This window comes from Streptomyces sp. NPDC127117, assembly GCF_042677325.1.
Classification (GTDB): Bacteria; Actinomycetota; Actinomycetes; order Streptomycetales; family Streptomycetaceae; genus Streptomyces.
In genome coordinates, this window is record NZ_JBHXTM010000039.1 from 1 (window position 1) to 52,232 (window position 52,232).

The 52,232-nt window shown below is 70.1% G+C and carries 54 protein-coding genes, 1 tRNA gene and 1 riboswitch; of the genes, 33 read left to right on the plus strand and 22 right to left on the minus strand.

Going from position 1 to position 52,232, the window contains the following annotated elements; genetic code table 11:
* Positions 1-225 precede the first annotated feature (225 nt).
* The 4 genes from ACFVH0_RS28445 to ACFVH0_RS28460 all read left to right on the plus strand — a co-directional run bounded on the left by ACFVH0_RS28445 (position 226) and on the right by ACFVH0_RS28460 (position 4,408).
* The gene (locus ACFVH0_RS28445) at positions 226-2,181 is read left to right on the plus strand and encodes a hypothetical protein (protein ID WP_385824741.1); all 1,956 of its coding nucleotides are present in this window, start codon (positions 226-228) and stop codon (positions 2,179-2,181) included.
* 335 nt (positions 2,182-2,516) lie between these two features.
* Positions 2,517-3,158 carry an IclR family transcriptional regulator gene (locus ACFVH0_RS28450; RefSeq protein ID WP_124723277.1) on the plus strand — a complete coding sequence of 214 codons (642 nt, stop codon included), beginning with the start codon at positions 2,517-2,519 and terminating at the stop codon, positions 3,156-3,158.
* Positions 3,159-3,334: 176 nt separating this feature from the next.
* Entirely contained in the window at positions 3,335-3,490 is a 156-nt protein-coding gene (locus tag ACFVH0_RS28455) for a superinfection immunity protein (RefSeq protein ID WP_266690615.1), read from the plus strand.
* 129 nt (positions 3,491-3,619) lie between these two features.
* Positions 3,620-4,408, plus strand: coding sequence for a S16 family serine protease (locus ACFVH0_RS28460; protein WP_385824743.1), 789 nt, complete (start codon positions 3,620-3,622; stop codon positions 4,406-4,408).
* On the opposite strand, the gene ACFVH0_RS28465 is transcribed toward ACFVH0_RS28460, so the two are convergent.
* The 8 genes from ACFVH0_RS28465 to ACFVH0_RS28500 all read right to left on the minus strand — a co-directional run bounded on the left by ACFVH0_RS28465 (position 4,338) and on the right by ACFVH0_RS28500 (position 10,916).
* Positions 4,338-5,693, minus strand: a complete 1,356-nt coding sequence (locus ACFVH0_RS28465) for an MFS transporter (protein WP_385824745.1) — start codon at positions 5,691-5,693, stop codon at positions 4,338-4,340. The two genes, ACFVH0_RS28460 and ACFVH0_RS28465, sit on opposite strands and share 71 nt — an antisense overlap.
* Positions 5,690-5,887, minus strand: coding sequence for a hypothetical protein (locus ACFVH0_RS28470; protein ID WP_385824747.1), 198 nt, complete (start codon positions 5,885-5,887; stop codon positions 5,690-5,692). Before ACFVH0_RS28470 ends, ACFVH0_RS28465 begins: the two co-directional genes overlap by 4 nt.
* A 30-nt stretch (positions 5,888-5,917) precedes the next feature.
* Positions 5,918-6,526 (minus strand): winged helix-turn-helix domain-containing protein, encoded by a 609-nt coding sequence (locus ACFVH0_RS28475; RefSeq protein ID WP_385824749.1) that lies wholly within the window; start codon positions 6,524-6,526, stop codon positions 5,918-5,920.
* A 113-nt stretch (positions 6,527-6,639) separates the two neighbouring features.
* Entirely contained in the window at positions 6,640-7,623 is a 984-nt protein-coding gene (locus ACFVH0_RS28480; protein WP_385824751.1) for a glycine betaine ABC transporter substrate-binding protein, read from the minus strand.
* Positions 7,620-8,519 (minus strand): ABC transporter permease, encoded by a 900-nt coding sequence (locus ACFVH0_RS28485; protein WP_385824753.1) that lies wholly within the window; start codon positions 8,517-8,519, stop codon positions 7,620-7,622. Before ACFVH0_RS28485 ends, ACFVH0_RS28480 begins: the two co-directional genes overlap by 4 nt.
* Positions 8,516-9,787 (minus strand): ABC transporter ATP-binding protein, encoded by a 1,272-nt coding sequence (locus tag ACFVH0_RS28490; protein WP_385824755.1) that lies wholly within the window; start codon positions 9,785-9,787, stop codon positions 8,516-8,518. The genes ACFVH0_RS28485 and ACFVH0_RS28490 overlap by 4 nt, the downstream gene beginning before the upstream one ends.
* The gene (locus ACFVH0_RS28495; RefSeq protein WP_385824757.1) at positions 9,780-10,427 is read right to left on the minus strand and encodes an ABC transporter permease; all 648 of its coding nucleotides are present in this window, start codon (positions 10,425-10,427) and stop codon (positions 9,780-9,782) included. Before ACFVH0_RS28495 ends, ACFVH0_RS28490 begins: the two co-directional genes overlap by 8 nt.
* Before the next feature lie 15 nt (positions 10,428-10,442).
* A complete protein-coding gene (locus tag ACFVH0_RS28500) occupies positions 10,443-10,916 on the minus strand; it encodes an Lrp/AsnC family transcriptional regulator (RefSeq protein ID WP_385824759.1) in 474 nt (157 codons plus the stop codon).
* A 134-nt stretch (positions 10,917-11,050) separates the two neighbouring features.
* Between ACFVH0_RS28500 and hppD the strand changes: the two genes are divergently transcribed.
* The gene (gene hppD / locus ACFVH0_RS28505) at positions 11,051-12,196 is read left to right on the plus strand and encodes a 4-hydroxyphenylpyruvate dioxygenase (RefSeq protein ID WP_385824761.1); all 1,146 of its coding nucleotides are present in this window, start codon (positions 11,051-11,053) and stop codon (positions 12,194-12,196) included.
* 52 nt (positions 12,197-12,248) lie between these two features.
* On the opposite strand, the gene ACFVH0_RS28510 is transcribed toward hppD, so the two are convergent.
* A complete protein-coding gene (locus ACFVH0_RS28510) occupies positions 12,249-13,778 on the minus strand; it encodes a tetratricopeptide repeat protein (RefSeq protein ID WP_385824763.1) in 1,530 nt (509 codons plus the stop codon).
* Between the two features lie 97 nt (positions 13,779-13,875).
* Here ACFVH0_RS28510 and ACFVH0_RS28515 point away from each other — a divergent pair, with 97 nt between their 5' ends.
* A complete protein-coding gene (locus tag ACFVH0_RS28515) occupies positions 13,876-15,243 on the plus strand; it encodes an FAD-binding oxidoreductase (RefSeq protein WP_385824765.1) in 1,368 nt (455 codons plus the stop codon).
* Positions 15,244-15,266: 23 nt separating this feature from the next.
* Here the strand turns inward: ACFVH0_RS28515 and ACFVH0_RS28520 are convergent, their stop codons facing one another.
* Complete coding sequence (locus ACFVH0_RS28520) at positions 15,267-15,743, minus strand: SsgA family sporulation/cell division regulator (RefSeq protein WP_385824767.1); 477 nt, start codon at positions 15,741-15,743, stop codon at positions 15,267-15,269.
* A gap of 212 nt (positions 15,744-15,955) precedes the next feature.
* On the opposite strand from ACFVH0_RS28520, the gene ACFVH0_RS28525 reads away from it, so the two are divergent.
* Both ACFVH0_RS28525 and ACFVH0_RS28530 read left to right on the plus strand, forming a co-directional pair.
* On the plus strand, positions 15,956-17,653 hold the full coding sequence (locus ACFVH0_RS28525) for an RDD family protein (RefSeq protein WP_385824769.1): 1,698 nt from the start codon (positions 15,956-15,958) through the stop codon (positions 17,651-17,653).
* Positions 17,654-17,764: 111 nt separating this feature from the next.
* Positions 17,765-18,430 carry an RDD family protein gene (locus ACFVH0_RS28530; RefSeq protein ID WP_385824771.1) on the plus strand — a complete coding sequence of 222 codons (666 nt, stop codon included), beginning with the start codon at positions 17,765-17,767 and terminating at the stop codon, positions 18,428-18,430.
* Positions 18,431-18,471: 41 nt separating this feature from the next.
* Here ACFVH0_RS28530 and ACFVH0_RS28535 read toward each other — a convergent pair whose 3' ends face one another.
* Positions 18,472-18,837 carry a hypothetical protein gene (locus ACFVH0_RS28535; RefSeq protein ID WP_385824773.1) on the minus strand — a complete coding sequence of 122 codons (366 nt, stop codon included), beginning with the start codon at positions 18,835-18,837 and terminating at the stop codon, positions 18,472-18,474.
* Positions 18,838-19,208: 371 nt separating this feature from the next.
* Between ACFVH0_RS28535 and ACFVH0_RS28540 the strand changes: the two genes are divergently transcribed.
* Both ACFVH0_RS28540 and ACFVH0_RS28545 read left to right on the plus strand, forming a co-directional pair.
* Positions 19,209-21,608, plus strand: a complete 2,400-nt coding sequence (locus ACFVH0_RS28540) for an immune inhibitor A domain-containing protein (RefSeq protein ID WP_385824775.1) — start codon at positions 19,209-19,211, stop codon at positions 21,606-21,608.
* 124 nt (positions 21,609-21,732) lie between these two features.
* Complete coding sequence (locus ACFVH0_RS28545; RefSeq protein ID WP_385824777.1) at positions 21,733-22,068, plus strand: hypothetical protein; 336 nt, start codon at positions 21,733-21,735, stop codon at positions 22,066-22,068.
* Positions 22,069-22,109: 41 nt separating this feature from the next.
* Here ACFVH0_RS28545 and ACFVH0_RS28550 read toward each other — a convergent pair whose 3' ends face one another.
* A complete protein-coding gene (locus tag ACFVH0_RS28550) occupies positions 22,110-22,694 on the minus strand; it encodes an isochorismatase family protein (RefSeq protein WP_385824779.1) in 585 nt (194 codons plus the stop codon).
* 152 nt (positions 22,695-22,846) lie between these two features.
* The gene (locus ACFVH0_RS28555) at positions 22,847-24,175 is read right to left on the minus strand and encodes a nicotinate phosphoribosyltransferase (protein ID WP_385824781.1); all 1,329 of its coding nucleotides are present in this window, start codon (positions 24,173-24,175) and stop codon (positions 22,847-22,849) included.
* Positions 24,176-24,253: 78 nt separating this feature from the next.
* On the opposite strand from ACFVH0_RS28555, the gene clpS reads away from it, so the two are divergent.
* The 7 genes from clpS to ACFVH0_RS28590 all read left to right on the plus strand — a co-directional run bounded on the left by clpS (position 24,254) and on the right by ACFVH0_RS28590 (position 29,114).
* Positions 24,254-24,568, plus strand: a complete 315-nt coding sequence (gene clpS, locus ACFVH0_RS28560) for an ATP-dependent Clp protease adapter ClpS (protein ID WP_124723297.1) — start codon at positions 24,254-24,256, stop codon at positions 24,566-24,568.
* A 56-nt stretch (positions 24,569-24,624) separates the two neighbouring features.
* The gene (locus ACFVH0_RS28565) at positions 24,625-25,209 is read left to right on the plus strand and encodes a DUF2017 domain-containing protein (RefSeq protein WP_385824783.1); all 585 of its coding nucleotides are present in this window, start codon (positions 24,625-24,627) and stop codon (positions 25,207-25,209) included.
* A gap of 339 nt (positions 25,210-25,548) precedes the next feature.
* A complete protein-coding gene (locus tag ACFVH0_RS28570; protein ID WP_385824785.1) occupies positions 25,549-26,988 on the plus strand; it encodes an amino acid permease in 1,440 nt (479 codons plus the stop codon).
* A 104-nt stretch (positions 26,989-27,092) separates the two neighbouring features.
* Positions 27,093-27,524 carry a M67 family metallopeptidase gene (locus ACFVH0_RS28575; RefSeq protein WP_259935047.1) on the plus strand — a complete coding sequence of 144 codons (432 nt, stop codon included), beginning with the start codon at positions 27,093-27,095 and terminating at the stop codon, positions 27,522-27,524.
* 133 nt (positions 27,525-27,657) lie between these two features.
* Positions 27,658-27,783: a putative leader peptide gene (locus ACFVH0_RS28580; RefSeq protein ID WP_385824787.1), complete on the plus strand. Its 126-nt coding sequence runs from the start codon at positions 27,658-27,660 to the stop codon at positions 27,781-27,783.
* A gap of 102 nt (positions 27,784-27,885) precedes the next feature.
* A complete protein-coding gene (locus ACFVH0_RS28585) occupies positions 27,886-28,164 on the plus strand; it encodes a MoaD/ThiS family protein (protein WP_385824789.1) in 279 nt (92 codons plus the stop codon).
* Positions 28,164-29,114 (plus strand): PLP-dependent cysteine synthase family protein, encoded by a 951-nt coding sequence (locus ACFVH0_RS28590; protein ID WP_385824791.1) that lies wholly within the window; start codon positions 28,164-28,166, stop codon positions 29,112-29,114. Before ACFVH0_RS28585 ends, ACFVH0_RS28590 begins: the two co-directional genes overlap by 1 nt.
* A 46-nt stretch (positions 29,115-29,160) precedes the next feature.
* Here the strand turns inward: ACFVH0_RS28590 and ACFVH0_RS28595 are convergent, their stop codons facing one another.
* Positions 29,161-29,676: a type II toxin-antitoxin system PemK/MazF family toxin gene (locus ACFVH0_RS28595; RefSeq protein WP_385824793.1), complete on the minus strand. Its 516-nt coding sequence runs from the start codon at positions 29,674-29,676 to the stop codon at positions 29,161-29,163.
* A 177-nt stretch (positions 29,677-29,853) separates the two neighbouring features.
* On the opposite strand from ACFVH0_RS28595, the gene ACFVH0_RS28600 reads away from it, so the two are divergent.
* Complete coding sequence (locus ACFVH0_RS28600) at positions 29,854-30,606, plus strand: MBL fold metallo-hydrolase (RefSeq protein WP_385824795.1); 753 nt, start codon at positions 29,854-29,856, stop codon at positions 30,604-30,606.
* A gap of 74 nt (positions 30,607-30,680) precedes the next feature.
* Here ACFVH0_RS28600 and ACFVH0_RS28605 read toward each other — a convergent pair whose 3' ends face one another.
* Complete coding sequence (locus ACFVH0_RS28605; protein WP_385824797.1) at positions 30,681-31,946, minus strand: PTS transporter subunit EIIC; 1,266 nt, start codon at positions 31,944-31,946, stop codon at positions 30,681-30,683.
* Positions 31,947-32,217: 271 nt separating this feature from the next.
* A complete protein-coding gene (locus ACFVH0_RS28610; RefSeq protein ID WP_385824798.1) occupies positions 32,218-33,528 on the minus strand; it encodes a PTS transporter subunit EIIC in 1,311 nt (436 codons plus the stop codon).
* A gap of 222 nt (positions 33,529-33,750) precedes the next feature.
* On the opposite strand from ACFVH0_RS28610, the gene ACFVH0_RS28615 reads away from it, so the two are divergent.
* The 4 genes from ACFVH0_RS28615 to rdgB all read left to right on the plus strand — a co-directional run bounded on the left by ACFVH0_RS28615 (position 33,751) and on the right by rdgB (position 35,966).
* The gene (locus ACFVH0_RS28615; RefSeq protein ID WP_014156020.1) at positions 33,751-33,984 is read left to right on the plus strand and encodes a glucose PTS transporter subunit EIIB; all 234 of its coding nucleotides are present in this window, start codon (positions 33,751-33,753) and stop codon (positions 33,982-33,984) included.
* A 119-nt stretch (positions 33,985-34,103) separates the two neighbouring features.
* Entirely contained in the window at positions 34,104-34,841 is a 738-nt protein-coding gene (rph, locus tag ACFVH0_RS28620; RefSeq protein ID WP_124723307.1) for a ribonuclease PH, read from the plus strand.
* Positions 34,842-34,943: 102 nt separating this feature from the next.
* Positions 34,944-35,336: a hypothetical protein gene (locus ACFVH0_RS28625; protein ID WP_385824800.1), complete on the plus strand. Its 393-nt coding sequence runs from the start codon at positions 34,944-34,946 to the stop codon at positions 35,334-35,336.
* Positions 35,337-35,357: 21 nt separating this feature from the next.
* Positions 35,358-35,966, plus strand: a complete 609-nt coding sequence (rdgB, locus tag ACFVH0_RS28630) for an RdgB/HAM1 family non-canonical purine NTP pyrophosphatase (protein WP_385824802.1) — start codon at positions 35,358-35,360, stop codon at positions 35,964-35,966.
* 54 nt (positions 35,967-36,020) lie between these two features.
* Here the strand turns inward: rdgB and ACFVH0_RS28635 are convergent.
* The 3 genes from ACFVH0_RS28635 to bcp form a co-directional block, all read right to left on the minus strand.
* Positions 36,021-36,104: transfer RNA gene (locus tag ACFVH0_RS28635), tRNA-Leu, on the minus strand.
* A gap of 51 nt (positions 36,105-36,155) precedes the next feature.
* Positions 36,156-37,652 (minus strand): glycine betaine/L-proline transporter ProP, encoded by a 1,497-nt coding sequence (proP, locus tag ACFVH0_RS28640; RefSeq protein WP_385824804.1) that lies wholly within the window; start codon positions 37,650-37,652, stop codon positions 36,156-36,158.
* A gap of 213 nt (positions 37,653-37,865) precedes the next feature.
* Entirely contained in the window at positions 37,866-38,333 is a 468-nt protein-coding gene (bcp, locus tag ACFVH0_RS28645; protein WP_385824806.1) for a thioredoxin-dependent thiol peroxidase, read from the minus strand.
* A gap of 128 nt (positions 38,334-38,461) precedes the next feature.
* On the opposite strand from bcp, the gene ACFVH0_RS28650 reads away from it, so the two are divergent.
* The 3 genes from ACFVH0_RS28650 to ACFVH0_RS28660 all read left to right on the plus strand — a co-directional run bounded on the left by ACFVH0_RS28650 (position 38,462) and on the right by ACFVH0_RS28660 (position 39,667).
* A complete protein-coding gene (locus ACFVH0_RS28650; protein ID WP_385824810.1) occupies positions 38,462-38,782 on the plus strand; it encodes a DUF3618 domain-containing protein in 321 nt (106 codons plus the stop codon).
* A gap of 61 nt (positions 38,783-38,843) precedes the next feature.
* Positions 38,844-39,182: a co-chaperone GroES gene (locus ACFVH0_RS28655; protein WP_030923137.1), complete on the plus strand. Its 339-nt coding sequence runs from the start codon at positions 38,844-38,846 to the stop codon at positions 39,180-39,182.
* A gap of 61 nt (positions 39,183-39,243) precedes the next feature.
* Positions 39,244-39,308: riboswitch (guanidine-III (ykkC-III) riboswitch) on the plus strand.
* 38 nt (positions 39,309-39,346) lie between these two features.
* Positions 39,347-39,667 carry a multidrug efflux SMR transporter gene (locus tag ACFVH0_RS28660; protein ID WP_124723313.1) on the plus strand — a complete coding sequence of 107 codons (321 nt, stop codon included), beginning with the start codon at positions 39,347-39,349 and terminating at the stop codon, positions 39,665-39,667.
* Here the strand turns inward: ACFVH0_RS28660 and ACFVH0_RS28665 are convergent.
* On the minus strand, positions 39,661-42,084 hold the full coding sequence (locus tag ACFVH0_RS28665; RefSeq protein WP_385824812.1) for a transglycosylase domain-containing protein: 2,424 nt from the start codon (positions 42,082-42,084) through the stop codon (positions 39,661-39,663). The two genes, ACFVH0_RS28660 and ACFVH0_RS28665, sit on opposite strands and share 7 nt — an antisense overlap.
* A 179-nt stretch (positions 42,085-42,263) precedes the next feature.
* Here ACFVH0_RS28665 and ACFVH0_RS28670 point away from each other — a divergent pair, with 179 nt between their 5' ends.
* The 4 genes from ACFVH0_RS28670 (at position 42,264) to ACFVH0_RS28685 (ending at position 45,753) form a co-directional block, all read left to right on the plus strand.
* A complete protein-coding gene (locus tag ACFVH0_RS28670; protein WP_385824814.1) occupies positions 42,264-43,064 on the plus strand; it encodes an ABC transporter permease in 801 nt (266 codons plus the stop codon).
* Between the two features lie 13 nt (positions 43,065-43,077).
* Positions 43,078-43,962 (plus strand): ABC transporter permease, encoded by an 885-nt coding sequence (locus tag ACFVH0_RS28675; protein ID WP_385824869.1) that lies wholly within the window; start codon positions 43,078-43,080, stop codon positions 43,960-43,962.
* A gap of 32 nt (positions 43,963-43,994) precedes the next feature.
* Positions 43,995-44,981 (plus strand): ATP-binding cassette domain-containing protein, encoded by a 987-nt coding sequence (locus tag ACFVH0_RS28680; protein WP_385824816.1) that lies wholly within the window; start codon positions 43,995-43,997, stop codon positions 44,979-44,981.
* Between the two features lie 61 nt (positions 44,982-45,042).
* A complete protein-coding gene (locus ACFVH0_RS28685; protein ID WP_385824818.1) occupies positions 45,043-45,753 on the plus strand; it encodes a DUF1707 domain-containing protein in 711 nt (236 codons plus the stop codon).
* A gap of 63 nt (positions 45,754-45,816) precedes the next feature.
* Here ACFVH0_RS28685 and ACFVH0_RS28690 read toward each other — a convergent pair whose 3' ends face one another.
* Positions 45,817-47,067 carry an SGNH/GDSL hydrolase family protein gene (locus tag ACFVH0_RS28690; RefSeq protein ID WP_385824820.1) on the minus strand — a complete coding sequence of 417 codons (1,251 nt, stop codon included), beginning with the start codon at positions 47,065-47,067 and terminating at the stop codon, positions 45,817-45,819.
* Between the two features lie 146 nt (positions 47,068-47,213).
* On the opposite strand from ACFVH0_RS28690, the gene ACFVH0_RS28695 reads away from it, so the two are divergent.
* Positions 47,214-48,581, plus strand: a complete 1,368-nt coding sequence (locus ACFVH0_RS28695) for a DUF445 domain-containing protein (protein ID WP_385824822.1) — start codon at positions 47,214-47,216, stop codon at positions 48,579-48,581.
* Positions 48,582-48,657: 76 nt separating this feature from the next.
* On the opposite strand, the gene ACFVH0_RS28700 is transcribed toward ACFVH0_RS28695, so the two are convergent.
* Entirely contained in the window at positions 48,658-48,960 is a 303-nt protein-coding gene (locus ACFVH0_RS28700) for a hypothetical protein (protein WP_259935065.1), read from the minus strand.
* Between the two features lie 236 nt (positions 48,961-49,196).
* Between ACFVH0_RS28700 and ACFVH0_RS28705 the strand changes: the two genes are divergently transcribed.
* From ACFVH0_RS28705 to ACFVH0_RS28715, 3 genes are all read left to right on the plus strand, one after another.
* A complete protein-coding gene (locus ACFVH0_RS28705; RefSeq protein ID WP_385824824.1) occupies positions 49,197-50,735 on the plus strand; it encodes an MFS transporter in 1,539 nt (512 codons plus the stop codon).
* On the plus strand, positions 50,732-51,355 hold the full coding sequence (locus tag ACFVH0_RS28710) for a TetR family transcriptional regulator (RefSeq protein WP_385824826.1): 624 nt from the start codon (positions 50,732-50,734) through the stop codon (positions 51,353-51,355). The genes ACFVH0_RS28705 and ACFVH0_RS28710 overlap by 4 nt, the downstream gene beginning before the upstream one ends.
* Positions 51,356-51,451: 96 nt before the next feature.
* On the plus strand, positions 51,452-52,027 hold the full coding sequence (locus tag ACFVH0_RS28715) for a hypothetical protein (protein ID WP_385824828.1): 576 nt from the start codon (positions 51,452-51,454) through the stop codon (positions 52,025-52,027).
* Positions 52,028-52,232 lie beyond the last annotated feature (205 nt).

Consider the following 52,232-nt stretch of genomic DNA (forward strand, 5'->3'; position numbering starts at 1 on the left):
CGCCCGCTCCGTATCGCATCGGAGCGGGCGGGCGCCGCCATTCCGAATTCGGGGAATTCCCGCAGCCCGACACCTCAGCCATGGAGGAGATGCATGCCCGTGTACGGCAGACCGAGAAGAACAGACCGGCCGGGGAGAACCGACCGGCCCGGAAGAGCCGACCGGCCCGGAAGAACCGACCTGCCGAGGCGGGTCCGCGGAACCGGTGCGGGGTTACGCCGCGCCGTGGCGCTCACCGCCGGGGCCGTGCTCGTCTGGACCGGTGGCACCGTCGCACTCGCGCCCGCCGCCGAGGCCGGCACCGTCACTCCGACCGTGCACTGCTCCCTGCCCGCGGGCCAGGGCGAGGCGACCGGGCCGCAGGAGATGAGCGTCGATCTCTCGCCGGCGATCGTCGACCCGGGCGGCAAGGTACACGCCAAGGTCACCCTCGGCCCGTCCCCCGCCACCAGCGGACTCAGCCTGAACGATGTGCCCACCACCCCCAGCATCGACTTCGCGATGTCCGGCGGCGCCACCGGCACGGTCACCGTGACCGGCCCCCAGATCAACCTCGACATCCCGTCCGGCAAGCCCATCGAAATCCCGCCGTACGAGGGCGACTTCATCATCCCCGCAAATGCGAGTGGCCCGATCTCCTTCACCCCGATACGCAATCTGACGCGTACGAAGGTGCTCGGCTCCACCTACGAGACCCCGTGCGACGTGGTGAGCGGGGGCGGCTCCATCGGCACGGTGACCGCCGAGGGCACCGCGGGCCATCCGCCCACCCTGACCGCGCCCACCACCGCCGTCCGGCCGTCCACCGGTGTCGCCCTGTCCGGCAGCCTCTGGACCGCGGGCGCCACCCCCGTACCGTCGCTCTGCTCGGCGGACGGCGGCGGCTGCGACACCGGCAAGTTCGCCTCCAGCACCCTTTCCATCAGCGGTTCGGGGGAGCTGAGCGGAAGCGCGGTGCTCGCCGCCGCGGGTGCCGTGCCCGACGGCTCGTACCTGGTGAAGGTCGGCGACGGTACGAAGGAGGCGACCGCGCCCCTGACCGTCAAGGCCTACGTGCCCGGCGGGTCACGGGCCATCGCGCTCTCCCGCTCCGGCGCGCCGGTCGGCAGCGTCATCTCCGTCACCGGCAGCAACTACTTCCAGGACCGGTGGATCAACACCGTCGGCCTGGACGCGAGCGGGGCGACGCTCGACGACACCGCCGTCTATGTGAAGAGCACCCCCGACGGCACGTTCACCGCCGAGTTCACCGTCTCCGACCCCGCCATCGCCGCGATCCAGGTCGACGAGGGAAACGATCCGGCCACAGTGCTCACCACCCCGTTCACCGTGACCGACGCCTCCGCGACGCTCTCCGCAGGCGCGGCGAAGGTCAAGCCGGGCGGAACGATCGCCCTCTCCGGCGGTGACTGGCCGTCCGGCACCACACCCACCGCCGCGCTCTGCACCGCCGACGGAGGCTCCTGCGACAGCTCCCGGATCAGCGGCTCCACCCTCCGGATCGGCGCCGACGGAACGCTCGCCGGCACGGTCACCGTGGCCGGCTCCACCCCGCGTGCCGTGTACGGGCTCCAGGTCACCGCCGGGGGAGCGCAGGTGCTCACCCCGCTGACCGTCGCCCCGTCCTTCGTCGTGCTCACCCCGTCCGCCGGTCCGAAGGGCACCGCCGTCACCGTCATCGGGCAGGGCTTCGCGAAGGTCGCGACCGTGTCCATCGTCGGGCTGCGGGCCGACGGCTCCCAGACGTCCGACCCGGCGAAGACGAAGGTGGTCGGGCTGGACGGGACGTTCTCGCAGACCTTCACGGTCAATGCCACCGACACCGTCGCCATCCGGGTCAGGGAGGTCCTGGTCAACCCCCGTACCGAGACGGCGGCGTTCACCGTCCAGGACGGAACCGTCCCCGCCGGACCGTCCTTCTCGCTCTCGCCGCCCGAGGGGCCGGTCGGCACGACGGTCCAGGTGGCCGGACGGGGATTCGCCCCCGTCGCCACGGTCTCGGTGACCGGCCGCACCGCGGACGGCAAGCAGACCGCCGATACGTACGTCACCCGGGTCATCGGACTCGACGGCACCTTCGCCCTCGACTTCACCGTCCGGGATCCGGCGACGAAGTCGATCCGGGCCTGCGAGGTGCTCGTGAACGGAAAAATTGTGCAGCAGTCGTTCACCGTGAGTTAACGACAGTTCACTTCCGGTGCGTGAAGTGCCGCGAAGGCGTCGGCCGACCTGGACGCGCGTAGACCTCCAGGATCCGGCCGACGCCCCGCTGACCGGCACTTATGCTGCTTCAAGCCAACTCCCCCTCCGGCAACGCCCGGATTCTGGACGAGGTCTTCCGCTGAGCGGACTCGCTCGCTACTGTCCCAAAAAATGAACGCCCCGTGGCAGAGCCGCAACGGGGCGCAGCCGGTGCCTGGCCAGGCCGGCGGCCTCTCCGTGCGTCGCCGCTGGGACCGGCGGCGCACATTCCGTGGGAATCAGCCGCTGCCGCTCATCAAAGAGGAGAGGGCGTCGTGACCGCGGAAACCTCCCAGACGCTCGACCGGGGCCTGAGGGTCCTCAAACTGCTTGCCGACACCGACCACGGCCTGACCGTCACCGAGTTGTCCAACAAACTCGGGGTCAACCGCACCGTGGTCTACCGTCTGCTCGCCACCCTGGAACAACACGCCCTGGTGCGCCGCGATTTGGGCGGCCGGGCCCGAGTGGGCCTGGGCGTGCTGCGTCTGGGCCGTCAGGTGCATCCGCTGGTGCGCGAGGCCGCGCTGCCCGCGCTGCGGTCGCTCGCCGAGGACATAGGGGCCACCGCCCATCTCACACTGGTCGACGGCAGCGACGCGCTGGCCGTCGCGGTGGTCGAGCCGACCTGGACCGATTACCACGTGGCCTACCGGGCAGGTTTCCGCCATCCGCTGGACCGGGGCGCCGCGGGCCGGGCGATCCTCGCCGCCCGCCAGAAGCCGGTCGGCGAGACCGCCTTCACCCTCACCCACGGCGAGCTGGAGGCCGGGGCGAGCGGGGCCGCGGCCGCGCTGGTCGGGGTGACCGGTGTCGAGGGCAGCGTGGGCGTGGTGATGCTCGCGGACTCCGTACCCGAACGCGTCGGCCCCCGCGTGGTGGACGCGGCGCGGGAAGTGGCGGACGCGCTCCGGTAGCGAGTCCCGCGGCGGGGGCCGCTCGCCACCGGCGCGCGGGGCAGAATTCTGGCCGGATCACGTCTCAGCGGGTACCCGGCCGGGCCGTATGTTTTCGGGGCTCACGCCTTGACCGAAGCGCGTGGCCGTTCCGGGGGGTTCCGATGGATGGTTCTATTTTCACGATTCTCGTCATCGTGGGTATCCCGTTGTACTTCCTGCCCTTTTTCGTCGCGGCGGGGCGCGGGGTGAACACCGGCTCGGTGTTCGTGATCAATCTGTTTCTCGGCTGGACGTTCATCGGCTGGGTGGTCGCCCTGGCCATGTCGATGGGAACCCGCCGCACGCAGTAGAACGTCCCCGGGCCGGGTACCACGCAGTAGAACGTCCCCGGGCCGGGTACCACGCCGTAGGAACGTCCCCGGGCCGGGTAGGGGGCGCCGCCCGGCCCGTACGTCCGCCCCGGCGGTTAGATTGGGCGGGTGCTCCCTCGTCTCTCGCGCCCCCGTGCCCTCGCCCTGTGCGCCCTGCCCGTCCTCGCCCTGTTCGGTGTGGCCGCCTTCGCGCCGCTGCCGTTCACCCTGGCGCAGCCCGGCTCGACCGCGAACGTGCTCGGGAACGATCACGGCAAGCCGGTGATCAGCATCAAGGGCGCGCCGACCCGGCCCACCGAGGGCGAGCTGCGGATGACGACGATCCTCGCGACCGGGCCCACCGCCGATGTCGGCATCGGTGATGTGATCGACGGCTGGTTCCGTACGGACCGGGCGGTGCTGCCCCGCGACTCCGTCTACCCGACCGGCGGCTCCGAGAAGGAGATCGAGAAGCACAACCTCGACGACATGCGGAAGTCGCAGGACTCCGCGGTCGACGCCGCCCTGAACTACCTCGGGAAGAAGCCCGGCTCGGTGGACGTGACCCTGAGCCTCGCCGATGTGGGCGGTCCCAGCGCCGGTCTGTTCTTCGCGCTCGGCATCGTCGACAAGCTCGACGGGGACGGCTCCGGGGGCGATCTCACCGGTGGCCGCAACATCGCGGGCACCGGCACGATCGAGGCGAACGGCAAGGTCGGGGCGGTCGGCGGGGTGTCGCTGAAGACTCAGGCCGCGCACCGTGACGGGGCGACCGTCTTCCTCGTGCCGAAGGCGGAGTGCCGGGAGGCGGGCGCCGAACTGCCCGAGGGGCTGCGACTGATCCCGGTCACGACCCTGAAGAGCGCGGTGTCCTCGCTCCGGGCACTGGAGCAGGGGCACAAGGTCCCGAGCTGCTGATCTCCTCGGACGCCTGCGACGGCACGGACGCACGGTCGGCCACCGCCACCACCTCGTCCATCGTGCGCCACACCGGGAACACCAGCGGGCTCAGTGTCGCCAGCAGGTACACCCCGCCCATCGCCAGCAGCGCGCCCGTCACGCCCGTGCTCTCGACCAGCAGGCCGGCCGCGAGACCGCCCACCGGCATGGCCAGTTCGCCGCCCGCCGTGAGGACCCCGGAGACCCGGCTGCGCAGCTCGTCGGGGACCGTTCCGTAGATCACCGTCGTCAGGATCGGGTTCAGCACCCCGCCCGCGAGCCCGCTCAGCACCATGGTCGCGGCGAGCGGCAGCGTCGTCCCGGTCAGCGCCGCGACCACGTACCTGGGCGCGCCGCACAGCAGCACGCACACCGTGAACACCGCCCACCGCGAGAAGCGGTGCCCGACCGCCCCGTACAGCAGCGCCCCGGCCAGGCCGCCCGCGCCGAACAGCGCGGTGAGCAGCCCGATGTCCCCGGCCCCGCCCAGCTCGGCGGAGGCGTGCACCGGCAGCAGGACGGCGTTCCAGCCCTGATCGGTGCCGTTCATGAACATCACCATCAGCACGACCGTCAGCAGCAGCCGGTTGCCCAGCAAGTAGGCGTAGCCCTCACGGAGTTCGGAGCGGTACGCCCGCAGCGAGACCGGCGCCGCGGTCTTCCGGGGCTCGGCCGCGCGCACCCCTCGTACGCCTGCCGCGATGAGCAGCGCGGACGTCAGGAACGTCGCCGCGTCCACCAGCAGTACGGTCTCCGCGCCGACGAGCGCGATCAGTACGCCCGCCACCGCCGCCCCGACCATCCGGGCGCCGCGCGAGACGGCGTCGAAGAGGCTGGCGGCGCGGGCGAGGGTGGTGCCGGCGTGCTCGGCGAGATCCGGCACCAGGACGTAGCGCGCGGTGTCGCCCGGGGTGTGCATGAGCCCGCCGGCCGCCATCAGCGCGCACAGCATCCAGAAGTCCAGGGCGCCCGCGCGGTGCAGCAGCGGAATGGCGGAGACGGAGAGGCCGCACACCAGGTCGGAGGCGACGGAGACCCGGCGCCGCCCGATCCGGTCGATGACGGGTCCGCCGATCAGGGCGGACACGACGATCGGCAGGGTCGCGCAGAAGGCGACCACACCGGCCCGGCCGGCGCTCCCCGTGGTCTCCAGCACGAACCACGGCACGCCGATCAGGGTGAGTGAACTACCAGCCCTGGATATGGAGTTGGCGGACAGTACGGCGGCGAGCGGAATGCGGTCGCGGTCCCCCCGACCGGTCATGCCGGACCGGGTGCGACGGAGACGTGGCCGGCCCGGTGGGGCAGGATGCGCAGCCCCAGCTCGACGAGGGCCCAGCCCAGCCGGGTGCGCAGGTCGGTGTCCGGCGCGGTCGATGCGCGTTCGAACTCCGTTGCGTACCAACGTAGTTCGGCGGCGCGCAGGCTGTGCAGCAGCAGATGTGTGTCGGAGTGCATGACGATGTCCTTCCGGTCGGGAGGGGCTGGTTACTCCGCGGGGCGCGGGAAGAGATGCACATGGCTGCGGACGTTGGCCGATCCCTCGGTGCCCTCCGGGACGAGGCCCCGGTAGCTCTCGATGAGTTCGTGGACCTTCCCGATCAGCTCCTCGGCGAGGTCCGGGGTGAGGCGCACCTGGAAATCGCTGATGTCCCAGCCCTCGCGCCACTCCTCGGGCCACTCGCGCATGGTGCCGATCCAGGTGTTCAGCTCCTGGGCGTGCGTGGTGGCGATCTCGTGGAGTACGACGCCGACCGCACCGCGCACCTCGGGGTCGGGGTGGCTCAGGAATCTGCCGCTGTCGAAGACGGTGCCCCGGTGTGCGGCCCGCCACCAGCGCTCGCGGCCCTTGCCGCGCTCCGGGTCGTCCTCGACGAAGCCGTACGTCGCCAGCTGCCTGAGGTGGTAGCTCGTGGCGCCGCTGGATTCACCGAGCCGGTCGGCGAGACCGGAGGCGGTGGCGGGGCCGTACTCCCGCAGGGCGGCCAGCAGGCGCAGCCGCAGGGGGTGGGCCAGCCCGCGCAGGGTGCGGGCATCGACCTTGTGGATGTTCTCGGTTTCGGCGGGGATCTCGGCGCCGTCCTCTGTTGCGGGCATGGTTGAACCGTAGAGTTGCAAAGACATCTTTGCAACCATCTTTTTGCAACGGGTTCTTTGCAGCAGGTTCTTTGTGACGAATTCTCCGTGGGTGACGTGCTCCCGGCGCCGGCTCACCCCTGCTTGATGAACCCCTCCTGGATCAGCCACTCCTTCGCCACCTCGTGCGGGTCCTGCCCGTCCACGTCCACCTTGGCGTTGAGCACCTGGGCGACCTCCGTGGTCAGCTTCCTGCTGACCGGGTCGAGCAGCCCGGCGATCTGCGGGTACTTCTCGAAGGTCTTGGTGTGGATGACCGGGGCCGCGTTGTAGTTGGGGAAGAAGTGCTTGTTGTCGACGAGCACTTCGAGGTCCATCGCCTTGATCCGGCCGTCCGTGGTGAACACCTCTCCCAGCAGGCAGGAGTTGGACTTGGAGACCTGGGTGTAGATGATCCCGGCGTCCATCTTCTTGATGTTGGCGGCCGGCAGCGACATCCCGTACGCCTTCTCCATGCCCGGCAGCCCGTCGTCGCGCGAGGCGAACTCGTTCTCCACGCAGATCGTCACCGCCGACGGGTCCTTCTTCGCCAGCGCCGCGACGTCGGAGAGCGTCCTCAGGTGGTACTTCGCGTTGTTCTTCCGGCTGATGGCGAGCGCGTAGGTGTTGTTGAGCGTGGACGGCGTCAGCCAGGTCACCCCGGTCCTGCGGTCCTCGTCCCGGACCGCCTCCCACTGCTCGACCGGGTCGGGGATCGGCTTCGCATGGCCGAGGTACGTGATCCAGCCGGTGCCCGTGTACTCGTACATCGCGTCCGCGTCGCCCTTGACGATCGCCTCGCGCGCACTGATCGAACCGGGCAGGTTCGTCCGGTCCAGGACCTCCGCGCCGGCGGCCTTGAAGACCAGGCCGATCATCTGGCCCAGGATGATGTTCTCGCTGAAGTTCTTCGAGGTGACGGTCAGCGAGGCACCGTCCAGCGGCTCCCCCCGGCCGACCGAGCCCGGCACCACGTCGTCCGCCATCGGCGAGCCGCTCTTCAGCCCGCACCCGGAGAGCAGCAGCGCCAGCGCCACCGCCCCCACCAGGCCGGCACGCACCTTCCGCGGGCCCGTCATCGCCCCACCTCCAGTCCGCGCGGCGTCAGCGCCACCTCGACCAGTGAGGCCAGCCAGTCCACCAGCAGCGCCAGCACCACCGTCAGCACCGAACCGAGCACCAGCACCGGCATCCGCTGGGTCTGGATGCCCGAGGTGATCAGGTCACCGAGACCGCCGCCGCCGACGAAGGTGGCCAGGGTCGCCGTGCCGACGTTGAGCACCAGCGCCGTACGCACCCCGGCCAGGATCAGCGGCACGGCGAGCGGCAGTTCGACCTTGGTGAGCGTCCCCGTCGCCGACATGCCGATGCCGCGCGAGGCCTCGACCAGATTCGGCTCGATCGCCTTGAGTCCGGCCACCGTGTTGGAGAAGACCGGCAGCACCGCGTAGATCACCATGCCGATGATCGCCGTCGACGGACCGATGCCCAGCCAGATCACCAGCAGGGCCAGCAGACCGATCGCCGGTGTCGCCTGCCCGATATTGGCGACCGCCGTCACCACCGGGGCGCCCTTGCTCAGCCGCCGCCGGGTCAGCGCGATCCCCAGCGGAATGGCGATGATCAGCACCCAGAACGTCGAGATCGCGGTCAGCCGCACATGCTGCCACCAGCGCAGCTGCACATTGCCGCCGGTGAGCGAGTTCCGCGCGATCGAGTCGAGATGGACATGGGTGATCCACAGATACGTGATGGCCAGCACGATCACCAGCGCGAGCGGCATCAGCACCAGCTTGCGCCAGGTGAACCGGCGCGGCGGACCGGCCGGTGGCGGGGCGGGCTCCTCCTCGTCCCGGAAGGCGTGGCCCTTGACGTCGTGTTCGCCGGGCGGACGGTCCTCGTCGGAGGAGGGCACCGGGGGCCCGGAGCGCACCCGGCGGGAGGACTCGGGGTTCAACGGTGAGTCGGGGGTCATGAGCCCGCACCGCCCTCCAGCTCCGCCTCGGTCTGGTGGCTGCGCAGCTCCTCCAGGTCGTGCTGGTGCTCGATGGCGGCGAGCCGGTCGGCCTCCAGCAGTTCATGGACGGAGTTCATCAGGGTCTGCATGTCGACGACGCCGATGAACTCGCCGCGCCGCCCGGTCACCGCGGCCCGCCCGCCGCTGTCGGTCAGCACCGCCTCCAGCGCGTCGTGCAGCGTCGCGTCACGCGTCACCGTGTCGTGGACCAGCTGCCCGGCCCGCGCCAGCGAACCCCGGGCCCGCATCAGGTCGCCGCGCCGCAGCCACTTGTACGGGCGGTTCCTGCGGTCCAGCATCAACAGCTCGTTGTGCGGGCCGCTGCGCAGCTTGTTGAAGATCGACTGGAGCGGGTCGTCGACCGTCACCGTGGGGAACGCGGCCATCTCCACATCGCGTACGCGGGTGAGGTTGAGCCGCTTCAGCGCCGCACCGGCACCGACGAAACCCGAGACGAAGTCGTCCGTCGGATTGGTGAGGATGGCCTCCGGGGTGTCGAACTGCGCGATGTGCGAACGCTCCCGCAGCACGGCGATCCGGTCGCCCAGCTTGATCGCCTCGTCGAAGTCGTGGGTGACGAAGACGATCGTCTTGTGCAGTTCGTGCTGGAGCCGGATCAGCTCGTCCTGGAGGTGGTCGCGGGTGATCGGGTCGACCGCGCCGAACGGCTCGTCCATCAGCAGCACCGGCGGATCGGCCGCCAGCGCCCGCGCCACGCCCACCCGCTGCTGCTGGCCGCCGGAGAGCGCACGGGGATAGCGCCCGTGGAACTCCCGCGGATCCAGCCCCACCAGATCGAGCATCTCCTCGACCCGGTCCTTCACCTTCGACCTGGACCAGCCGACCATCTTCGGTACGAGGGCGATGTTCTCGGCGACCGTCATGTGCGGGAAGAGCCCGGACGACTGGATGGCGTAGCCGATCTTGCGGCGCAGCTTCACCGGGTCGATGTCGGTGACGTCCTCGTCGTTGATCCTGATCCGCCCGGACGACGGCTCGATCAGCCGGTTGATCATCTTCAGGGTGGTGGACTTCCCGCAGCCGGACGGGCCGACGAAGATCACCGTCTCGCCGGCCTTGATCTCCATCGAGACGCTGTCCACGGCCGGGTTGGGATTGCCCGGATAGCGCTTGGTCAGCTCCTCCAGCTGGATGGTGGCCCCGGATGTGGTCCCCTCCGGCCCGGCGCTGTCCTCGGCGGTGCTCCCGGTGGCGGTCTCAGACACGGATCCCCCTCGGGATGGTGAGCCGCCCGAGCAGTACGTACGCGGCGTCGAAGAGCAGGGCGAGGATGACGATGCCGAGCGTGCCCGCGAGCACCTGATTGAGCGCGTTGGCGCTGCCCAGCGAGGCGATGCCGCGGAAGATCTCGTTGCCGAGGCCGGGGCCCGAGGCGTACGCGGCGATGGCGGCGATGCCCATCAGCATCTGTGTGGAGACCCGGATGCCGGTGAGGATCGGCGGCCAGGCGAGCGGCAGTTCCACCCGGCAGAGGCGGGCCAGCCGCGACATCCCGATGCCCTTCGCCGCGTCGACCAGCGACGGATCGACGCCGCGCAGCCCCACGATGGAGTTGCGGACGATGGGCAGCAGCCCGTACAGCGTCAGGGTGATCACGGTGGGTGCGACCCCGAGGCCGACGAGCGGGATGAGCAGACCGATCGCGGCGAGGGAGGGGATGGTGAGGATCGTCGCCGTCGAGGTGATGGCCAGTGAACCCGCCCAGCCGCTGCGGTAGGTGACGACCCCGATCAGGATGCCCAGCACGGTGGCGATGACCATGCACTGGAAGACGGCGCTGACGTGCTGGTACGCGTCGGTGAGCAGCTGTTGGTGCCGGTTGCCCAGGTACTCCCAGAAGCTCACACGTCACTCCTCGGCTCAGTCGTGGTCCTCCGCGGCCTGCTCGACGAGCGGGATGATCCGCAGCGGGACCGGGTTCTCCATGACGATGGCCGTGGAGGCCCGGACAATGCCATCAAAACCGACAACCCGGTCGATGACCCGTTGAAGATCGGCGTTGGAACGCGCGACGAGCCGGCAGAGCATGTCGCCGTGCCCGGTGGTGGTGTGCAGCTCCAGCACCTCCGGTACGCCGGCCAAGTGGGCCCGTACGTCGGCCCCTTGGCCCTGCTTGATCTCCAGGGTGGCGAACGCGGTGACGGGGTAGCCGAGCGCCGCCGGATCGACCGCCGGACCGAATCCGCGGATGACGCCATTCGACTGAAGCCGGTCGAGCCGGGCCTGTACCGTCCCGCGGGCCACGCCGAGTCTGCGCGATGCTTCCAGTACGCCGATGCGGGGCTCGCGGGCCAGCAGCACGATCAGCCGCCCGTCCAGATGATCGATCGCCATGGTTACGCTCCGGAGGGTCGACGTGATGGTCATCATGTACAGATAGCTAGCCCATCATCCCGATCAGCTATACAGATTGCCCAGTGATTCCGCGAACTATTGCGCACCTTGCGAAGCGGCGAGAGCCTTCGGGCATGACTGAGACTCTGCACACCACCCCCGACACTGCCCGGCAGGCCGACCCCTTCCCGGTCAAGGGAATGGACGCGGTCGTCTTCGCCGTCGGCAACGCCAAGCAGGCCGCGCACTACTACTCGACGGCGTTCGGCATGAAGCTGGTCGCCTACTCCGGACCGGAGAACGGCAGCCGCGAGACGGCGAGTTACGTACTGACCAACGGATCGGCCCGATTCGTCTTCACCTCCGTCATCAAGGCCGCCACCGACCACGGCCGCTTCCTCGACGCCCATGTGGCCGAGCACGGCGACGGCGTCATCGACCTGGCCATCGAGGTCCCCGACGCCCGCGCGGCCTACGCGTACGCGATCGAGCACGGCGCCCTCGGCCTCGACGAGCCGCACGAGGTCAAGGACGAGCACGGCACCGTCGTGCTCGCCGCGATCGCCACGTACGGCAAGACCCGCCACACCCTCGTGGAGCGCACCGGCTACGAGGGCCCGTACCTGCCCGGCTACGTCGCCGCGGCCCCGATCGTCGAGCCGCCCGCCAAGCGCACCTTCCAGGCCATCGACCACTGCGTCGGCAACGTGGAACTCGGCCGGATGAACGAGTGGGTCGGCTTCTACAACAAGGTCATGGGCTTCACCAACATGAAGGAGTTCGTGGGCGACGACATCGCCACCGAGTACTCCGCGCTCATGTCGAAGGTCGTCGCCGACGGCACCCTCAAGGTCAAGTTCCCGATCAACGAGCCGGCCGTCGCCAAGAAGAAGTCCCAGATCGACGAGTACCTGGAGTTCTACGGCGGCGCGGGTGTCCAGCACATCGCGCTCGCCACGAACGACATCGTCGCCTCGGTACGGGCGATGCGGGCGGCGGGCGTCCAGTTCCTGGACACGCCCGACTCCTACTACGACACCCTCGGCGAGTGGGCGGGCGAGACCCGTGTGCCGGTGGAGATCCTCCGCGAGGAGAAGATCCTCGTCGACCGCGACGAGGACGGCTACCTGCTGCAGATCTTCACCAAGCCGGTCCAGGACCGCCCGACCGTCTTCTTCGAGATGATCGAGCGCCACGGCTCGATGGGCTTCGGCAAGGGCAACTTCAAGGCCCTCTTCGAGGCGATCGAGCGCGAGCAGGAGAAGCGCGGCAACCTCTGATCCCCCGGCACGCGACCGGCCCCGGGCCCCGTCAGGGGGAGCCCGGGGCCGGCTACATGTCCGGCGGGGGATCGGCCAGATCGTCCAGGGCCTCCTGGGCGGCGGGCCCGGCCAGGGGGGAGAACCCGGGGTTGGTACGCAGGGCCTCCTCCAGACTGCGGCGCGCCGGACCGTACTCCCGCAACTCCTTCTGGATCATGCCCAGGTGGTACGCGTACGAGGCGTTCTGCCCACCCGTGTCGACCGCGTCGGCCGCGTACTCAAGGGCGGCGGACGGGTCGCCGGAGCGGTGCAGGGCCCAGCCCAGCGCGTCCGCCACCGCCGCGCTGCGGTGCGAGCGGGCCCATTCGGCGTCCAGCACCACGACCGCCGCCTCCGGATCCCCGTGATCGGCCTCGAAACGGCCGCGCAGCAGCGCGTGGTCCACGCCCTGGCCCTCGTCCAGGGCGAGCGCCCGGCGGAGCTGTGCGTACTGCTCGTCGGCCTGCGCGTCCAGTCCCAGCGACTCGTACAACTCGCCCAGCTCCAGCAGGTATTCGGGCCGGGGGAGCTGCGCCAGGGCCGCCCGGTAGTCGCGCCGGGCCTCGTCCGTGCGGCCGAGCGCCACCAGCGCCCTGGCCCGGCCCGCGAGCGACGCATGGTGGGCGCGGTCGGTGCGCAGCGCCGCCCCGAACTGCGCGACCGCCTCCTTCGGCTCGCCCCGCTCCCAGGCCAGTTCGCCCAGCAGGTGCAGGCACTCCGCTTTCTGCGCGGGCGTGGTCGCCCGGTCCGCCGCGGCCCGCGCGCCGGCCAGCGCGTCCTCGGGCCGGCCGCGGTCCAGGTGCATCCGTGCCGTCTGCACGAGCGCCGGAACTCCCGCACGCAGCGCCGTGAAGCGCTCCACCGCCGTGCTCGCGGCCTTGTGGTCCCCGAGCCCGCTGTACGCGTCGATCAGCGCCGGATACACGGCCCACTGCTTCGGCTCCCGCGCCCGTACCGTCTCGCCCCACTTCCGCGCCGCGACGAAGTCGTGCCGGGCATCGGCGAGCTCCGCGAGCCCCACCAGCGCCGCCGTGTTCCCGTTCTCACCCGGCCGGACGTTCAGTGAGCGCTTCAGCGCCTGCTCGGCCCGGCCGTAGTACGCCGCGTCCGCAGAACGCCGCCCCCACTCCACGTAGGCCGTACCCAGCAGCGCCCAGGACCGCGCGTCGGACGGATGCGTGCCCACCCACTGCTGCCGGTCCCCGATCAGCGCCGTCAGGTCGGAGAGCGAGGCCGGGGCGCCGGTGGCGGTCGCCGCCAGCGCACGCGAGACCGGTCCGGGCACGGGCGGCCGCGACGCCTTCTTCCCGTCCTCCGGAACGGCCACCACCGCACCCGTCACCAGCACCGCACCCGCCACCACGCCCAGGGCCGCCCGGCGCAGCGTCGTACGCAGCGAGGGCGGCGGGGGCTCGGCCAGCGACGCCGGGTCGGCGAGCGCGGAGAGCGCGGAGGCGCCTGAGGGAACGGAGGGGCTGGACGGGCCGGAGAGTCCGGGGGTCTCAAGTGGTGGGCGGCTCGGATCGGGGGGCTGCGGAGGCTGCTGCGGCATGACATCCATGCCGATCACTCTGCGTCAGTAATAAGAGCACACCGCGCCTTGCGAAGGCCGCCGCAGACGGGTTCACACCAATGGGCCCGGGTGTCACGCTTGGATCATGAACGGTCTTCTCGAACAACTGCGTGCCGGTCTGCCCGCCGAGGCCCTGATCACGGATCCCGACGTCACCGCCTCGTACGCCCACGACATGGCGAGCTTCTGCGAGGCGGGCACGCCCGCGGTCGTCGTGCTCCCGCGCACCGTCGAGCAGGTCCAGCACGTCATGCGCACCGCCACCGCCCTGCGCGTCCCGGTCGTCCCGCAGGGGGCCCGTACCGGCCTGTCGGGCGCGGCCAACGCCTCCGACGGCTGCATCGTGCTGTCCCTGGTGAAGATGGACCGGATCCTGGAGATCAGCCCGGTCGACCGGATCGCCGTCGTCGAGCCCGGCGTCATCAACGCGGTGCTGTCCCGGGCGGTCAACGAGCACGGTCTCTACTACCCGCCGGACCCCTCCAGCTGGGAGATGTGCACCATCGGCGGCAATATCGGCACCGCGTCCGGCGGCCTGTGCTGCGTGAAGTACGGGGTCACCGCCGAGTACGTGATCGGCCTGGAGGTCGTGCTCGCCGACGGGCGGCTGCTCAGCACCGGCCGCCGCACCGCGAAGGGCGTCGCCGGATACGACCTCACCCGGCTCTTCGTCGGCTCGGAGGGCAGCCTCGGCATCGTCGTCAAGGCCGTGCTCGCGCTGAGGCCCCGGCCGCCGCAGCAGCTGGTCCTGGCCGCGGAGTTCCCGAGCGCGGCGAGCGCCTGCGACGCGATCTGCCGGATCATGGAGCGTGGTCACACTCCGTCACTCCTCGAACTGATGGACCGTACAACGGTCCGGGCCGTCAACAAGATGGCCGGCATGGGCCTCCCCGACACCACCGAGGCGCTCCTGCTCGCCGCCTTCGACACCCCGGACCCGTCGGCCGATCTGGCCGCCGTCGCCGAGCTGTGCACCGCCGCGGGCGCCACCGAGGTGGTTCCCGCCGAGGACGCAGCCGAGTCCGAAATGCTGCTCCAGGCCCGGCGGATGTCGCTCACCGCGCTGGAGACCGTCAAGTCGGCCACGATGATCGACGACGTCTGCGTACCCCGCTCGAAGCTCGGCGCCATGCTGGAGGGCACCGCGGCCGTCGCCGAGAAGTACGACCTCACCATCGGTGTCTGCGTGCACGCCGGCGACGGCAACACCCACCCCGTCGTCTGCTTCGACCACACCGACGCCGACGAGTCCCGGCGGGCCCGCGAATCGTTCGACGAGATCATGGCGCTCGGCCTGGAACTCGGCGGCACGATCACCGGGGAGCACGGCGTCGGCCTCCTGAAGAAGGAGTGGCTGGCGCGTGAGCTCGGCGAGGTCAGCGTCGAACTGCACCGGGGCATCAAGCAGGCATTCGACCCGCTGGGGCTGCTCAACCCCGGCAAGGTGTTCTGACGGCCGGGCGGGACCGGGCCCGCTCACGCCTCGCCGTCCTGCGACTCGTCCGACGGCCACGGGTCGCGCAGCCACAGGTCGTCGGCCGGCAGCGGGGCGAGCAGCTCGGCGAGGCCCTCGTCGATCCCGAGCCGATCGGCCTCGGTGCCGGGCGGGACCACCCGCAGCGTCCGCTCCACCCAGGCGGCCACCGCGGCGGACGGCACCTCCAGGAGCGCGTTCCCGTCGGGAGAGGTCAGCGCGACGAAGATGACGTTGCGCTGGTCGACCTTGGTCGGCCAGATCCGGACGTCCCCGTGACCGCACGGCCGGAACACGCCCTCGACCAGCAGATCGCGGGCGAACGTCCAGTGGACCGGGAAGTCGGAGCCGATGTGGAAGGCCACGTGCACGGCGTACGGGTCCTCCGTGCGGTACGTCAGACGGGCGGGGACGGGGATGCTGCGCTCGGGCGACAGGACCAGCTTGAGTTCCAGCTCGCGTTCCACGGTGGTGTGCATGAGTACGTCCTTCCAGTGCCTGTGGACCGGTCCCTCGACCGGCCCGCACAGGGAGAGAGCGCCCTCCACGCCATCTATTACGCGACTTCCGAGAAAAATTTTCGGGCGACGGGAAAGAGGCCCAAACCCCTGGAGTGGCCCAGGGGTACGCGGGCGTCTGGTAGATGTGGACCCGTTGCATTCAGGCCTCGAAGAGATACGGGACCACGGTGATGAGCGCCCCAACCCCGGCACCCGGTGACGAAAGCCCCCGCGAGGGGTACTACCCCGACCCGTCCATTCCCGGATATGTCCGGTACTGGAACGGTGCTTCGTGGGTGCCAGGCACGAGCCGCCCCGCCCCTGAGCAGGGCGGGCCGACGCCTGCGGCGCCCTCCGGAGAGGCGCCCTCCGCACCGGTGCCCGACCCGCAGCCGCAGCCGTCGGCCCCGGCGGCGGTGGACGAGACCGGTCCGGTCTTCCTGGACGAGGAGCCGTACGCGGGCAACCGCCCCGAACCGGCCACCGCCTGGCAGGCCGACGTCTCCCGGCAGACCGGATTCGGCGGCGAACGCGACCGGCGGGTCTCCTGGGGCGGCGCCGGACAGCCCGGTGAACAGGGCGGGCAGTCCGGGGAACCGGGCGGGCCGGACGGGCAGGGCGATCCGCGTACGCCTGCGGACCGCGCCCCGGCCGACCCGGTGCCGGACGATCGCGTCCCGGCGGTCCGCACCCCCGCCGACCGCACTCCCGCGCCGGACCCGCGACACCCCGCCGTCTCTCCCGCACCTTCTCCGTCTCCGTCCCCTTCTCCCTCCCCGTCTTCTCCCGCGCCGGAGAACACCGTTGCGATCCGGATCGGCCGTCAGGGCCGCCCCGGCGGCGGTACGGATGCGGGCACGGGCGACGCGGGGCGCCCGCCCACCGACGGGACGGTCACGATCCGGGCCGTCGGCCAGGGCGGCGGCCCGCCGGCCCGTCGGACGACCGAACCGGCGGCATCGGAGGGGACGATGGCGATCCGCGCGATCGCCCCCGGGCCGGGCGCACAGCCCTCCACCCCGGCGCAGAACCCCGTACAGGGGCAGGGCCCCGCACCGCAGGCCCAGAACCCGGCCCCCTGGGCGCAGCAGGGCAACCAGCCCGCTCAGACGGCTCAGCCCGCTCAGGCAGCCCGTCCCCAACTCCCGGCGCAGCAGCACCAACCCCAGCTCCAGTCGCAGCCGCAGCTCCAGTCCCAGCAGCCTCAGCTCCAACCTCGGCCTCAGCAGGCCCAGCAGGCCCAGCAGGCCCAGCAGGCCCAGCAGGCCCAGCAGGCCCAGCAGCCTCAGCAGGCCCAGCAGCCCCGCCCCCAGTTCGGTGCCCAAGGGGCTCAGCCGGATCAGCCCGTCGTGCCCTGGAAGCCTCCGGTCGACGACCCCTTCCAGCAGCTCGCGCAGGCCCAGGCGGCGGCCAGGCCCGCAGGGCTCGGCAAGCGGTTCGCCGCCCGGCTGATCGACAGCGTCGTGCTGATGGCGCTCGTCGGCGCGATCGGCTTCCCGCTCGTCTCGCAGGCGCTGGACCACATCGACGAGAAGATCAGCGCGGCGAAGCTCTCCGGCGAGACGGTCACCGTCTGGCTGGTGGACTCCACCACGGCCGGGCTGTTCGGCGCGGTGCTCGGCGCGTTCCTCGTACTCGGGGTCCTGCTGGAGGCGCTGCCGACCGCCAAGTGGGGGCGCACCCTCGGCAAGAAGGTCTGCGGACTCGAAGTGCGGGACATCGAGTCCCACGGTGCCCCGTCCTTCGGTGCCGCGCTGCGCCGATGGCTGGTCTACGGCGTGCTGGGCGTCCTGGTGATCGGGGTGATCAATGTGCTGTGGTGCCTGATCGACCGGCCGTGGCGCCAGTGCTGGCACGACAAGGCGGCACACACCTTCGTGGCGGACTGACCGCACCCGGTCGGCCGACGGCCCATCGGGTGAATGGCCGTCGGGGCCGGCCGTTCCCCCGAACGCACCTGAGCCGTTGCGGGCGCCTCCGGGGCGGGGTGCACTGCCCCCATGAGCAACGATCAGCCGACGTCCGGTCAGCCGCCCGAGGACGACCCGTTCCTCAAGAAGCCGCATGAGCCCCCGCCGTCATCGGGTTCGCCGTACGACAGCGCTCCGCCCCCGCCCCCGCCGCCGTACGATCCGGGCCCCTACGGCGGCGGTGGACCGTACGGCGGTCCGGATCCGCTGGCCGGCATGCCGCCGCTCGCGGAGCCGGGCAAGCGCATCCTGGCCCGGCTGATCGACTTCCTGATCGTCTCGATCCCGCTCTACCTGATCTCGCTGCCGTGGGGCGGTGCGGTCGAGGTGACGGACAACAACGGCAACAGCAACGACTTCGGCGATGTCTTCAGCCAGACGTACAGCGGGCACCAGTTGGTGTGGTCGCTGATCGGCCTGGTCGTGTACGTCGCCTACGACACGTACTTCACGCACAAGGACGGCCGGACCATCGGCAAGCGGCTGCTGAAGCTGCGCGTCGCGATGCTCAACGACGGCCGGGTGCCGGACACCGGTGCGTCGTTCCTGCGGGCCGTGGTGCTGTGGCTGCCGGCGCTGCTGTGCTGCCCGTGCCTGTGGTGGCTGATCAACATCGTGCTCATGTTCACGGACAAGCCGTACCGGCAGGGCCTGCAGGACAAGGCCGCGAAGACGGTGGTCGTACAGACCAACTGACGCTGTCCCGCGGCCCGGACCGGCCCCGCAACTGCGGTGGTTCAGTGGCGCACGGAGTGCCGGCCCACGCGCTCGTCCGCGGGGGCCGCGGGCCGCGGCGCGACTTCCCGGGGCGCCGATGCCGGGGCCCGGTCCCCGTCGCGATGGAGGCCCTCGGCCTCGACGGCCGCGGAGACCGCGTCCTGATTCACCCGGACCGCGGAGCGGGCACCTGCCCGCCTCGCGGTTTTCGCGCGTGACGGCTGGGGTACGGTCACGGCCACCAGCAGACCGAGCGCGAGCGCCGCGGTCCCGATGACGGCGATGCCGAGGCCCGACTCCGTGCGGGAGAGCAGCAGCATGGCGAGGGTCGAGAAGATGACGGTGACCGAACCGTAGGAGAGCTGTGCGGCTGTGGGACGCGGCATGGCGGTATCCGTCCTCGGGGCATCGGATGGGCAGTCTCTCAACACGGTCGCATTGTCAAGCGACTCTACGACGGTGGATGCCCGAGTGGAGCCACCGGTAAGCACGGCCTAACCCACGGTGCCGGTGCACAGGGGGCGCACGGAGTCATTTGCCGACCCAACCGTGTTCCATGACGCGCCGGTTGGCCCTTCGTTGAACGTCCGGATAACGGAAGCGTTCTCCTACATAGTGCACTTGGCCTGTTCAAGTCAAGATCTGTCTTTTCTCGCGTAACTCCGGTCGAATGTCGTCACTTGTGACGCGTATTCGCGCGCGGCCCCTCCACACCACTCAAGGCCGCAGCCGCGGGTGCCGGGGAGGACTGCATCAAGTGACCACAAACAGACGGGCGCTTCGCGCCGCTGCGGTTGTCGTGGCCATGGCCGCCACTGCCGCCACGGCGTCGGCTTTCGCCACGGCCCAGGCAGACGACAAGGCGCCGGGAGCCAAGAGCACCAGCGTCGACCGCCGTGACCCGGGGTCGGCCAAGGGCAACGAGCACGACCTGAAGGGCCCGTTCAGCGAGCAGCAGGACGCACAGCGTCAGGCCGCTCTTGAGCAGGTCATATCGGGCGACAAGAAGATCTCGAAGCGGGACGGCTCCAAGGTCGTCAAGCTCGACGACAAGAAGTACGTCGAGCTCGGCCGCGAGAAGACGGACAAGATCTTCACGATCCTGGTGGAGTTCGGCGACAAGGTCGACAACACCACCATGTTCGACCCGGACGGCGACGGCCCGAAGCCGGCCGTCCCGAAGTACGGGGGCACGCCCGGCCCGCTGCACAACAAGATAGCCAAGCCGGACCCCAAGAAGGACAACAGCACCGCCTGGCAGGCCGATTACAACCAGGCGCACTTCCAGGACCTCTACTTCGGTGAGGGTGCCGGCAAGGACTCGCTGAAGACGTACTACGAGAAGACGTCCTCCGGGCGCTACTCGGTGGACGGCGAGGTCTCCGACTGGGTCAAGGTGCCTTACAACGAGGCCCGTTACGGCTCCAACTACTGCGGCGCGACCAACTGCGCCAACGCCTGGGACATGATCAAGGACGGCGTGAACGCCTGGGCCGCCGATCAGAAGGCCCAGGGCCGTACGCCCGAGCAGATCAAGACGGACCTCGCCAAGTACGACCAGTGGGACCGCTACGACTTCGACGGCGACGGCAACTTCAACGAGCCCGACGGCTACATCGACCACTTCCAGATCGTCCACGCCGGTGAGGACGAGTCCGCGGGTGGCGGCGCCGAGGGCAAGAACGCCATCTGGGCCCACCGTTGGTACGCCTACGGAACCGACGCCGGCGCGACCGGCCCGGCCGACAACAAGGCGGGCGGCACCCAGATCGGTGACACCGGCATCTGGGTCGGCGACTACACCGCGCAGCCCGAGAACGGCGGCCTGGGTGTCTTCGCCCACGAGTACGGCCACGACCTGGGCCTGCCGGACCTCTACGACACCACCAACACCGCCGAGAACTCGGTCGGTTTCTGGTCCCTGATGTCGGCCGGTTCCTGGCTCGGCACCGGCAAGGACTCGATCGGTGACCTGCCCGGCGACATGACCGCCTGGGACAAGCTCCAGCTGGGCTGGCTCGACTACGCCGAGGCCAAGGCCTCGACGAAGTCCACCCACAAGCTGGGTGTTTCGGAGTACAACACCAAGAACAAGCAGGCGCTCGTCGTCACGCTGCCCGAGAAGCCCGTCACTACCGCCGTCACCAAGCCGGCGGAGGGCTCCAAGCAGTGGTGGAGCGACATGGGCGACAACCTGAACAACACCCTGACCCGCTCGGTCGACCTGACCGGCAAGTCCAAGGCCTCCCTGGACCTCGCGGGCTGGTGGGACATCGAGAAGGACTACGACTACCTCTACACCGAGGTGTCGGACAACGGCGGCACCAGCTGGACCGCGATCGACGGCACGGCCGACGGCAAGGCGATCACGCGCGACGCCAGTGACAAGCCGGCCCTGACCGACGTCTCCGGCAAGTACCAGAAGCTCTCGTACCCGCTGGACGCGTACGCGGGCAAGAAGATCGACGTCCGCTTCCGTTACGCCACCGACGGCGGCGCGGGCGGCATCGGCTTCGCCGCGGACACCATCTCGGTGACCGCCGACGGCGCCGCGCTCTTCACGGACAACGCCGAGGGCGACGACAACGGCTGGACCGCCAAGGGCTTCTCCCGCGTCGGCGAGTCGTTCACCAAGGACTACGCGCAGTACTACATCGCGGAGAACCGCCAGTACGTCAGCTACGACAAGACCCTCAAGGTCGGCCCGTACAACTTCGGCTTCTCCAAGACCCGTCCGGACTGGGTCGAGCACTACCCGTACCAGAACGGTCTGCTCGTCTGGCTCTGGGACAAGTCCCAGAAGGACAACAACGTGTCGCAGCACCCGGGCCAGGGTCTGATCCTGCCGGTCGACGCGCACGCCAAGCCCCTGAAGTGGGCCGACGGCACGATCATGCGCAACAAGATCCAGCCGTTCGACGCCCCCTTCAGCTGGTACTCGACCGACGCCTTCACGCTGCACAACGCGGACGCACCGGTCCGGATCAAGTCGCAGCGCGGCATCCCGGTCTTCGACGACCACAAGGGCACCTACTGGTACAAGGAGAACGAGACCGGAAGCGTTCAGGTCCCTGACACGAACACCCGGATCTCCATCGTCAAGGAGCCGCGCAGCGGCTCGACGATCACCGTCAAGGTCGGTCCCTCGCACAAGTAGTTCCGTATAACCGCAGGTCAGAGCATGATCGGCCGTCGCCCTCTAGCGGGCGGCGGCCGATCGTGTTTAGGTGCGTCTTGTTCGGATTCTTATTGACACGATGTCTCACGGGGGAGCGCGGAGCATGGCAGGCGGAGGATTCTGCAAGTTGCCGGACGGCAATGTGGTGGTGGCGATCACACTGCCCCATCCGGCCGGCGGACCGGGTTCCGGCACCCCGGTCCGGGTCCTGGTGCACGCGGCCAACCGGGCCCGCGCCCTGACCCGGCTGCGCAACGCCGGACTGCGCGCGGTCTACCTCCGCGGCAACGCCGAGCCGCCCACCCCCGACGAGATCACCGCGGTGCTGCACCACCCCGACGGGCTGCTCTGGCGCGCCAGACCGGAGCGGGCACAGGAGCTCTGGCACCCGATCCGGGCCCTGCTCCGCCCGGCCGTACCCGTCCGGCGGCCGGCCTGAGGCGCGGGGCTCCGGGCCCCGCCGGCCCGCTCGTGGCCCCGCTACACCACCGGCTTGCCGGACAGCTTCACGCCCGCCCTGCGCAGCTCCTCCAGCGCCCGCTCCGTGGTCGTCTCGGCGACCCCGGCGGTCAGGTCGAGCAGCACATGCGTCGTGAAGCCCGCCCGGACCGCGTCCAGCGCCGTCGCCCGCACACAGTGGTCGGTCGCGATGCCGACCACGTCGACCTCGGTGACATGGCGCTCCCGCAGCCAGTCGGCCAGCCCCGCACCGTTCTCGTCGAGGCCCTCGAAGCCGCTGTACGCCGCCGCGTAGGCACCCTTGTCGAACACCGCGTCGATCGCCCCCGAGGCGACCGCGGGGGCGAAGTTCGGGTGGAAGCCGACGCCCTCCGTGCCGGCCACGCAGTGCGGGGGCCAGGAGTGCTCGAAGTCCGGACGGTCGGAGAAGTGGTTGCCCGGGTCGACGTGGTGGTCACGGGTGGCCACCACATGGCGGTACCCGGCCTGGGCCTCGCCGATCAGGTCGGTGACGGCGGCGGCGACATCGGCGCCGCCCGCCACGGCGAGGCTGCCGCCCTCGCAGAAGTCGTTCTGAACGTCGACGACGATCAAGGCGCGGTGCATGACGGGTGTCCTTAGGTGGGGGACGGTCGGCTGTCGGGGGCGTATTCGAGCCTAGAGACTCCGGCCCCGGATGGGGAGGGGACGGAGCCCTGGCGGCGTCCGGGGCCACGGGGGTGACCGGTTCGCCCGGTCACCGCCACCGCACGGCTCCGTCAGACGTACTCCGTGGGAATCACCGGCTCTCCGCGCGACAGCTGCACCGCCGACATCGGCAGCCCCGCACGCGCCGAGATGTGCCGCTCGCGCGCCGCGTCCAGCGGCTCTCGGGCGATCACCTCGCCGCCCCTGACCAGCTCGGCCAGCAGCTGCCGGTCGGCCAGCTCCGCGGGTACCGCGCCGGTGCCGATCACCTCGGCCTCGGCGACCCCGTGCTCGTCCAGCCGGCGCGCGGCCCACTTGCGACCGCCCACCGACGACTTCGCGCCGAGCGACTTCTTGGCCACCGGACGCAGCGGCTCCGCGGGATCGGCGGAGCCGGCGCGGGCGACGAGCTTGTAGACCATCGAGCAGGTGGGCTGACCGCTGCCGGTCACCAGCTGCGTGCCCACCCCGTACGCGTCGACCGGTGCGGCCGCCAGCGAGGCGATGGCGTACTCGTCCAGGTCCGAGGTCACCACGATCTTCGTCTCCGTGGCGCCCAGCTCGTCCAGCTGCTGCCGCACCCGGTGCGCGACCAGCAGCAGATCGCCGGAGTCGATCCGTACCGCGCCCAGCTCGGTCCCGGCGACCTCGACCGCCGTACGGACCGCCTCGGTGACGTCGTACGTGTCGACCAGCAGCGTCGTGCCCCGGCCGAGCGAATCGACCTGGGCCCGGAAGGCGTCGCGCTCGGTGTCGTGGAGCAGCGTGAAGGCGTGGGCGCTCGTCCCGACGGTCGGGATGTTGTAGCGGAAGCCCGCCGCCAGGTCGGAGGTGGTGTTGAAGCCGCCGATGTACGCGGCCCGCGCCGAGGCCACCGCCGACAGTTCATGGGTGCGCCGTGCACCCATCTCGATCAGGCCGCGCCCGCCGGCCGCGGCGGACATCCGCGAGGCCGCGGCGGCGATCGCCGAGTCGTGGTTGAGGATCGAAAGGATCACCGTCTCCAGCAGCACGCATTCGGCGAAGGAGCCCTCGACGCGCAGGATCGGGGAGCCGGGGAAGTACACCTCGCCCTCCGGGTAGCCCCAGATGTCGCCGCTGAAGCGGTAGTCCGCCAGCCAGGCGAGGGTCGGCCCGTCCACCACGTTCTGTTCGCGCAGGAAGGTGAGCATCTCGTCGTCGAAGTGGAAGTTCTCCACCGCGTCCAGTACCCGTCCGATGCCCGCCACGACGCCGTAGCGCCGCCCCTCGGGAAGCCGGCGCGTGAACGCCTCGAAGACCGAGTGCCGATCGGCCGTGCCGGCCTTCAGCGCGGCCTGCACCATCGTGAGCTCGTACTGGTCGGTGAAGAGCGCGGTCGACGGCACACCGACCCGTCGCCCAAGGTCCGCAGAGTTCATGTTCCGGATGCTACCCCTATTTCGTCAGAGTGACGAGATCTCGGGTCGTTTGTGCGATGCCCCCTCCCGAGTGGCAGCATGGGGTGGGTGAGCGTCGCCCCCACAGAGATCACGCGTCCCGAATCGGCCGAGGAGAGTCTTGTCGTCCCCGAGCCCGACGTCCCCTGGGTGACGCTGGTCCACAACGACCCGGTCAATCTCATGAGCTACGTGACCTATGTCTTCCAGGCCTACTTCGGCTACTCCAAGGACAAGGCGCACAAGCTGATGCTGGACGTCCACCAGAAGGGGCGCGCGGTCGTCTCCAGCGGCAGCCGCGAGGAGATGGAACGCGACGTCCAGGCCATGCACGGCTACGGACTGTGGGCCACGCTCACACAGGACCGCAACTAGACCTCCCCGTCCGTCCGCCCGACCTGCCCCGCCCGACCCACCATCGGAGAAAACCCATGGCCGGCCACTTCGAGGCCACCCCCGGCGGCGGCGCGGCCGTCGCGCTCGACGAGGTGGAGATCGCGATCCTGCGCTCCCTCGCCGTCCAGCTGCTGGAACTGATCGGCCCCGGCGACGAGCCCGCCGAGGGCGAGGACCCGCTCGCCGCCCTCTTCGCGGAGGGGCCCAGCGAACCGCCCACCGACCCCGCCCTGGCCCGCCTCTTCCCCGAGGCGTACGGCGACGAGGACACCGAACTGCGCGCCGCCTCCGCCGAGTTCCGCCGCTTCACCGAGAACGACCTGCGCGCCCGCAAGCGCACCGACGCCCTCGCCGTCGTACGCACCCTGGACGCGCTCACGATCACCGGGGACGGCGGCGCCGTACTCGAACTCACCGGCGACGAATGCCGCAACTGGCTCGGCGCCCTCAACGACCTCCGGCTCACCATCGGCACCCGCCTGGAGGTCTCCGACGAGGACGAGGGCGAGGCCGGGTCGCTCTACCGGCTCCCGGACAGCGACCCGCGAAAGCCGATGGTCATGGCCTATCTCTGGCTCGGCGCGCTCCAGGAAACGCTCGTGGAAACGCTGATGCCGTAACCGCGCCACGGCTGTGCCGCGGTGCCGCGCTCCCGGACGAGCGCCGAGTGTTCGCTCAACGGACGCTCAAATCCGAATAACGATCCCGTCACCTGAACGGTCGTCTTTGCTGCGGCAGGAAACTCTTGTCCGCTTTTAACTGTGGTGTACGCCACATAACGTCCGATGGGTCGCCCGAGTGCCCGTGATAAATCTTCACGACCACTCGGGGACGCCACCCCTGTTCCCGAGGGCGCTACGGGCCGGCAACCGCCGGCGGCACTCCATCCATATCCGGGGGGATCAGGACCTGATCCGCGGTCTCAACGGCGCGGATCGGCGTGGAGAAAGGCGCAGCACATGACATCGGCGCAGGTCGACAAAGGGAACAGCGGCGGGCAGGCCGTAGAGGTCGCGGATTCCGGCACGTCCGGCGAGGGATACCAGCGGGCCCTCGGCGCCCGTCAGATCCAGATGATCGCCATCGGCGGGGCCATCGGCACCGGGCTCTTCCTCGGTGCGGGAAAGGCGATCGCCAAGGCCGGGCCCAGTCTCGTCCTGGCCTATGCCGTCGCGGGCCTGGTGATCTTCTTCATCATGCGGGCCCTGGGCGAACTCCTCATGTACCGGCCGGTCTCGGGTTCCTTCTCCGAGTACGCCCGTGAATTCATCGGCCCCTTCGCGGGCTTCGTCACCGGCTGGACCTACTGGCTGTTCTGGGTCGTCACCGGAATCACCGAAGTCACCGCCGCGGCCCAGTACATGACGTTCTGGTTCGACATTCCCCAATGGGTTTCCGCACTGATCTTCACGATCATCCTGTACGGGGTGAACCTGATCTCCGTGAAACTCTTCGGTGAACTCGAATTCTGGTTCTCGATGGTCAAGGTCACCGCCATCGTCGGCATGATCCTCATCTGCGCCGGAATTCTCACCCTCGGCTTCTCCGACGCCGGGGACACCGCGTCCGTCACCCACCTCTGGGCCGACGGCGGATTCTTCCCGCACGGCATCAAGGGCACCCTGATGACGCTGCAGATCGTGATGTTCGCCTTCCTCGCCGTCGAACTGGTCGGCGTCACCGCGGGCGAGTCCAAGGACCCGAAGACCGTCCTGCCCAAGGCCATCAACACCGTGCCGTGGCGCATCGCCGTCTTCTACGTCGGCGCGCTCATCATGATCCTCTCCGTGGTCCCGTGGACCGAGTTCCAGCCCGACGTCTCGCCGTTCGTCGCCGCCTTCAAGAAGATGGGCCTCGGCCTCGGCGCCGGCATCGTCAACTTCGTCGTGCTGACCGCCGCGCTCTCCTCCTGCAACTCCGGCATGTACTCCACCGGCCGCATGCTGCGCGACCTCGCACTCAACGGGCAGGGCCCGAAGTTCTTCACCCGGCTCACCAGGAGCGGCACCCCTCTCGTCGGCACCACCTTCTCCGCCGCACTGATGCTCGTCGGCGTCTGGATCAACTACCAGTGGCCCGGTGACGCCTTCACCTACGTCGTCTCGTTCGCCACCATCTCCGGCATGTGGGCCTGGATCATGATCCTGATCAGCCAGCTCCGCTACCGGCGTCTCTCCGATCTCGGGGCGCTCCCCAGGTCGGGCTTCCGGGCCCCCGGCGCCCCGTACACCAGCGTCTTCGCGCTGTTCTTCATAGCCGTGGTCATCGTGATGATGGGCATCGACAAGGACACCCGGGTCTCGCTGTACTGCGCCCCGCTCTGGGCCGCGCTCCTCGGCGTCTCGTACCTAGTCCTCAAGGCCCGCAACCCCGAGAACAAGGCCTTCGCGAAGAACTGAACCCTCTCCGCCACCCGGCCGCCCCGACGGCCGCCGTGTCCACCATGCGGCCCCTTCCGTACCACACTTCGGTACGGAAGGGGCCGCATGCCTATCCTGGCGAAATGCTGACCATCACCAAGGCGCTCTACGACCAGATCGTCGCGCACTCCCGTGCCGACCACCCCGACGAGGCGTGCGGCGTGGTCGCGGGCCCGGCCGGGACCGGCCGCCCCGAGCGGTTCATCCCGATGCTCAACGCCGCCCGCTCGCCCACCTTCTACGAGTTCGACTCGGCCGACCTCCTCAAGCTCTACCGCGAGATGGACGACCGCGACGAGGAGCCGGTGATCGTCTACCACTCCCACACCGCGACCGAGGCCTACCCCTCCCGCACCGACGTCACCTACGCCAACGAGCCCGGCGCCCACTACGTCCTCGTCTCCACGGCGGACACCGACGACGCGGGCCCCTTCCAGTTCCGCTCGTACCGCATCGTGGACGGCGTGATCACCGAGGAGGACGTCGAGGTCGTCGAGGCGTACGAGCCCGCCTGACCCCGCCGCACCGCCGGACACCGGCCGGACGGGACCGGACTCACCCACGGTCCCGTCCACCTGTCGAACATCGAGCATCCACCAGGTGAGATCACACTCGGGATTTCGGACCGGGAATCGATACGATGAGCGCATGGTTCTCCATGACGTGAGCGAAACGACGCCGGGCACGCTGCTCGTCGCGCGGCTGCACGTCGACCTGTGCAGGCTCTCCAGCGCGATCTGTACGTGCCGCCTGCCCGCCGGCCACAAGGCCTGAGCCGGGCCCGCGGCCCGAACACCACACGTACGCACCACCCCCGCGCGGGGGCAGAGCCGCGCGCCCCACGCCACCTCTCCGCTTCCGACAGGAGCACACGCCATGGCCATCGAGGTCCGCATCCCGACCATCCTCCGCACCTACACCGGCGGCGCCAAGGCCGTCGAGGGCAACGGAGCGACCCTCGCCGACCTCTTCACGGACCTGGAGAGCCGGCACAACGGCATCCGCGAGCGCATCGTCGACGGCGACGAACTCCGCCGCTTCGTGAACGTGTACCTCAACGACGAGGACGTCCGCTTCCTCGACGGCATCTCCACCGAGCTCAGCGACGGCGACAGCGTCACCATCCTCCCGGCCGTCGCCGGCGGCATGAACTGATGCGGTACGACAGCCCGCTCGCCGCGGTGGGCAACACCCCGCTCGTCCGCCTGCCGCGGCTGTCACCCTCGGACGACGTCCGGATCTGGGCCAAGCTGGAGGACCGCAACCCCACCGGCTCGATCAAGGACCGTCCCGCGCTCCACATGGTCGAACAGGCGGAGAAGGACGGCCGGTTGACCCCAGGCTGCACCATCCTGGAGCCCACCAGCGGCAACACCGGCATCTCACTCGCCATGGCGGCCAGGCTCAAGGGCTACCGCATGGTGTGCGTCATGCCGGAGAACACCTCCCAGGAGCGGCGCGACCTGCTCGCCATGTGGGGCGCCGAGATCATCTCCTCCCCGGCGGCGGGCGGCTCCAACACGGCCGTCCGCGTCGCCAAGGAGCTGGCCGCCGAGCACCCCGACTGGGTCATGCTCTACCAGTACGGAAACCCGGACAACGCGGGCGCCCACTACGCCACCACCGGCCCGGAGATCCTCGCCGACCTCCCGTCCGTCACCCACTTCGTGGCCGGCCTCGGCACCACGGGAACACTGATGGGCGTCGGCCGCTACCTGCGCGAACACAAGCCGGACGTCAAGATCGTCGCCGCCGAGCCGCGCTACGACGACCTGGTCTACGGGCTCCGCAACCTCGACGAGGGCTTCGTCCCCGAGCTGTACGACGCCTCGGTCCTCACCACCCGCTTCTCCGTCGGCTCGGCGGACGCGGTCACCCGCACCCGCGAACTCCTCCAGCAGGAGGGCATCTTCGCGGGCGTCTCCACCGGCGCCGCACTCCACGCGGCGATCGGCGTGGGAAACAAGGCCGTCAAGGCGGGGGAGCCGGCCGACATCGTCTTCGTCGTCGCCGACGGCGGCTGGAAGTACCTGTCGACGGGCGTCTACACCGCCCCGACCACGGAAGCGGCCATCGAGACCCTGCACGGCCAGCTCTGGGCCTGAGGGCCTTCGAGGAGGTGCGCCCGGCGCGGGCGCACCTCACCCGACCTCACCCGAGGTTCCGCACCCGCTCCCACACCCCCGGGTCCACGACCCCCACCCGGCGCCGGAACCCGCGTACCGCGACCTCCCGCAGCTCGTCCGTCTCCAGGAAGCTCGCCCGGCCCTGCGCGTCACCCACCGTTCCCGCGGGCAGTGCGATCACCCCGGGCCGGTCCGCGTGATGCTTGCTGGTGATCTTCGCGACGAGCGCCGAGCCGCCCCGTACCGACAGCACCAGGCAGGGCCGGTCCTTCGCCCCGGGCCCGTCCTCGTACGGCACCTCGGCCCACCAGATCTCACCCGGCCGAGGCCGCCGCTCCGGCCCCGGCCCACGTCCGGGCCCCGCCGGCGGGCGCGTCCGGCCGCCCGGACGGCCACCGGAGCGCGCCCCCTCCGTCCCCGCCGGCCTGCGGGAACGTCCACGGGACGGGCGCCCGCCCCTTCCCCGCCCATCGGCGACCGCCGCGACGAGTGCGAGCAGCACGACAAGAACGAGCGCGATCCACCACCAGGACATGTCCATGCCCCGACCGTACCGGCGTCACCACCGCTTCCATCGAACCGGTGACAGAGCAGGTGAGTTCCCCCACAACGGACGGCCGTGGAGGAGCGACCGGCTGTTTCGCGCCTTACGCTCGACGAACCGCTCAACAGACCGCACGAACCCTCCCCGTTCCCACGTCTCGGAGGTTCACGCTCCATGAAGCTCACCGTCGTCGGCTGCTCCGGCTCGTTCCCGTCCGCGGGATCAGCGTGTTCGAGCTACCTCGTAGAGGCCGACGGCTTCAGGCTGCTCCTCGACATGGGCAACGGCGCCCTCGGCGAGCTGCAGCGCCATGTCGGTCTCTACGACCTCGACGCCATTTTCCTCAGTCACCTCCATGCCGATCACTGCATCGACATGTGCGCGTACTTCGTCGTCCGCTACTACCGGCACGACGGCGGACGCCCCGCCCCCATCCCGGTCTACGGGCCCGAGGGCACCGAACAGCGGCTGACCACCGCGCACGCCGACACCCCGTCCGAGCACGCGATGAGCGAGGTCTTCGACTTCCACACGCTGAAGCCGGGATCGTTCGAGATCGGCCCCTTCTCCGTACGTACGGAGAAGCTCTGCCACCCCGTCGACACCTTCGGGATCCGTATCGAGCACGGCGGCCGCTCGCTGGCGTACTCCGGCGACACGGGGACCTGCGAGGCCCTGGACGAACTCGCCGAGGGCGTCGACCTGTTCCTCTGTGAAGCATCGTTCATCCACGGCAAGGAGGACATCCCGGACCTCCACCTCAACGGCCGCGAGGCGGGCGAGACCGCCGCCCGGGCCGGCGTGGGGCGCCTGGTCCTCACCCACATCCCGCCGTGGACCGACGCCGACCGCAACCTGGCCGACGCCCGCGTGGTCTTCGACGGACCGGCGGAGGTGGCGGTGCCGGGGGCGGTGTACGAGGTCTAGCCCCCATCGCGGACACGACGAAGCCCTCACCTTCCGCCGGGGAGGTGAGGGCTTCGTCGTGCGTGGGGCGGGGCCTACTTCGCCTCGGCCTTGAGGAGCTCGGCGAGCTCCTCGTCCGACTCACGGCCCGGAGTCGGCAGGTTGAATCTGGTGATCGCGAAGCGGAAGACCACGTAGTAGACCACCGCGAAGCAGAGGCCGACCAGCACCAGCATCCATGGCTTGCTCGCGATGCCGAGGTTCAGGAAGAAGTCGACCGCACCGGCGGAGAAGCCGAAGCCGTCCTTCATGCCGAGGCCCCAGGTGAGGGCCATGGAGACACCGGTGAGCACCGCGTGGATCGCGTACAGCACCGGGGCGATGAACATGAAGGTGAACTCGATCGGCTCGGTGACACCGGTCACGAACGCGGTGAGCGCGAGGGAGAACATCATGCCGCCGACGACCTTGCGGCGCTCCGGGCGGGCGCAGTGCACGATGGCGAGGCACGCGGCCGGGAGGGCGAACATCATGATCGGGAAGAAGCCGGTCATGAACTGTCCGGCCGTCGGGTCACCGGCCAGGAAGCGGTTGATGTCGCCGCTCTTGCCGTGGAACTCGCCGGCCTGGAACCACGGGAACGAGTTCAGCAGGTGGTGCATGCCGACCGGGATCAGCGCACGGTTGGCGACACCGAAGATGCCCGCGCCGACCGCACCGGAACCGACCAGCCACTCGCCGAAGTTGTGCAGCCCGGTGCCGAGGACCGGCCAGATGTAACCGAAGATGATGCCGATGACCAGACCCGCGAAGGCGGAGAGGATCGGGACCAAGCGGCGGCCGCCGAAGAAGCCGGCCCAGGCGGGCAGCTTCGTCCGGTAGAACTTCTGGTAGAGCAGCGCGACGACGATGCCCATCACCACACCGCCGAGGACCTTGGCGTCCACGGGGGCGTCCGTCATGACTATCTTGCCGTCGACCACCGTCGCGACCTGCGGAAGGTTGCTGTCGGTGAAGGTGGCGAGGACCTTCTGGAAGACCAGGTAGCCGGTGACGGCCGCGAGTGCGGTCGAACCGTCCGACTTCTTGGCGAAGCCGATCGCGATGCCGACGGCGAACAGCAGCGCCATGTTGTCGAGGATCGCGTTGCCGCCCGCGGCCATGAAGCTCGCGATCTTGGTGACGAAGTCCGGGAACGAGGCCCTGCCGAGCATGTCGTCGTTGCCGAGACGCACCAGGAGCGCGGCTGCGGGCAGCACCGCGACCGGCAGCATGAGGCTGCGGCCGATGCGCTGCATGACCGACATCACGCCGGCACCCTTCTTCTTGCTGACCGCGGGTGCGGTGTCTGCCGTGGACATCAACTTCCTCCATGGGGCAAGGCGCCGCCCAGGTCGTTCGAGGGGGGGGAGGCGACGACTCGAAAACGCGGCAGAGCGCCACGCGGTCTGGACCACTCAGTGGTGTAGACCAGTTGTAGCACGATGAGTATTGGATAAGGAACCTGCAAATTCCGATTACTTCGCATGAGCCATCACCCACGCTCGGTGACATGACGAAGACCCCCGGACCGATGCGGGTCCGAGGGTCCTCAGGGACTGCTGCGGGCGGGCCGGCAGCCCGTCCGATCTGCTATTTCGTGAGGTTCCTCTCGATCTCCTCCTCCAGCTCGTCGGGCTCCCGGCCCGGTGTCTGAAGGTTGAATCTGGTGATCGCGAACCGGAAGATCAGGTAGTACACGACGGCGAAGGCCAGCCCGATCGGGATGATCAGCCAGGGTTTGGTCGCCAGGCTCCAGTTGATGACGTAGTCGATCAGACCCGCCGAGAAGCTGAAGCCGTCCTTCACCCCGAGCGCCCACGTCACCGCCATGGAGACACCGGTGAGCACCGCGTGGATCGCGTACAGCAGCGGCGCGACGAAGAGGAACGAGTACTCGATCGGCTCGGTGATGCCCGTCACGAACGACGTCAGACCGACCGAGAGCATCATGCCGCCGACCGCCTTCCGGCGATGCGGTTTGGCGCAGTGGTAGATCGCCAGTGCCGCCGCGGGCAGGGCGAACATCATGATCGGGAAGAAGCCCGAGGTGAACTGGCCGGCCGTCGGGTCGCCCGCCAGGAACCGGTTGATGTCACCGTGCACGACCGTGCCGTCCGGCTTGGTGAAGTCGCCGAACTGGAACCAGACGAAGGTGTTGAGGAACTGGTGGAGGCCGATGACCAGCAGCGCGCGGTTGGCGAGACCGAAGATGCCGGAGCCCACCCAGTCCAGGTCCACCAGCCACTTGGAGAAGCTGGTCAGACCGTCACCGATCGGCTGCCACAGCCAGGCGCACAGGCCCGCGAAGAGCAGCCCGACGAAGGCCATGATGATCGGGACGAGGCGTCGGCCGTTGAAGAAGCCCAGCCAGTCCACCAGCTTGACCCGGTGGTACCGCTGCCAGAACCAGGCGGACAGCAGCCCCATCACGATGCCGCCGAACACCCCGGGGTTCTGGTACTCGGCGGCCGTGACCTTGGCGTCGCCGGTCACACAGGTGCCGAACCAGGTGCCGCCGGAGGTGAACGTCGAACCCGGGGCGCAGTCCACCGGGAAGGCGTGCAGCACCGCGTAGTAGACGAGGAAGCCGGCCACCGCGGCGAGCGCGGTCGAACCGTCCGACTTCTTCGCCATGCCGATCGCGACACCGATGCAGAACAGCAGCGGAAGGCCGAGCCCCGAGTCGAGCAGCGCACCGCCCGCCGCCGCGAACACCTTGGCGATGTTGTTCCAGCCCAGACCCTCGTCGCCGAATACGTCCGGCTGGCCCAACCGGTTCAGGATGCCGGCCGCGGGCAGCACGGCGATCGGCAGCTGGAGGCTGCGGCCCATCTTCTGGAGGCCCTGGAAGAAGCCGTTCCACCACGTCTTCCGTGGCACTGCGGCGCTGCTCGAACTCATCGGCATCCTCCCGGAACAGGGTGCGTTCGGCGGTCGTTGCAGACTGGTGTAGACCAGTTGAGGTACGGTGCGTAACCCGCCTGGAAGACAGGGCACCGGTGATCGTCATCATTGGGGACGGTCCAGCCACCCGCTCGCGAAGCTGGGCCAAACGTGCGTTACGGTGACGAAACGGACCCAGGGTGGGCCGTCGCACGCATGTGAAGAACCAGGGAGAAGGCCATGGCCAGCAAGGCTGAGAAGATCGTCGCCGGGCTCGGCGGTATCGAGAACATCGACGAGATCGAAGGCTGCATCACCCGCCTCCGCACCGAGGTCCACGACCCCAGCAAGGTCGACGAAGCCGCGCTCAAGGCCGCCGGGGCCCACGGCGTCGTCAAGATGGGCACCGCGATCCAGGTCGTCATCGGCACCGACGCCGACCCCATCGCCGCCGACATCGAAGACATGATGTGACCGGCCGCCCAGCCCTTCGCTGAGCCGGCCGCTCGGCACCGCACAGGCCCCGCCCACCCGGACGGGGCCTGTCGAGCACCCGAACGGGCGCCGCCCCCGCACCCGATAAAGTCGACGCCATGTCTCGTATCGACGGCCGCACCCCCGAACAGCTCCGCCCCGTCACCATCGAACGCGGATGGAGCAAGCACGCCGAAGGATCCGTACTCATCTCCTTCGGCGACACCAAGGTCTTCTGCACCGCCTCCGTCACCGAAGGCGTCCCGCGCTGGCGCAAGGGCAGCGGCGAAGGCTGGGTCACCGCCGAATACTCCATGCTGCCCCGCTCCACCAACACCCGCGGCGACCGCGAATCCGTACGCGGCAAGATCGGCGGACGCACCCACGAGATCAGCCGCCTCATCGGCCGCTCCCTGCGCGCCGTCATCGACTACAAGGCCCTCGGCGAGAACACCATCGTCCTGGACTGCGACGTCCTCCAGGCCGACGGCGGCACCCGCACCGCCGCCATCACCGGCGCCTACGTCGCCCTCGCCGACGCCGTCAGCTGGGCCCAGCACAAGAAGATCGTCAAGCACGGCCGCAAGCCGCTGACCGACACCGTCTCCGCGATCAGCGTCGGCATCGTCGACGGCACCCCCCTCCTCGACCTCTGCTACGAGGAGGACGTCCGCGCCGAGACCGACATGAACGTCGTCTGCACCGGCGACGGCCGCTTCGTCGAGGTCCAGGGCACCGCCGAGGCCACCCCCTTCGACCGCAAGGAACTCGGCGCCCTCCTCGACCTCGCCACCGCGGGCTGCGCGGACCTCACGGTCTTCCAGAACGACGCCCTCGCCCGCACCCTGGGCGAGTAAAGAAGCAACCAAATACGCACCACAGCGCGTCGTTACGAACACGGGCGCACGGGTCGAACCGTGCGCCCGTCCGCGTATCCGCATCCGGGGAGGAACCGCACCATGGCCAAGGCCACCCGCCACCGCCGCATCACCGTCGCGCTGACCCTGACCGCCCTCACCCTCACCGCCGCCTCCGGCTGCGGCGCCGTCGACAAGGCACTGGACTGCGTCCGCACCGCCGATGCCATCGCCACCAGCGTCGACAACCTCCAGCAGGCCGTCTCCAACGCCACCAGCGACCCCACTCAGGCATCCGAGGCCCTCGACGAGATCGAGAAGGAACTCGGCAACCTCGGCGACAAGACCGACAACGCCGACCTCGGCAAGGCCGTCGACAACCTCCAGGCGGGCGTCGGCAACGTCCGCGACTCCATCGACAAGGGCGACGCCACCCCCGACATCACCCCGGTCACCGACGCCGCCGCGGAGATCGGCAAGGTCTGCACCCCCTGATCACCCCCGATACTGGGTGACATGACCCGCCTCATCCTCGCCACCCGCAACGCCGGGAAGATCACCGAACTCCACGCGATCCTCGCCGACGCCGGCCTCACCCATGAGCTCGTCGGCGCGGACGCGTACCCCGATGTCCCCGACGTCAAGGAAACCGGCGTCACCTTCGCCGAGAACGCCCTGCTCAAGGCCCACGCCCTGGCCAGGGCCACCGGCCACCCGGCCATCGCCGACGACTCCGGCCTCTGCGTGGACGTGCTCGGCGGCGCCCCCGGCATCTTCTCCGCCCGCTGGGCCGGCACCCACGGCGACGACAAGGCCAACCTGGACCTGCTCCTGGCCCAGCTCTCCGACATCGACGAGGCCCACCGCGCCGCCCACTTCGCCTGCGCGGCCGCCCTCGCCCTCCCCGACGGCACGGAACGCGTGGTCGAGGGCCGCCTGCTGGGCACCCTGCGCCACACTCCGGCCGGCACGAACGGCTTCGGCTACGACCCGGTCCTCCAGCCCGAGGGCGAAACCCGCACCTGCGCGGAACTGACCCCGGCGGAGAAGAACGCGATCAGCCACCGGGGCAAGGCGTTCCGGGCACTGGTGCCGGTGGTGCAGGAGCTGGTGGGCCAGGCCTAACGGGTACGAGAACGGCCTGCGAACCAAGTCCCTTGGTTCGCAGGCCGTTTACTGTGCGGCGGAAGGGATTCGAACCCTCAAGCCGTTTCACGGGCCACAGATCCTAAGTCTGCTGTGTCGCCATTGCACCACCGCCGCCAGCCGACAGACATGGTACCGGGGTGCTCCCGCGGGCCGGCGGGTACGGGGTCAGAACTTCGGTTCAGGTGTCTGGGCCGCGCACAGTTCCGCCGCCTCTTCCTCCGTCTCCACCGACGGTGGGGAGCCGGCCAGGGGCTTCCTGGCGGTCTCCTTCATGCAGGCCACGGCGATCACGCCGACCAGGGCCGCCGCCATCGCGTAGAAGGCCGGCATCAGATTGGTGCCGCTCCAGCTGATCAGTGCCGTGATCACCAGTGGGGTCGTGCCGCCGAAGAGGGAGGCCGAGAGGTTGTAGCCCACCGAGAGGGAGCCGTAGCGCACCGGGGTGGGGAAGAGGGCCGGGAGGGCGGCGGACATCGTGCCCAGCATGCAGACCAGGGAGAGGCCCAGCATCAGCATGCCGGTCGTGATGGCGGGGATGCCGCCCTGGCGGATGAGCAGGAAGGCGGGGAGGGAGAGGAAGAAGAAGCCGAGCATGCCGGTCATCAGGAGCGGCTTGCGGCCGAAGCGGTCGGAGAGCTTGCCGACCTGACTGATGATCAGCATCAGGAAGACCATGACGGCGAGCAGGATGAGCAGGCCGTGGGTCTCGCTGTAGCCGAGTTCGTCGGAGAGGTAGGTCGGCATGTACGACAGCAGCATGTAGTCGGTGATGTTGTACGCGCCGACCAGGCAGATGCAGAGGATCAGCGTCGGCCAGTGCTGCCGGAAGATTCTGGCGAGGTCGCCCTTGGCGGTGGTCTCGACGTGGTCGGCGGCCTCCGACGCGTGGACGGTGCCGCCCTCCAGCTTCTGGAAGGCGGGGGTCTCGTCCAGGCGCAGTCGCAGGTAGAGGCCGACCAGGCCGAGGGGGCCCGCGACGAGGAACGGGATGCGCCAGCCCCAGGTCTCCATCTGGCCGGGGTCGAGGGCCGCGGTCAGCGCGGTGACGAGTCCGGCGGCACCGACATAGCCGGCCAGGGTGCCGAATTCGAGGAAGCTGCCGAAGTAGCCGCGGCGCTTGTCGGGGGCGTACTCGGCGATGAACGTGGACGCGCCGCCGTACTCGCCGCCGGTGGAGAAGCCCTGCACCAGGCGGAAGAAGATCAGCAGGGTGGGGGCCCAGAGGCCGATGGCGTCGTGGGAGGGGATGACACCGATGGCGAAGGTGCCGACCGCCATCAGGATCATCGTGAGGGCGAGGACCTTCTTGCGGCCGATCTTGTCACCCATCGGCCCGAAGACCATGCCGCCGAGGGGCCGTACGAGGAAGGCCACGGCGAAGGTCGCGAACGAGGAAAGGAGCTGGGTCGTGTCGTTCCCGGACGGGAAGAAGACATGGCCCAGGGTGACGGCCAGATAGGAGTAGATCCCGAAGTCGAACCACTCCATGGCGTTCCCCAGCGAGGCCGCCTTCACCGCCCGCTTGACCGCCCGGTCGTCGGTGACGGTGATGTCCGACCTGCGCAGCCTGGGGTTTCTCCGCTGCCGGATGGCCCGGAAGAGGGTGGGGTGGCGTTTGACCGCTTCAGGGTCGGCCGCCAGGTGGGGGTCGGAAGCCGCCATGGCCGGTCCTTTCCTGGGTGACTGTTCCAGGACAGGCTTCTGCGCGGTCATGGCGGTCGCAAACCGGAAGGACGGCCGATTGGGATGTCCGTCACATGTTCCGGTCACATGTTTCCGCCGCGTACTTCCGCCGCGTACTTCCGTTGCGTGCTTCTGTCGCGTGCTTCCGTCGTCCGTCTCCGCCGGATGCTTCCGGGGCGGTCGCCGGTGGGGTCAGATGCCGAGGTCCCTGATGATCTTGGCGACGTGACCGGTGGCCTTGACGTTGTAGAGGGCGCGCTCGACCTTGCCCTCCTCGTCCACGACGATCGTCGAGCGGATGACGCCCGTCACCGTTTTGCCGTAGAGCTTCTTCTCGCCGAAGGCGCCGTACGCCTCAAGGGTCTCCTTGGACGGGTCGCCGACCAGCGTGACCTTGAGGTTCTCCTTCTCGCGGAACTTGGCGAGCTTCTCGGGCTTGTCGGGGGAGACGCCGATGACGTCGTAGCCGGCACCGGCGAGCAGCTCCAGGTTGTCGGTGAAGTCGCAGGCCTGCTTGGTGCAGCCGGGGGTGAGGGCGGCCGGGTAGAAGTAGACGATGACTTTGCGGCCCTTGTGGTCGGCGAGCGAGATCTCGTTGCCGTCGGCGTCGGGCAGAGTGAAGGCGGGGGCGGTGTCGCCGGGCTGGAGTCGCTCGCTCATGGTTCTCCTCGGGTGGCACGTGGGGTGTACGGGACCGAGCGTAATAGGGGTGCCGCCGGGTGCGTGGGCGGTCGAGCTGACAGACTGTCGATGAAGGTTTACCGGACGAGGACCACGGAGGCGGCGCAGTGTCGGATGCCAGGACCCCTGCGCAGATCGAGGCGGACATCATCACCAGGCGTGAGCAGCTCGCGGTGGTGCTCGATGAGATCGGGGTGCGGGTGCACCCGAAGACGATCATTGGTGACGCGAAGGCGAAGGCCGCCGAGGCTGTCGACCGGACGGCCGGGCGGGCGTTCGTCGCGGTGAACCGGACGGTGTCGGACGTGAAGGCGCAGTTCGTGTCCGAGGACGGGGCTCCGCGCCTGGAGCGGGTGATTCCGGCGGCGATGCTCGCGGTGGGTGTGGTGGGTCTGGTCGTGGCGTCGAAGCGGCGCCGCAGGAGCTGATGCCGCGGCCCGCGCACCCCGGAGGGGCGTGGCGCCGCCGCGGGCAGGTAGGTTGCGGGGCGTGAGCGAGAACACCGACGACAAACTGCCCATCCGCATGCTGCACGATCGTGTGCTGGTCCGGTCCGATACGCCCGAGGGCGAGCGGCGTTCCGGTGGCGGCATCCTCATCCCGGCGACGGCCGCGGTCGGCCGCCGGCTGGCCTGGGCCGTGGTGGTCGCGGTGGGCCAGAACGTACGGACGGTGGAGCCGGGCGACCGGGTGCTGTACGACCCCGAGGACCGTGCGGAGGTCGAGGTGCGCGGGGTGGCGTACGTGCTGATGCGTGAGCGGGATCTGCACGCGGTGGCTGCGGACCGGTTCGAGGGCTCGGTGGACTCCACCGGGCTGTATCTGTAGCCGACCGCGGCAGCGGTGGTGGTGTGGCCTGGTGACCGGTGTCACCAGGCCTTTTGCGTGTTCTTTGCTACGGTGGTGTGACCCCGACGAGACGCGCCGTACCGGGCTTCGAAAAGACGACGCACCCATGTTGTTCGCGTGTTCTGTTCGTCGGAGGTGCCGTCATGGCCTGGGTTCTGCTCGTTGTCGCCGGTCTGCTGGAAGTGGCCTGGTCGATCGGGATGAAGTACACCGAGGGGTTCACCCGGCTCTGGCCGAGCGTGTTCACCGGCCTCGGGATCGTGGCGAGCATGGTGTTGCTGTCCCATGCGGCCCGGACACTGCCGATCGGTACGGCGTACGGGGTGTGGGTCGGTATCGGTGCGGCCGGTGCGGCGGTGCTGGGCATGGTCGTGCTGAACGAGCCGGTGACCGCCGCCCGGATCTTCTTCGTCTGTCTGCTGCTGGTCGCCGTCGTCGGGCTGAAGGCGACCTCGGGTCACTGACCCGGGGCCGGTGTGCCCCGGGGGCCGGGAAGGAATTCACTGCCTTCCCGGCCGCCGCCGTCCCCGCCCCCGGCCCCCGCCCCGCCGCCGTTCTCGCCGCCGCGCGGGCCGCCGTTGTCACCGCCGCCGTTCTGCGTGCCGCCGTTTCCCGCGGTGCCGTCGGTCGGGCTGCCGGTGTCCGTGCCGCCGGTGGCCGGTTCGCTGCTGCCGGGGGTCGAGGAGCTGCCGGGCGGGGTGGATCCGGGGGTGCTGGGCGGGGTGCTGGAGGTGTTCTCGGAGGGCGTCCCGGTCTTCCGGGGGCCGGTTTCCTCGTCGGTGGGCGGGGCGGGTTCCTCGGCGCCGCTTTCGAGTTCGAGGTCGAAGTCCGTGGCCGTGGTGGACCGCAGGGCGGCCTCGGTGTACTGGGCCCAGGTCTGGGCGGGTGCGCCGCCGCCGTTGATGCGGGCGAGCCCCAGCGCCCCGTACAGCGGCTTCTGCACGCCGGTCTCGGGGTCCTGGCCCATGACGGCGATGACGGTGGTGAGGTCGGGGGTGTAGCCGGCGAACCAGGCCGCCTTGTCCTCCTCGGCGGTGCCGGTCTTGCCCGCGGCGGGGCGTCCGGCGGCCTGGGCGGCGGTGCCGGTGCCGCTCTCGACGACGCTCCGGAGGATCGAGGTCGTGGTGTCGGCGGCTTCGCGGCTGACCGCCTGTTCGGTGTGGCCGCCGTCGGGGAGTTCGAGGTCCTCGCCGTCCTTGGTGATCCGGTCGACGAGGGTGTACGCGCTGTGCCGGCCGTGGTTGGCGAGGGTGGCGTACGCCTCGGTCATGTCGAGGACGCTGGCGGTGGCGACGCCGAGGGCGTTGGACGGGTACGCGGTGAGGTCGGGGGTGTTCTCGGGGAGGCCGAGGTCGATGGCGGTCTGCTTGACCTTGCCGGGGCCGACGTCCTCGGCCATCTGGGCGTAGACGGCGTTGACGGACTTGTCGGTGGCGGTGGAGACGGTGATGGGCCCGTAGCTGATGTCGTCCTCGTTGGCGGGGGCGTAGCCGGTGGGTCCGTCGGGGCCCTGGACCATGCGCTTGTTGGTGCCGTCGTAGATGGTGTTGGGGGTGATGCGCCGGCCGTCCTGGGTGGTGGAGCGGTTGGCGACGGCGGAGGTGAAGACGAAGGGCTTGAAGGTGGAGCCGACCTGGTAGTCGCGGCGGGTCGCGTTGTTCACGTACTGCTTGGTGTAGTCGATGCCGCCGTACATGGCGACGACGCGGCCGGTGCCGGGGTCGATGGAGGCGCCGCCGACGCGGACGTTGCGGTCGGCCTTGCGGTCGGGGCTGGTCTGGGACATGACGTTGTCGTCGACGGCCTCGACCAGGGCGTTCTGCTTCTTCCTCTCCAGAGTGGTGGTGATCCGGTAGCCGCCGGTGGCGAGGGTGTCCTCGTCGATGACGTCGTTGCCGGTGAGGTAGTCGTCGACGGCCTGGACGATGTAGCCGCGCTGTCCGGAGAGCCCGGTGGACGGCTTGACCTTGCCGGGTACGGGGAATTTCATCGCGGCGCGTTCGGCCGGGCCGAGCCACTTCTCCTTGACCATGCCGTCGAGCACGTAGTTCCAGCGTCCGAGGGCGGCGGCCTTGTTCTGGGGGTGGACGACGATGTCGTACGCGCTGGGGGCGTTGAGCAGGGAGGCGAGGTAGGCGCCCTCGGCGGTGGTGATCTCGCCGATGTCCTTGGAGTAGTAGGCCTGGGCGGCGGCCTGGATGCCGTAGGCGTTGCGGCCGAAGTAGCTGGTGTTGAGGTAGCCCTCGAAGATCTGGTCCTTGGACTCCTCGCGGTTGAGCTTGACCGCGATGAAGAACTCCTTGGCCTTGCGGACGATGGTCTGCTCCTGGCCCAGGTAGTAGTTCTTGACGTACTGCTGGGTGATCGTCGAGCCGCCCTGTTTGCCCTTGCCGGTGAGCGTGTTGAAGGCGGCGCGGGCCATGGCCTTGAGGTCGACGGCCCGTTCGGAGTAGAAGTCGCGGTCCTCCGCGGCGAGGACCGCGCGCTGGACGGTGAGCGGGACCTGGGCGAGCTTGACGTTCTCCCGGTTGATCTCGCCCGAGCGGGCGATGACGCTGCCGTCCTTGTAGAGGTAGACGTTGGACTGCGCGGTGGCGCTGACGTTGGCGGGCGGGATGTCGACGAGCTCGTACCCGGCGATGAAGCCGCCGATCAGGAGCACGGCGACGGTGAGGACGGCGCCGAGGACCATCCGCCAGGTGGGGACGGCACGGCGCCATCCGGTGCGCTTGGGGCGCTTGGGCCGTCCGGGCCTCTCGGGATTGCCGCCTTCGCCGCCCGGTCCGCCGGACGCTCCGGTGGTGCCGTGGGCAGCCGGATCCCTGGGGGCCCAGCCCCGGGGCCGGTGTTCCCCGCTCGGCTGCTGTGGCTCGTCGCTCATGTCCGTGCAGACTCCTCGGCCGCGGTCAGTTCCCCCATAGTGCCCTTTTCTGTGGAATAAGCGCCGGATCGACCCCGAATCGCCCCGAAAAGCGGTCGCGGCGGTTGTCCCCGCTGCACTAGGGTCTTGCGCTTTGGTGTCCAAGGCCGTTGGGCACCCTGCGATGGGGGGTGTGTGCGGTGCGGCTTTACGCGGTGGTGGCGGCGGGACAGTTCCGGCGCTACGCCACCTACCGGACCGCCACGGCGGCCGGAGTCTTCACCAACACCGTCTTCGGGTTCATCCTCGCGTACACCTATGTGGCGTTGTGGGACGAGCGGCCGCAACTCGGTGGCTACGACATGTCCCAGGCGCTCAGCTATGTCTGGCTGGGGCAGGCGCTGCTGATGACCTGTTCCATGATGGGCGGCGGTTTCGAGGACGAGCTGATCGAGCGGATCCGGACCGGCGACATCGCGGTCGATCTCTACCGGCCCGCGGATCTCCAACTGTGGTGGCTGGCGGGCGATCTGGGCCGGGCCGCGTTCCATCTGCTGGGGCGGGGCATCGTGCCGATGCTGGCGGGATCGCTCGCCTTCGAACTGGCGCTGCCCTCCTCGCCGGGGGTCTGGGTGGCCTTCCTGGTCTCGGTGGGGCTCGGCGTCGTGGTCAGTTTCGCGATCCGCTATCTGGTGGCGCTCTCCGCGTTCTGGCTGCTGGACGGGGCGGGGATGGCGCAGATGGCCTGGCTGGCCGGGATGTTCTTCTCCGGGATGCTCCTTCCGCTGACGCTGTTCCCCGGGGTGCTGGGGGACGTCGCCCGGGCGCTGCCGTGGTCGTCGCTGCTCCAGGTGCCGGCCGATGTGTTCCTGGGCAAGTACCCGGGCTGGGAGCTGGTGAGGGCGTACGCCTTCCAGGCCGGCTGGGCGCTGGCGCTGCTGCTGGCGGGGCGGATGGTGCAGTCGGTGGCGACGAGGAGGGTGGTGGTCCAGGGTGGCTGACACGACCGGTGCGGTGGAGGTGGCCGGGACGGCGGACGGGCTCGGCGGCCGTCCCGCGGAGCGGCCCGAGGCGGTGTTCGCCGAGCGGCCCGGGTTCGTCGAGGGCGTCAGGGCGTACGGGCTGATCGCGATGATGTGGCTGCGCTCGACGATGGCGTACCGCGCCTCGTTCGCCATGACGGCGTTCGGGAACTTCGCGGCGACCGCCTTCGACTTCGTCGCGATCCTGCTGATGTTCTCGCACGTGGACCGGCTGGGCGGCTACACACTCCCCGAGATCGCCCTGCTGTACGGGGTGTCGGGCACCGCGTTCGGTCTCGCCGATCTGTTGCTGGGCTCGATGGACCGGCTGGGCGCGCGGGTGCGCGACGGCACGCTGGACACTTTGCTGGTGCGGCCGGTCCCGGTGCTCGCTCAGGTGGCGGCGGACCGGTTCGCGCTGCGCAGGCTGGGCCGGGTGCTCCAGGGGGTACTGGTGCTGGGGTACGCGCTGGTGACGCTGGACATCGAGTGGACGCCGCTGAAGGTGGCCATGATGCCGATGATGCTGCTGAGCGGGGCAGCGGTCTTCGGGGCGCTGTTCGTGGCCGGGGCGGCGTTCCAGTTCGTCGCGCAGGACGCCTCCCAGGTGCAGAACGCCTTCACGTACGGCGGGAACACACTGCTCCAGTACCCGCCGTCGGTCTTCGCGAAGGACCTGGTGCGCGGGGTGACGTTCGTGGTGCCGCTGGCCTTCGTGAACTGGCTGCCCGCGCTGTACGTGCTGGGCCGGGACTATCCGCTGGATCTGCCGGTCTGGGTGGCTTTCCTGCCGCCGGTGGTGGCGGTTCTGTGCTGGCTGCCGGCCGGTCTGGGCTGGCGCTCGGGGCTGCGCGCGTACCGCAGTACAGGAAGTTGAACCACAACTACGAACGGGACAGGGCATCGGACATGGACGCGGAAACCCCCTCCGGCTTCATCGAGCTCGACCAGGTGGAAAAGGTCTTCGACGTGCGTCGCAAGACCGGATTCATGCGCGGTGAACGCCGCCAGGTGCGGGCGGTCGACTCGATCAGCTTCCGCGTCGCACGCGGCGAGATGGTCGGCTACATCGGCCCGAACGGTGCGGGCAAGTCGACCACGATCAAGATGCTGACCGGCATCCTCACCCCGAGCGGCGGCCGGCTGCGGGTGGCGGGCATCGACCCTTCGCGGGAGCGTACGCGGCTGGCGCACCGGATCGGTGTGGTGTTCGGCCAGCGCACCACGCTCTGGTGGGACCTGCCGCTGCGCGACTCGTACCGGCTGATGCACCGGATGTACCGGATTCCCGACGCGCGCTACCGGGAGAATCTGGACCGCTGTGTCGAACTGCTCGACCTGGGCGAGCTGTTGGACGTTCCGGTGCGGCAGCTGTCGTTGGGACAACGGATGCGCGGTGACATCGCGGCGGCGCTGCTGCACGATCCCGAGGTGTTGTATCTGGACGAGCCGACGATCGGGCTGGACGTCGTCTCCAAGTCCAAGGTCCGTGGTTTCCTGCGGGATCTGAACGCCGAACGCGGTACGACGGTGCTGCTCACGACCCATGATCTGACGGACATCGAGCAGCTCTGCAAGCGGGTGATGGTGATCGACCACGGCCGTCTGATGTACGACGGCGCCCTCGCCGGTCTGCACGAGGTGGGCGAGAGCGAGCGGACGCTGGTGGTCGACCTGGAGCGTCAACTGCCGCCCATCCGGCTGGAGTCGGCGCCCACGGTCCGTACGGTGAAGGTGGACGGGCCGCGGCAGTGGCTGACCTTCCCGGCCTCGGAGTCGGCCGCTCCGCTGGTCGCCCGGATCGCCGCGGACTACCCGCTGGTCGACCTCTCGGTGCGGGAGCCGGACATCGAGGCCGTGATCGCGAAGATGTATGAGTCGGCCACCGGCATGTAGGGCTGGGACGGACGTACGTACGTTCAATAGGCTGCGCGGTATGACAAGTGACCTTCCGGAAATGCGTGCTTCCGATTCCGAGCGTGAGCGTGTCGCCGAGACCCTGCGCGAGGCGGTTGCCGAGGGCCGGCTGGAGATGGCGGAGTTCGAGCAGCGGCTCGAAGCGGCCTACAAGGCCCGTACGCACGGAGAGTTGGAGCCGCTGGTGCGGGATCTTCCGGCGCCGGGCGCGGCGGTGGAGCCGGTGGGGGCGGCCCCGGCGCGGACCGGGTCGCAGAAGCGGTGGGCGGACCGGATCGGGAAGCCCGCCACGTCGGGCGGCGCGTTCGCGATGTGGGGCGGATTCGGTCGCCGGGGCAACTGGACGGTGGGCCGTAAGTTCACCGCGTTCGCGATGTGGGGCGGCGGCGAGATCGATCTGCGCGAGGCGAACTTCGAGGACCGCGAGGTGGTCATCCGCTGCATCACGATCATGGGCGGGATCCAGGTGACGGTTCCGCCCGAGCTGAACGTCGAGGTACGGGGCATCGGTCTCATGGGCGGTTTCGGGGAGCGCTCGAAGGACGAGGGCATCCCGTCGCCGGACTCCCCCCGGGTGCGGATCACCGGCTTCGCGCTGATGGGCGGCGTCGGGGTGGAGCACAAGCGGAGCAAGGCGGAGAAGCAGCGGCTGCGGGATGCGGAGCTGGAGCGGCTGCGGGACCGGCAGCGGGAGCTCGGTGGAGAGCGCGGGAGCGGACGCGGCCGGCTGGAGAAGGGGCCGTCGGACTGAGCGGGGCGGCGCCCCGGGGTGCTCCTGGGGTGTTTCCGGGGCGCCGCTCGTCGAGGCCGACCGTCAGAGCTGGTCGGACGTCGGCCGCTCGTGCACCAGCGTCGTCAGGTCCACCGTCGAGCCCAGCCGCCGGTAGCCCGCGTCGTTCAGGTGGAGGTGGTCGCCGCTGTCGTAGGCCGGCAGGAGCCGTGTCGGGCGGTGGGGGTCACGGGCCGCCGCGTCGAAGTCGATGACGGAGTCGAAGACCCCGCCCGCCCGGATCAGCGCGTTGACCCGTTCCCGTACGCCGTTGCTCCTGGGCGTCCAGGTGGCGAACCCCTCGTACGGCATCAGCGTCGCCCCGACGACCCGCAGGCCCTGTGCGTGGGCGCGCCGGGTCATGGCGCTCAGGCCGTCCGCGATGCGCTGCGGGTCGGTCTCCTGCGGGGACTGCTGCACGTCGTTGATGCCGAGCGCGACGACGACGGTCCTCACTCCGGCGATGTCCAGTACGTCGCGGTCGAAGCGGGCGCTCGCCCGTACGCCGCGTCCGTCGCGCAGGATGCGGTTGCCGGCGATGCCCGCGTTGGCCACCCCGTACCGGCCGCCCAGCCGGTCGGCGAGGACATCGGGCCAGCGGCTGTTCGTGTCGAGGGAGGAGCCGGTGCCCGCGGTGAGCGAGTCGCCGATCACGGCGATCGTCCCGGCGGCGGTCCGGGTGTGCACGTCGACCGCGGTGAGGTAGCGCCAGCCGTCGGTCCGCCGGGCGCCCCACGCGGTGTCCACGTACGACGTCTGGTGGCTGCGCTCGTGGACGGTGACGGGCCCACGGGCGGTGGGGGTGCGCAGGGTGACCACCAGGTCGGAGTCGGCGGCGACCGGGACGGTGACCGGGTCGCTGACGATCTGCCCGCCGGCCGCGACGGTCACGGTGCCGGCGCCCGAGAAGGTCACCGGGCGGGTGTTCACGGTGACGCGGTCCATGACCAGCGGGCGGGTGCCGAAGGCGTTGGAAAGGGTTATGCGGGCCGCGTCGCCGCCGATGCTGGTGTGCACGACGTTGCGGACGGTGCGTCGGTTGAGCGCGCTGCTGTTGTAGGAGTCGATGACCCCGGTGACGGGGGCAGCGGTCCAGGTCGCGGCCCAGAGACCGGTGGAGTGCGCGGGAGCGGCGGGCGTACGGGCCACGGAGCGCGGGTCGGGTACGGCGATCTGCTGCGGCCGGGCACCGGAGCCGGAGAACAGCAGGGAGCCGGCGAACGCCACGGCGGCGGCGAGCGCGGCGGTGCCCGCCACGAGGGCGATGAGCAGGGCGTACCCCTGGCGCCTGGGCATGGGCGGTGTGTCTCCTCATGATCGATCGGACTGATCCCATGATGGGTCAGGGCCTCGGGAACTCGACGTGCGGCCCGGGAGTAGGTCAGGTAGGGACAATGCGTACGGGACACCGGGGGCGAGGCGTACGCGGACGGGTGGAGCGGATGGAACGGATCGATGGGACCGGAGCCGGAGCCGGGGGAGAGGCTGCGCGGCAGCGGGAGCGTGCCGGGGGACGGGCGCCCGGCGGCCGGCCCGCCCCCCTCGCCTCGTTCGCGTACACCGCGGCCGACGAGGAGAAGCGGCGCGGTGTGCGCCGGATGAAGACCACGGCGACGGGCCTCCTTCTGCTGGTCGCGCTCGTGTACGTACTCGCCACCTGGGCGAAGAACGCGGGTGTGGGCGGCTGGCCAGGCTTCGTCGCCGCGGCCGCCGAGGCGGGGATGGTCGGTGCGCTGGCCGACTGGTTCGCCGTCACGGCGCTGTTCAAGCGCCCGCTCGGCCTGCCGATCCCGCACACCGCCATTATCCCCACCAAGAAGGACCAGCTCGGGGCGTCCCTGGGTTCCTTCGTCGGCGAGAATTTTCTCTCCGGCGACGTCGTACGGGGCCGTATCCACGCGCTCGGTGTGGGTGGCCGCCTCGGTGCCTGGCTGGCCGAGCCGGAGCACGCGGACCGGGTCACCGCCGAGCTGTCGACCGCGTTGCGCGGGGCGCTGAAGGTGCTGCGGGATTCGGATGTGCAGGCTGTGGTGGGTGAGGCGATCACCCGGCGGGCCAACGCGGTGGAGATCGGGCCGGGCCTCGGCAAGATGCTGGACAAGATCGTCGCCGACGGCGGCCACCGCAGGGTGGTGGACCTGATCTGCGTACGCGCCCACGACTGGCTGGTGCTGCACGGCGACTCGGTGATGGACGCGGTGCAGGGCGGGGCCCCGGGCTGGACGCCGCGGTTCGTCGACAAGCGGGTCGGGGAGCGGGTCTACAAGGAGCTGCTGCGGTTCGTCACGGAGATGCGGGACATGCCGGGGCACCCGGCGCGCGCCTCGATCGACACGTTCCTGACGGACTTCGCGGCCGACCTCCAGACGGACTCGGACACCCGGGCCCGGGTGGAGCGGCTGAAGTCGGAGATCCTGGGACGCGGTGAGGTCCAGGACGTCATCGCCTCGGCCTGGTCGTCCGTACGCACGATGATCATCGCGGCGGCGGAGGACGAGCAGAGCGAGCTGCGGCTGCGTGCGCGGGCCTCACTGATGGCGCTGGGGGCGCGGCTGGCGACGGACGACCGGCTGCAGGCGAAGCTGGACGGCTGGCTGGAGGACGCGGCGGTCTATGTCGTCACGACCTACCGCGCGGAGATCACCTCGCTGATCAGCGACACGGTGGCGAGCTGGGACGCGGACCAGACGTCGAAGAAGATCGAGGCGCACATCGGCCGCGACCTCCAGTTCATCCGGATCAACGGCACGGTGGTGGGTGCGCTGGCGGGGCTGCTGATCTATACGGTGTCGTGGGCGCTGGGGGCGTAGCGGAGCCCCCGCCCCTCGCGTATGCGCTCAAGGCCGCCCGGCCGTACGTGCTTCGGGCGGCCCTTCCGCAGGAGCTTCAGGCGGCCCGGCGGGTGACCGCCCACGACGCGGCGGCCATGCTGCCCGCCACGGCGAAGACGGCGGGCCAGGCGCCGACCTTCTTGGCCAGCGGGTGCGAACCGGCGAACGCGGCGACGTACGCCGTGGTCAGCCCGACGGCCGCGCGCGGCCCGGCCTGCCGGTTCCACTCGTACGCGGCGACCGTGCCCGCGGCGGCGAGGGCGACCCCGCCCAACGGCCGCTTCCTGGTCCATCGCGCGACGGCGTACCCGCCGACCAGCCCGCTCGCCGCCACCGCCGCTGCCGGAACCTTCGCCATCGCAGCCACCTTCGCCTTCTCGTCCGTGTTGTCCGGGCCCGGAGCCCGGGTCTTCGAGGCTAACGCGATGCCCGGGATTCCGGTCGCCGAGGGGGTGCACAAGCGTTTACCCTGGGGGTGAACACGCGTGCACCCCCTGTGCCGGGCCCAGCACCGCCCGCCCGGCGCACCCGCACGACCGCACCGCACGCCGCCCTCGCACGACGCCCCGGCCGCCGAGCACCGTACGGAGAGCCATGCCCGCGGACATACCCGCCCCGACCACCGGCACCACCACCGCCGACGAGGCACCGCATCCCCGCTTCGCCGTCGGTGTGCTGGCGTTCTGCGGTGTCGTGGTCGCGGTGATGCAGACGATCGTCGTCCCGCTGCTTCCGCACATCCCGGCCCTCACCGGCGCGACCCCGGCCGCCGCGAGCTGGCTGGTCACCGTCACCCTGCTCACCGGTGCCGTGTTCACACCCGTCCTGGGCCGGGCCGGCGACATGTACGGCAAGCGGCGGGTACTCGTTGCCTCGCTCCTGGTGCTGGTGGTGGGTTCGGTTCTGTGCGCGGTCAGTTCGCACATCGGGGTACTGATCACCGGCCGCGCCCTGCAGGGTGCGGCGCTCGCCGTACTGCCACTGGGCATGAGCATCCTGCGCGACGAACTCCCGCCCGAGCGGGTGCTGTCCGCCGTGGCGCTGATGAGCTCGACGCTCGGCATCGGTGCGGCGATCGGGCTGCCCGTCGCCGCCCTCGTCGTCGAGAACTTCGACTGGCACACCATGTTCTGGGTGTCGGGTGCGATCGGCGTCATCGACATCGTGCTGGTGCTGTGGTGCGTACCGGAATCCCCGCTCCGCACCCGTGGCCGCTTCGACGCCCTCGGCGCGCTGGGGCTGTCCGGGGCCCTGGTCTGTCTGCTGCTCGCGGTCACCCAGGGCGCCGACTGGGGCTGGACCTCGGCCCGGACGGTCGGCCTGCTGGTGGCGGCCGTCGTCGTGGCGCTGATCTGGGGCGCGTACGAGCTTCGGGTGGTGTCGCCCATGGTCGACCTGCGGGTCTCGGCCCGCCCCGCGGTCCTGCTCACCAACATCGCGGCCCTGCTGATCGGCTTCGCCTTCTACGCGAACTCCCTGGTCACCGCGCAGATGGTGCAGGAGCCGAAGGAGACGGGTTACGGGCTGGGCGCCTCGCTCGTCGTCAGTGGGCTCTGTCTGCTGCCGGGCGGCGTGATGATGGTGGCGCTCTCGCCGGTGTCGGCGCGGATCTCCGCGAAGTACGGTCCGAAGGTCAGCCTGGCGCTGGCTGCCGGGGTGATCGGCACCGGTTACGTGGTGCGCTACTTCACCAGCCACAACCTCTGGCTGATCATCGCGGGCGCGACGGTCGTCGCCTCGGGCACGGCCATCGCGTACTCGGCACTCCCCGCGCTGGTCATGCGCGGCGTCCCGGTGAGCGAGACCGGCGCGGCCAATGGCCTCAACACACTGATGCGGTCGATCGGGCAGGCGTTCTGCAGCGCGACGGTGGCGGCGGTCCTCGCCAACATCACGTTCCGGGTGGGCGGCAGAACGGCCCCGACGCTCCACGCGTACCAACTCGTCTTCCTGATCGCGGCGGGCGCGGCACTGGCGGCGCTGCTGGTCACCCTGTGCCTGCCGGGCGGCCGTACGCCCGTGACGGGGGCGACGGGGGCGACCGGTGAGGCGGGTACGGTCGAAGGGAACCGCGACGTCCCGGGTGACCGCAAGGACGGTGTGCGGACGATGCCGATCCAGGAGGGCGCATGACCAGCGGCCAGGCCACCGCACCGGCCCCGTCCTCGGCCCGGACCCCGGCCCCGTCCTCGGCCGCTGCCCGGTCCGCCGCCGATCCGGGCAGCGGCAAGGGCGCGATCCTGCGCGCCGCCCGCCGGGCGTTCACCCAGCGCCCGTACGCCGAGGTCACCATCAGGGGGATCGCGGCCGACGCCGGAGTGAGCCCGTCCCTGGTGGTCAAGCACTTCGGCCGCAAGGAAGAACTCTTCAACACCGTCGCCGACTTCGGCCCCGCCGCCGCCGAACTCCTCGACGCGCCGCTCGAAGCCCTGGGCCGCCACATGGTGGTGACACTGGTGAACCACCGCCGTGAACTGCAGTCGGACCCGCTGCTGCGCGTCGTCTTCTCGCTGGGCAACCAGGACGAACGCTCCCTGCTGCGCGACCGCTTCCACGAACAGGTCACCGACGCCCTGACCGCCCGCCTCGCCGGCCGTGAACGCGCCCTGCGCGCCGAACTGATCGCCGGCCACCTCCTCGGCCTCGGCGCCACCCTCAGCCTCCACCGCGAAGGCGCCGGCGCGGACGCCACCGCCGAACACATCGCGGACCTGTACGCGCCCGCGCTGCAGTCCCTGATCGGCAGTGCCTGATCGACGGGTGACGTGGGCCCGCCCGCCCGCCCGTTCGGCCGGGGCCGCGGGTCCGTGGGACATGTATGGTCTGGGCCAACCGGACGAGGGGGCCTCATGTCTATCCGTTCCATCCGCGCCGATGCGCGCGGCGCGGCAACGGCCGTGGTCGCGGCGGTGGTTCTCGGCGCGTTCCTGGTGGGGTGCTCGGACGCCGGGACCTCGCAGGGACCGGGCGGTGACGTTCCCTACGTGGCGCCGTCGGCGAACGCCGCAGCCGCGTCCAGGGCCGCCGACGAGGCCGTCGCGGCACAGGACGCCGCCGACGAGGCCAGTGCAGAGGCGGAGGCGTCCGAGGCCGCCGAGGCGGCGCGCAACAGGCCGGAGGCCGTACGCGACGCCTTCGCGGGACTCCAGGCCACACTGAACGACAACTGCACCCCGGGGTCGTCGAACTGCGCCTACTTCCTGGGCCGGGTCCATGACGAACTGGTCCGCCTGGACAAGGCCATGAAGGCGGACGGCCAGGGCCCCGGCCACTTCAAGGAGCCGATCGCCGAGATCGCCGCCCTGCGCAAGACGCTGAACGGCGACCTCTCCACGGAAAACCTGGAGAAGCACCGCTCCGAACTGATCGGCACCCGCGACCACATCAACACCTGGATGCAGGGCCACCCGGAGGACTACCGCTGAGCGCCCGGCCCGGTCACGGGCGGTGGAGCGCCCGGCCCGGTCACGGGCGGTGGAGCGCCCGGCCCCGTCACGGACGGTGGACCGCCCGGCCCCGTCAAGGATGGTGGAGCGCCCGGCCCCGTCAAGGATGGTGGAGCGCCCGGCCCCGTCAAGGATGGTGGAGCGCCCGGCCCCGTCAAGGATGGTGGAGCGCCCGGCCCCGTCT

Excerpts from the sequence above, each read along its gene's own strand:
- ACFVH0_RS28465 (WP_385824745.1), bottom strand. The coding sequence starts at position 5,693 with ATGACCGGTCGGGGGGACCGCGACCGCATTCCGCTCGCCGCCGTACTG.
- ACFVH0_RS28470 (WP_385824747.1), bottom strand. The coding sequence starts at position 5,887 with ATGCACTCCGACACACATCTGCTGCTGCACAGCCTGCGCGCCGCCGAA.
- ACFVH0_RS28475 (WP_385824749.1), bottom strand. The coding sequence starts at position 6,526 with ATGCCCGCAACAGAGGACGGCGCCGAGATCCCCGCCGAAACCGAGAAC.
- ACFVH0_RS28480 (WP_385824751.1), bottom strand. The coding sequence starts at position 7,623 with ATGACGGGCCCGCGGAAGGTGCGTGCCGGCCTGGTGGGGGCGGTGGCG.
- ACFVH0_RS28485 (WP_385824753.1), bottom strand. The coding sequence starts at position 8,519 with ATGACCCCCGACTCACCGTTGAACCCCGAGTCCTCCCGCCGGGTGCGC.
- ACFVH0_RS28500 (WP_385824759.1), bottom strand. The coding sequence starts at position 10,916 with ATGGCGATCGATCATCTGGACGGGCGGCTGATCGTGCTGCTGGCCCGC.
- hppD (WP_385824761.1), top strand. The coding sequence starts at position 11,051 with ATGACTGAGACTCTGCACACCACCCCCGACACTGCCCGGCAGGCCGAC.
- ACFVH0_RS28510 (WP_385824763.1), bottom strand. The coding sequence starts at position 13,778 with ATGGATGTCATGCCGCAGCAGCCTCCGCAGCCCCCCGATCCGAGCCGC.
- ACFVH0_RS28515 (WP_385824765.1), top strand. The coding sequence starts at position 13,876 with ATGAACGGTCTTCTCGAACAACTGCGTGCCGGTCTGCCCGCCGAGGCC.
- ACFVH0_RS28520 (WP_385824767.1), bottom strand. The coding sequence starts at position 15,743 with ATGCACACCACCGTGGAACGCGAGCTGGAACTCAAGCTGGTCCTGTCG.
- ACFVH0_RS28525 (WP_385824769.1), top strand. The coding sequence starts at position 15,956 with ATGAGCGCCCCAACCCCGGCACCCGGTGACGAAAGCCCCCGCGAGGGG.
- ACFVH0_RS28530 (WP_385824771.1), top strand. The coding sequence starts at position 17,765 with ATGAGCAACGATCAGCCGACGTCCGGTCAGCCGCCCGAGGACGACCCG.
- ACFVH0_RS28535 (WP_385824773.1), bottom strand. The coding sequence starts at position 18,837 with ATGCCGCGTCCCACAGCCGCACAGCTCTCCTACGGTTCGGTCACCGTC.
- ACFVH0_RS28545 (WP_385824777.1), top strand. The coding sequence starts at position 21,733 with ATGGCAGGCGGAGGATTCTGCAAGTTGCCGGACGGCAATGTGGTGGTG.
- ACFVH0_RS28550 (WP_385824779.1), bottom strand. The coding sequence starts at position 22,694 with ATGCACCGCGCCTTGATCGTCGTCGACGTTCAGAACGACTTCTGCGAG.
- ACFVH0_RS28555 (WP_385824781.1), bottom strand. The coding sequence starts at position 24,175 with ATGAACTCTGCGGACCTTGGGCGACGGGTCGGTGTGCCGTCGACCGCG.
- clpS (WP_124723297.1), top strand. The coding sequence starts at position 24,254 with ATGGGGTGGGTGAGCGTCGCCCCCACAGAGATCACGCGTCCCGAATCG.
- ACFVH0_RS28565 (WP_385824783.1), top strand. The coding sequence starts at position 24,625 with ATGGCCGGCCACTTCGAGGCCACCCCCGGCGGCGGCGCGGCCGTCGCG.
- ACFVH0_RS28570 (WP_385824785.1), top strand. The coding sequence starts at position 25,549 with ATGACATCGGCGCAGGTCGACAAAGGGAACAGCGGCGGGCAGGCCGTA.
- ACFVH0_RS28575 (WP_259935047.1), top strand. The coding sequence starts at position 27,093 with ATGCTGACCATCACCAAGGCGCTCTACGACCAGATCGTCGCGCACTCC.
- ACFVH0_RS28580 (WP_385824787.1), top strand. The coding sequence starts at position 27,658 with ATGGTTCTCCATGACGTGAGCGAAACGACGCCGGGCACGCTGCTCGTC.
- ACFVH0_RS28585 (WP_385824789.1), top strand. The coding sequence starts at position 27,886 with ATGGCCATCGAGGTCCGCATCCCGACCATCCTCCGCACCTACACCGGC.
- ACFVH0_RS28590 (WP_385824791.1), top strand. The coding sequence starts at position 28,164 with ATGCGGTACGACAGCCCGCTCGCCGCGGTGGGCAACACCCCGCTCGTC.
- ACFVH0_RS28595 (WP_385824793.1), bottom strand. The coding sequence starts at position 29,676 with ATGGACATGTCCTGGTGGTGGATCGCGCTCGTTCTTGTCGTGCTGCTC.
- ACFVH0_RS28600 (WP_385824795.1), top strand. The coding sequence starts at position 29,854 with ATGAAGCTCACCGTCGTCGGCTGCTCCGGCTCGTTCCCGTCCGCGGGA.
- ACFVH0_RS28605 (WP_385824797.1), bottom strand. The coding sequence starts at position 31,946 with ATGTCCACGGCAGACACCGCACCCGCGGTCAGCAAGAAGAAGGGTGCC.
- ACFVH0_RS28610 (WP_385824798.1), bottom strand. The coding sequence starts at position 33,528 with ATGAGTTCGAGCAGCGCCGCAGTGCCACGGAAGACGTGGTGGAACGGC.
- ACFVH0_RS28615 (WP_014156020.1), top strand. The coding sequence starts at position 33,751 with ATGGCCAGCAAGGCTGAGAAGATCGTCGCCGGGCTCGGCGGTATCGAG.
- rph (WP_124723307.1), top strand. The coding sequence starts at position 34,104 with ATGTCTCGTATCGACGGCCGCACCCCCGAACAGCTCCGCCCCGTCACC.
- ACFVH0_RS28625 (WP_385824800.1), top strand. The coding sequence starts at position 34,944 with ATGGCCAAGGCCACCCGCCACCGCCGCATCACCGTCGCGCTGACCCTG.
- rdgB (WP_385824802.1), top strand. The coding sequence starts at position 35,358 with ATGACCCGCCTCATCCTCGCCACCCGCAACGCCGGGAAGATCACCGAA.
- proP (WP_385824804.1), bottom strand. The coding sequence starts at position 37,652 with ATGGCGGCTTCCGACCCCCACCTGGCGGCCGACCCTGAAGCGGTCAAA.
- bcp (WP_385824806.1), bottom strand. The coding sequence starts at position 38,333 with ATGAGCGAGCGACTCCAGCCCGGCGACACCGCCCCCGCCTTCACTCTG.
- ACFVH0_RS28660 (WP_124723313.1), top strand. The coding sequence starts at position 39,347 with ATGGCCTGGGTTCTGCTCGTTGTCGCCGGTCTGCTGGAAGTGGCCTGG.
- ACFVH0_RS28665 (WP_385824812.1), bottom strand. The coding sequence starts at position 42,084 with ATGAGCGACGAGCCACAGCAGCCGAGCGGGGAACACCGGCCCCGGGGC.
- ACFVH0_RS28680 (WP_385824816.1), top strand. The coding sequence starts at position 43,995 with ATGGACGCGGAAACCCCCTCCGGCTTCATCGAGCTCGACCAGGTGGAA.
- ACFVH0_RS28685 (WP_385824818.1), top strand. The coding sequence starts at position 45,043 with ATGCGTGCTTCCGATTCCGAGCGTGAGCGTGTCGCCGAGACCCTGCGC.
- ACFVH0_RS28690 (WP_385824820.1), bottom strand. The coding sequence starts at position 47,067 with ATGCCCAGGCGCCAGGGGTACGCCCTGCTCATCGCCCTCGTGGCGGGC.
- ACFVH0_RS28695 (WP_385824822.1), top strand. The coding sequence starts at position 47,214 with ATGGAACGGATCGATGGGACCGGAGCCGGAGCCGGGGGAGAGGCTGCG.
- ACFVH0_RS28700 (WP_259935065.1), bottom strand. The coding sequence starts at position 48,960 with ATGGCGAAGGTTCCGGCAGCGGCGGTGGCGGCGAGCGGGCTGGTCGGC.
- ACFVH0_RS28705 (WP_385824824.1), top strand. The coding sequence starts at position 49,197 with ATGCCCGCGGACATACCCGCCCCGACCACCGGCACCACCACCGCCGAC.
- ACFVH0_RS28710 (WP_385824826.1), top strand. The coding sequence starts at position 50,732 with ATGACCAGCGGCCAGGCCACCGCACCGGCCCCGTCCTCGGCCCGGACC.
- ACFVH0_RS28715 (WP_385824828.1), top strand. The coding sequence starts at position 51,452 with ATGTCTATCCGTTCCATCCGCGCCGATGCGCGCGGCGCGGCAACGGCC.